Annotated in this window: 49 protein-coding genes and 2 pseudogenes (1 of these 51 running past the window's edge); 19 read left to right on the top strand and 32 right to left on the bottom strand. The window is 68.0% G+C overall.

Annotated features, from left to right (window positions below; all coding sequences use genetic code 11):
* The 6 genes from GD429_RS13110 to tssJ all read right to left on the bottom strand — a co-directional run.
* A partial coding sequence (locus GD429_RS13110; protein WP_152857308.1) for a serine/threonine protein kinase occupies nucleotides 1-1,008 on the bottom strand: 1,008 nt, incomplete at its 3' end.
* Between the two features lie 52 nt (nucleotides 1,009-1,060).
* Nucleotides 1,061-1,756: a type VI secretion system-associated protein TagF gene (gene tagF, locus GD429_RS13105; RefSeq protein ID WP_152857307.1), complete on the bottom strand. Its 696-nt coding sequence runs from the start codon at nucleotides 1,754-1,756 to the stop codon at nucleotides 1,061-1,063.
* Nucleotides 1,738-5,364, bottom strand: coding sequence for a type VI secretion system membrane subunit TssM (tssM, locus tag GD429_RS13100; RefSeq protein ID WP_152857306.1), 3,627 nt, complete (start codon nucleotides 5,362-5,364; stop codon nucleotides 1,738-1,740). Before tssM ends, tagF begins: the two co-directional genes overlap by 19 nt.
* Nucleotide 5,365: 1 nt before the next feature.
* Nucleotides 5,366-6,709 carry a DotU family type VI secretion system protein gene (locus tag GD429_RS13095; protein ID WP_152857305.1) on the bottom strand — a complete coding sequence of 448 codons (1,344 nt, stop codon included), beginning with the start codon at nucleotides 6,707-6,709 and terminating at the stop codon, nucleotides 5,366-5,368.
* 14 nt (nucleotides 6,710-6,723) lie between these two features.
* Entirely contained in the window at nucleotides 6,724-8,139 is a 1,416-nt protein-coding gene (gene tssK / locus GD429_RS13090; RefSeq protein ID WP_152857304.1) for a type VI secretion system baseplate subunit TssK, read from the bottom strand.
* Nucleotides 8,136-8,651, bottom strand: coding sequence for a type VI secretion system lipoprotein TssJ (gene tssJ / locus GD429_RS13085; RefSeq protein WP_034179516.1), 516 nt, complete (start codon nucleotides 8,649-8,651; stop codon nucleotides 8,136-8,138). Before tssJ ends, tssK begins: the two co-directional genes overlap by 4 nt.
* 628 nt (nucleotides 8,652-9,279) lie before the next feature.
* Between tssJ and GD429_RS13080 the strand changes: the two genes are divergently transcribed.
* From GD429_RS13080 to GD429_RS13070, 3 genes are all read left to right on the top strand, one after another.
* A complete protein-coding gene (locus GD429_RS13080) occupies nucleotides 9,280-9,666 on the top strand; it encodes a TssQ family T6SS-associated lipoprotein (RefSeq protein ID WP_152857303.1) in 387 nt (128 codons plus the stop codon).
* Between the two features lie 48 nt (nucleotides 9,667-9,714).
* Nucleotides 9,715-11,169, top strand: coding sequence for a type VI secretion system-associated FHA domain protein TagH (gene tagH / locus GD429_RS13075; protein ID WP_152857302.1), 1,455 nt, complete (start codon nucleotides 9,715-9,717; stop codon nucleotides 11,167-11,169).
* 149 nt (nucleotides 11,170-11,318) lie between these two features.
* Nucleotides 11,319-12,488: a phosphotransferase family protein gene (locus GD429_RS13070; RefSeq protein WP_193727104.1), complete on the top strand. Its 1,170-nt coding sequence runs from the start codon at nucleotides 11,319-11,321 to the stop codon at nucleotides 12,486-12,488.
* 159 nt (nucleotides 12,489-12,647) lie between these two features.
* On the opposite strand, the gene GD429_RS13065 is transcribed toward GD429_RS13070, so the two are convergent.
* From GD429_RS13065 to GD429_RS13025, 9 genes are all read right to left on the bottom strand, one after another.
* The gene (locus GD429_RS13065; RefSeq protein ID WP_152857300.1) at nucleotides 12,648-14,093 is read right to left on the bottom strand and encodes an NAD-dependent succinate-semialdehyde dehydrogenase; all 1,446 of its coding nucleotides are present in this window, start codon (nucleotides 14,091-14,093) and stop codon (nucleotides 12,648-12,650) included.
* A 153-nt stretch (nucleotides 14,094-14,246) separates the two neighbouring features.
* On the bottom strand, nucleotides 14,247-15,566 hold the full coding sequence (locus GD429_RS13060; protein ID WP_152857299.1) for a c-type cytochrome: 1,320 nt from the start codon (nucleotides 15,564-15,566) through the stop codon (nucleotides 14,247-14,249).
* A gap of 15 nt (nucleotides 15,567-15,581) precedes the next feature.
* Nucleotides 15,582-17,816 (bottom strand): xanthine dehydrogenase family protein molybdopterin-binding subunit, encoded by a 2,235-nt coding sequence (locus GD429_RS13055; RefSeq protein ID WP_152857298.1) that lies wholly within the window; start codon nucleotides 17,814-17,816, stop codon nucleotides 15,582-15,584.
* 84 nt (nucleotides 17,817-17,900) lie between these two features.
* Nucleotides 17,901-18,356, bottom strand: coding sequence for a (2Fe-2S)-binding protein (locus GD429_RS13050; RefSeq protein WP_131948378.1), 456 nt, complete (start codon nucleotides 18,354-18,356; stop codon nucleotides 17,901-17,903).
* A 139-nt stretch (nucleotides 18,357-18,495) separates the two neighbouring features.
* Nucleotides 18,496-18,795: a putative quinol monooxygenase gene (locus tag GD429_RS13045; RefSeq protein WP_152857297.1), complete on the bottom strand. Its 300-nt coding sequence runs from the start codon at nucleotides 18,793-18,795 to the stop codon at nucleotides 18,496-18,498.
* Between the two features lie 101 nt (nucleotides 18,796-18,896).
* Complete coding sequence (locus GD429_RS13040) at nucleotides 18,897-19,955, bottom strand: NADP-dependent oxidoreductase (protein ID WP_152857296.1); 1,059 nt, start codon at nucleotides 19,953-19,955, stop codon at nucleotides 18,897-18,899.
* Between the two features lie 234 nt (nucleotides 19,956-20,189).
* The gene (locus GD429_RS13035) at nucleotides 20,190-20,810 is read right to left on the bottom strand and encodes a TetR/AcrR family transcriptional regulator (RefSeq protein WP_034179527.1); all 621 of its coding nucleotides are present in this window, start codon (nucleotides 20,808-20,810) and stop codon (nucleotides 20,190-20,192) included.
* A 100-nt stretch (nucleotides 20,811-20,910) separates the two neighbouring features.
* Complete coding sequence (locus GD429_RS13030) at nucleotides 20,911-21,930, bottom strand: DNA-binding protein (protein ID WP_152857321.1); 1,020 nt, start codon at nucleotides 21,928-21,930, stop codon at nucleotides 20,911-20,913.
* 205 nt (nucleotides 21,931-22,135) lie between these two features.
* Nucleotides 22,136-23,482 carry a PLP-dependent aminotransferase family protein gene (locus GD429_RS13025; protein ID WP_152857295.1) on the bottom strand — a complete coding sequence of 449 codons (1,347 nt, stop codon included), beginning with the start codon at nucleotides 23,480-23,482 and terminating at the stop codon, nucleotides 22,136-22,138.
* A gap of 133 nt (nucleotides 23,483-23,615) precedes the next feature.
* On the opposite strand from GD429_RS13025, the gene GD429_RS13020 reads away from it, so the two are divergent.
* The 5 genes from GD429_RS13020 to GD429_RS13000 all read left to right on the top strand — a co-directional run bounded on the left by GD429_RS13020 (nucleotide 23,616) and on the right by GD429_RS13000 (nucleotide 27,218).
* Entirely contained in the window at nucleotides 23,616-24,020 is a 405-nt protein-coding gene (locus tag GD429_RS13020; RefSeq protein WP_152857294.1) for a VOC family protein, read from the top strand.
* Between the two features lie 35 nt (nucleotides 24,021-24,055).
* Nucleotides 24,056-24,685, top strand: a complete 630-nt coding sequence (locus GD429_RS13015; RefSeq protein WP_152857293.1) for a LysE family translocator — start codon at nucleotides 24,056-24,058, stop codon at nucleotides 24,683-24,685.
* A gap of 54 nt (nucleotides 24,686-24,739) precedes the next feature.
* Nucleotides 24,740-25,585, top strand: a complete 846-nt coding sequence (locus GD429_RS13010; protein ID WP_152857292.1) for a PhzF family phenazine biosynthesis protein — start codon at nucleotides 24,740-24,742, stop codon at nucleotides 25,583-25,585.
* A gap of 177 nt (nucleotides 25,586-25,762) precedes the next feature.
* On the top strand, nucleotides 25,763-26,338 hold the full coding sequence (locus tag GD429_RS13005; protein ID WP_152857291.1) for a DinB family protein: 576 nt from the start codon (nucleotides 25,763-25,765) through the stop codon (nucleotides 26,336-26,338).
* Between the two features lie 217 nt (nucleotides 26,339-26,555).
* Nucleotides 26,556-27,218 carry a cation diffusion facilitator family transporter gene (locus GD429_RS13000; RefSeq protein ID WP_152857290.1) on the top strand — a complete coding sequence of 221 codons (663 nt, stop codon included), beginning with the start codon at nucleotides 26,556-26,558 and terminating at the stop codon, nucleotides 27,216-27,218.
* Nucleotides 27,219-27,427: 209 nt separating this feature from the next.
* Here GD429_RS13000 and GD429_RS12995 read toward each other — a convergent pair.
* A pseudogene (locus tag GD429_RS12995) lies at nucleotides 27,428-27,611 on the bottom strand (helix-turn-helix transcriptional regulator); the annotation flags it as partial.
* Nucleotides 27,612-27,801: 190 nt separating this feature from the next.
* On the opposite strand from GD429_RS12995, the gene GD429_RS12990 reads away from it, so the two are divergent.
* Both GD429_RS12990 and GD429_RS12985 read left to right on the top strand, forming a co-directional pair.
* Nucleotides 27,802-28,239, top strand: a complete 438-nt coding sequence (locus tag GD429_RS12990; protein WP_152857289.1) for a helix-turn-helix domain-containing protein — start codon at nucleotides 27,802-27,804, stop codon at nucleotides 28,237-28,239.
* 2 nt (nucleotides 28,240-28,241) lie between these two features.
* A complete protein-coding gene (locus GD429_RS12985; RefSeq protein WP_152857288.1) occupies nucleotides 28,242-29,582 on the top strand; it encodes a type II toxin-antitoxin system HipA family toxin in 1,341 nt (446 codons plus the stop codon).
* A 24-nt stretch (nucleotides 29,583-29,606) separates the two neighbouring features.
* On the opposite strand, the gene GD429_RS12980 is transcribed toward GD429_RS12985, so the two are convergent.
* Entirely contained in the window at nucleotides 29,607-30,734 is a 1,128-nt protein-coding gene (locus GD429_RS12980) for a 4-hydroxyphenylpyruvate dioxygenase family protein (RefSeq protein WP_152857287.1), read from the bottom strand.
* Nucleotides 30,735-31,091: 357 nt separating this feature from the next.
* Between GD429_RS12980 and shiA the strand changes: the two genes are divergently transcribed.
* Together shiA and GD429_RS12965 are read left to right on the top strand one after the other, a co-directional pair.
* Complete coding sequence (gene shiA, locus GD429_RS12970; protein ID WP_152857286.1) at nucleotides 31,092-32,402, top strand: shikimate transporter; 1,311 nt, start codon at nucleotides 31,092-31,094, stop codon at nucleotides 32,400-32,402.
* 204 nt (nucleotides 32,403-32,606) lie between these two features.
* On the top strand, nucleotides 32,607-33,908 hold the full coding sequence (locus tag GD429_RS12965; RefSeq protein WP_152857285.1) for a UDP-N-acetylglucosamine 1-carboxyvinyltransferase: 1,302 nt from the start codon (nucleotides 32,607-32,609) through the stop codon (nucleotides 33,906-33,908).
* A gap of 128 nt (nucleotides 33,909-34,036) precedes the next feature.
* Here the strand turns inward: GD429_RS12965 and GD429_RS12960 are convergent, their stop codons facing one another.
* Nucleotides 34,037-34,648, bottom strand: a complete 612-nt coding sequence (locus GD429_RS12960; RefSeq protein ID WP_152857284.1) for a hypothetical protein — start codon at nucleotides 34,646-34,648, stop codon at nucleotides 34,037-34,039.
* A gap of 177 nt (nucleotides 34,649-34,825) precedes the next feature.
* Here GD429_RS12960 and GD429_RS12955 point away from each other — a divergent pair, with 177 nt between their 5' ends.
* The gene (locus GD429_RS12955) at nucleotides 34,826-35,221 is read left to right on the top strand and encodes a DUF4440 domain-containing protein (protein WP_152857283.1); all 396 of its coding nucleotides are present in this window, start codon (nucleotides 34,826-34,828) and stop codon (nucleotides 35,219-35,221) included.
* A gap of 53 nt (nucleotides 35,222-35,274) precedes the next feature.
* On the opposite strand, the gene GD429_RS12950 is transcribed toward GD429_RS12955, so the two are convergent.
* Both GD429_RS12950 and GD429_RS12945 read right to left on the bottom strand, forming a co-directional pair.
* A complete protein-coding gene (locus GD429_RS12950) occupies nucleotides 35,275-35,688 on the bottom strand; it encodes a PIN domain-containing protein (protein ID WP_152857282.1) in 414 nt (137 codons plus the stop codon).
* The gene (locus tag GD429_RS12945; RefSeq protein ID WP_152857320.1) at nucleotides 35,675-35,908 is read right to left on the bottom strand and encodes an AbrB/MazE/SpoVT family DNA-binding domain-containing protein; all 234 of its coding nucleotides are present in this window, start codon (nucleotides 35,906-35,908) and stop codon (nucleotides 35,675-35,677) included. Before GD429_RS12945 ends, GD429_RS12950 begins: the two co-directional genes overlap by 14 nt.
* Before the next feature lie 161 nt (nucleotides 35,909-36,069).
* Between GD429_RS12945 and GD429_RS12940 the strand changes: the two are divergent.
* Nucleotides 36,070-36,841: pseudogene (locus GD429_RS12940) on the top strand (IclR family transcriptional regulator C-terminal domain-containing protein).
* A gap of 96 nt (nucleotides 36,842-36,937) precedes the next feature.
* Here GD429_RS12940 and GD429_RS12935 read toward each other — a convergent pair.
* The 5 genes from GD429_RS12935 to GD429_RS12915 all read right to left on the bottom strand — a co-directional run bounded on the left by GD429_RS12935 (nucleotide 36,938) and on the right by GD429_RS12915 (nucleotide 43,037).
* Complete coding sequence (locus GD429_RS12935) at nucleotides 36,938-39,238, bottom strand: ATP-dependent DNA helicase (RefSeq protein WP_321574578.1); 2,301 nt, start codon at nucleotides 39,236-39,238, stop codon at nucleotides 36,938-36,940.
* Nucleotides 39,235-40,929, bottom strand: a complete 1,695-nt coding sequence (locus tag GD429_RS12930; RefSeq protein WP_321574577.1) for a VRR-NUC domain-containing protein — start codon at nucleotides 40,927-40,929, stop codon at nucleotides 39,235-39,237. Before GD429_RS12930 ends, GD429_RS12935 begins: the two co-directional genes overlap by 4 nt.
* Before the next feature lie 91 nt (nucleotides 40,930-41,020).
* Nucleotides 41,021-41,899, bottom strand: coding sequence for a MipA/OmpV family protein (locus GD429_RS12925; protein ID WP_152857281.1), 879 nt, complete (start codon nucleotides 41,897-41,899; stop codon nucleotides 41,021-41,023).
* A gap of 207 nt (nucleotides 41,900-42,106) precedes the next feature.
* Entirely contained in the window at nucleotides 42,107-42,418 is a 312-nt protein-coding gene (locus tag GD429_RS12920; protein ID WP_152857280.1) for a hypothetical protein, read from the bottom strand.
* Nucleotides 42,419-42,737: 319 nt separating this feature from the next.
* Complete coding sequence (locus GD429_RS12915) at nucleotides 42,738-43,037, bottom strand: hypothetical protein (protein ID WP_152857279.1); 300 nt, start codon at nucleotides 43,035-43,037, stop codon at nucleotides 42,738-42,740.
* Nucleotides 43,038-43,179: 142 nt separating this feature from the next.
* Between GD429_RS12915 and GD429_RS12910 the strand changes: the two genes are divergently transcribed.
* From GD429_RS12910 to GD429_RS12900, 3 genes are all read left to right on the top strand, one after another.
* Nucleotides 43,180-43,431 (top strand): hypothetical protein, encoded by a 252-nt coding sequence (locus GD429_RS12910; protein ID WP_152857278.1) that lies wholly within the window; start codon nucleotides 43,180-43,182, stop codon nucleotides 43,429-43,431.
* A gap of 338 nt (nucleotides 43,432-43,769) precedes the next feature.
* Entirely contained in the window at nucleotides 43,770-44,201 is a 432-nt protein-coding gene (locus tag GD429_RS12905) for a CBS domain-containing protein (RefSeq protein ID WP_152857277.1), read from the top strand.
* A 104-nt stretch (nucleotides 44,202-44,305) separates the two neighbouring features.
* Nucleotides 44,306-44,818: a PRC-barrel domain-containing protein gene (locus tag GD429_RS12900; RefSeq protein WP_152857276.1), complete on the top strand. Its 513-nt coding sequence runs from the start codon at nucleotides 44,306-44,308 to the stop codon at nucleotides 44,816-44,818.
* A gap of 22 nt (nucleotides 44,819-44,840) precedes the next feature.
* Here the strand turns inward: GD429_RS12900 and GD429_RS12895 are convergent, their stop codons facing one another.
* Together GD429_RS12895 and GD429_RS12890 are read right to left on the bottom strand one after the other, a co-directional pair.
* A complete protein-coding gene (locus tag GD429_RS12895) occupies nucleotides 44,841-45,464 on the bottom strand; it encodes a DUF4142 domain-containing protein (protein WP_152857275.1) in 624 nt (207 codons plus the stop codon).
* Nucleotides 45,465-45,589: 125 nt separating this feature from the next.
* Nucleotides 45,590-47,593 (bottom strand): ATP-binding protein, encoded by a 2,004-nt coding sequence (locus tag GD429_RS12890; protein WP_152857274.1) that lies wholly within the window; start codon nucleotides 47,591-47,593, stop codon nucleotides 45,590-45,592.
* Between the two features lie 402 nt (nucleotides 47,594-47,995).
* Between GD429_RS12890 and GD429_RS12885 the strand changes: the two genes are divergently transcribed.
* Entirely contained in the window at nucleotides 47,996-49,033 is a 1,038-nt protein-coding gene (locus GD429_RS12885; RefSeq protein ID WP_152857273.1) for a sigma-54 interaction domain-containing protein, read from the top strand.
* A gap of 30 nt (nucleotides 49,034-49,063) precedes the next feature.
* On the opposite strand, the gene GD429_RS12880 is transcribed toward GD429_RS12885, so the two are convergent.
* The 3 genes from GD429_RS12880 to GD429_RS12870 all read right to left on the bottom strand — a co-directional run bounded on the left by GD429_RS12880 (nucleotide 49,064) and on the right by GD429_RS12870 (nucleotide 51,468).
* On the bottom strand, nucleotides 49,064-50,863 hold the full coding sequence (locus GD429_RS12880) for a methyl-accepting chemotaxis protein (protein ID WP_152857272.1): 1,800 nt from the start codon (nucleotides 50,861-50,863) through the stop codon (nucleotides 49,064-49,066).
* Between the two features lie 94 nt (nucleotides 50,864-50,957).
* On the bottom strand, nucleotides 50,958-51,212 hold the full coding sequence (locus tag GD429_RS12875; protein ID WP_152857271.1) for a hypothetical protein: 255 nt from the start codon (nucleotides 51,210-51,212) through the stop codon (nucleotides 50,958-50,960).
* A 1-nt stretch (nucleotide 51,213) separates the two neighbouring features.
* Nucleotides 51,214-51,468: a DUF3562 domain-containing protein gene (locus GD429_RS12870; RefSeq protein WP_152857270.1), complete on the bottom strand. Its 255-nt coding sequence runs from the start codon at nucleotides 51,466-51,468 to the stop codon at nucleotides 51,214-51,216.
* A gap of 556 nt (nucleotides 51,469-52,024) precedes the next feature.
* Here GD429_RS12870 and GD429_RS41815 point away from each other — a divergent pair.
* On the top strand, nucleotides 52,025-52,459 hold the full coding sequence (locus GD429_RS41815) for a hypothetical protein (protein ID WP_152857317.1): 435 nt from the start codon (nucleotides 52,025-52,027) through the stop codon (nucleotides 52,457-52,459).
* A gap of 525 nt (nucleotides 52,460-52,984) precedes the next feature.
* Here the strand turns inward: GD429_RS41815 and GD429_RS12860 are convergent.
* Nucleotides 52,985-53,920: a universal stress protein gene (locus GD429_RS12860; RefSeq protein ID WP_152857269.1), complete on the bottom strand. Its 936-nt coding sequence runs from the start codon at nucleotides 53,918-53,920 to the stop codon at nucleotides 52,985-52,987.
* 207 nt (nucleotides 53,921-54,127) lie between these two features.
* Nucleotides 54,128-55,062 carry the 3' portion of an amino acid permease gene (locus tag GD429_RS12855; RefSeq protein WP_152857268.1) on the bottom strand. The gene runs 448 nt beyond the window's last position, so only the last 935 of its 1,383 coding nucleotides appear in the window; the start codon falls outside the window, past its right edge; the stop codon is at nucleotides 54,128-54,130.

Genomic DNA, 55,062 nt, shown 5'->3' with positions numbered 1-55,062 from the left:
GTCACTGCCCGCGTCCCCCACCGCCGGCACGACCGCCGCCCCATACCCGCCGCCCGTCCGGTCGAAGTCCCGCAACCCGAGCTCCGCCGCGAACGCCGCGACCGATTCCGGCCGATCCGGAATCCGCAGCTGCAGCGCATGATCGACGGCCGCGAGAAACGCCGGGCTGTACACCTCGCCTGCCGGCAATTCGCGCGACACGAGCGGCCGGTAGGTGTCCTTGATGCTGCGCACGACGGCCGCGGGCGGCAGTTCGCCGGTAATCATCGCGTGCATCACCGCGCCGAGCGCATAAAGATCGGTCCACGGCCCCTGGCTGAACGCCGGATCGTCGGTGTATTGCTCGATCGGCGCGTAGCCGGGCTTGATCATCATCGCGCCGTCGTCGACGAGATCGCCGATCCGTTTGCGCGCCGCGCCGAAGTCGAGCAGGATCGCGCTGCCGTTCGGGCGGATCAGCACGTTGTCGAGCGCCACGTCGCGATGGAAGCACTGCGCGCGATGCAGCGTGTCGAGCGCGCCGAGCAGCGCGCCGACGATGTTGCGCAGATGCGTCTCGCTGATCCGCATGCCGCCGTCGAGCAGTTGCTTGAGCGTGCGCCCCTCGTAGAACGGCATCACCATGTACGCGGTGCCGTGGCTCTCCCAGAAGTGCAGGACCTTGACGAGCCCCGGATGATCGAATTGCGCGAGCAGGCGCGCCTCGTTGAGGAACGCGCCGCGCCCCGCGTCGAACGCCTGCGCGAACCGCTCGGAGCGCAGCGACACCGTGTAGTCGCCGCCGCGCGTCGCGAGCATCGACGGCATGTACTCCTTGATCGCGACCGCGCGCCGCAACGTGCGGTCGAACGCGCGATAGACGATTCCGAAACCGCCGATCCCCAGCACCTCGTCGAGCTGCAGTTCGCCCAGGCGATGGCCGAGCGGCAGCGGCCGCACCGTGAATTCGGATGCGTCGCCGCGTGTCGCCGTGTCGTACTCGTTGTCTCTCGATCCAGCGTCCTTCATGTCCACCTCTTGAAACCGTGTGCCTTCTGCCCGCCGGCCGACGGCCGGGCCGCTAGCCGCCGCCGAACAGCGTCAGGAATAGTGCGTTGTCGGGCGTGCCCGTATGCGCATGCGTGCGCAGCGGCGATCCGTCGGCGCGGTTGGTCCACCAGAAACTGGTGCCGCCGTGCGGATCGAAATAGCCGGACAGCCCCGGCCACGCGGCCGGCGCCGGCTGTTCCGGCAGCGTCGCCGGCGTGCCGTCGACACGTTCCGCATGCCTGCCGCCGCCCGGCACGAGCCGCACGCGTTCCAGCGTCCGTTCGAGATCGCCCGGCGCGCGCGCATGGCGGATTGCGTCGAGCAGCGCATGGCCGACCTGCCAGTAGAACGCGTCGGCGGCGTCCGGCAGCCCGTTCCAGTAATCGGCCGCGCGCATCGGCAGCGTGACGATCACCGGGTAGTAGCGCCCCACGCGGTCGCAGCTCGGCGCGAGGCAGCCCGGCTGCACGCACGACGCACCGGCGCCCGTCGGGATCAGGAAATTCCAGACCGGCGCGACCGTGTAATGGCGCTCGATCTCGTCCGCGCCGCGCTGGCGCATCGCGGCCATCCCCTGCTGGAGCCAGCGTTCCCACCACAGCGCGAGCGCATGCGGCAGCCGGCTGTTCACGAAGTCGCCGGCGCCGGGAATCTTCCCGTACCAGGCCGGCGCATCGCCGGCGGTGCTCGTGAGCGGCGGTGTGGGGCTCATTGCTTCGGAGGGCATGTAAAGGACTCCATCTGGGCCAGCCTGAACGGGTTGCGGACGCTGCCCGCATTCACCTGCAGCACGATCGGTTTGCCGTCGACCGTGAAGCGCGCAATCATCTGGTCCGAGCCGCGCCCGGCCGACACGGCCGCGCGGTCGAACAGCCGGTGCAGCGCCCACGGCCCGTCGGTCGTGAAGCCGTCGGCCGCGCCGGCCTGCGCCGACACCTGCAGCCGCACCTGGCTGCTGCCGCGCGGGCCCGGCCAGTCCACCGCGCTCTGCACGAGCGGGCCGTGCGCGTAGCGGACGATCTGCCCGTCGACGTCGAGCACCATCTCCGTGATCGACGGGTCCATTTCGATCGGCTGGATCTGCACCTTCAACTGCGCGGTGCGCGCCCCGCCGCCGAAATACGCGTCGCGGATCACCGCGGCCTTCTCGAACGACGCGAGCATCGCGGCCGCCGCCGGATCGGCGTCCGCATTGCGGTTCGCGAAGCGCCACGGGTGCGACGTCGTATCGACGATCGACTGCAGGTTCTTCTGGAAGAAATCGTCCATCAGGCCGCCCGGCGCGAACATCTGCGCGAAATCCGCCGGCGCGACGTCGCGCGACGATCCGCGTGCGAACGGATAGCGGCCCGCGATCGCCTGCCGGCAGAAGTCGCCGACATTCGCGCCGGCCCGCAGCGCGACGTTGCGCTGCTCGACGGTCGCGACGCTGCCGTTCGCGACGTTCGACAGGTCGTCGAGCACTTCGCGGAACGGCGTCGGCAGGCGGCCGGCCTGCGCGCGCAGCCGCGCGGGCGCGTCGGACGGCGGCGGTTGCGCGCCGCTGCGCAGCGCGTCGTCGGTGGCCGTCAGGGTCGTGTACAGCGCGTCGATCGACTTCAGCACCGCGTCGAATCCCTGCGCCTGGTCGCCGCTGCCCGGCGCGAATGCGCGCAAGCCGGCGAAGTGGCTGTCGACGATCTGCTCGGGGCTCGCGGGCGCCGCCGCGGACGGATTCGCGTCGCTGGCCTGGCCCGCGAAGATCTGCGACAGCGAACTGCGCGCCTCGTCGACCTTGTCCTGCGCACGCGCAGCGAGATTGCGCGCCCCGCCCGGCGCATCGCCGAGCGCCGTGTCGCGTGCGAGCGCGACCATCAGCCGTGTGAGCGGCGAATCGGCCGACGACAGCGCGCGCGCCACCTGGATGCTCTGCGCGAGCGTTGCCGTGCGTTGCAGCTTGATGTCCGCGAGATAGTCGTCCCAGATCTTCAGGTAGTCGTTCAGGTAAAGCTGGCGAATATCGCGCGCCCACGCGGCCGCGTCGCTCGGTCCGGGGATCTCCGACAATCCGAGGTTCAGCACCCACACTTCCTCGCGCCCGTACGCTTCGACCTCGCCGGCCAGGCGCGGCGCGAACACGTTGCGATAGCCGTTGCGCGTATAGAGGCCCGGCACTGCTTCCGACAGCGGTTTGCCGCTCTGGCGCCGGAACACCAGCGACGCGTCGGGGCCGACCGCGCGTGCGACGCTGAAGTCGAACGCGGACGTCGCCGGGCGCAGCGTGCGCGTGAGCTGCCGGTACAGCCGCTGCGAGAACGGCACCTGCCGCAGCCGGTCGCGCACGTCGGCCACGAGCCGCTCGTTCATCGGATACGGCGACACTGCCACGCGGTTGCCGAACAGCGCGGCGAGATGCGCACGCAGCGCGGAACGTTCGGCCGGCGAGAAATCGGGCGGCAGCGAGCGCTCCATCTCCAGATCGACGACGGCCTGCACGAACGCGGGATCGTAGTGCGCGCTGTCGTACAGCATCAGGTACGCCTTCAGCGCCGCATACGCGTAGTCGGTTTCGTCGGGCCGCGCGTCGCGCAGCGCGGCCTCCATCCGGCTCGCGGCGATCGGCAGCAGCACGTCGTTGAGCGCGCGCCGGTACACCGAATCGACGGCCTCGTCGATCTTCTCGCCCTGGAACAGCCCCCACCGATACGCGAGCGGCGGATGCTGCAAGTCGACGCCGCCCGCATTCGCGAGCCCGCCGAGCGCATCGAGCACGGGCAGCAGCCGGGCGATGTCGGACGCGCCGGAGAACTTCGCACCGGCGATCTGCGAATCGACGGCCGGCACGCGCGCGGCGATCTGGTCGAGATACGCGCGATTGTTCGAATAGCTGCGCAGCCACGCGACCAGCACGGCCACGCATACCAGCGCAAGCAACACGTAACCGGCGATCTGCAGCACGCGCCGCTTCTGATGCCAGCGCAGGTCGCTGCCGGCGAGCGCGGCTTCGCGGAAGATGTGTTCCTGCAGCAGCGACTTCAGGAAGAAGCTGCGCCCGGTCGAGCCGACCTGCGCGACCGGCGGCACGCCCTCGATCTTCAGGAAGCGCTTGATGCCGCTCATCACGCGATCGAACGCGGTGCCCTCCTGCGTGCCGCTCGTCAGGTAGACGCCGCGCAGCATCGGCATCGGCTCGAAGCTCGACACGGAAAACACCTCGGCGACGAACTGGCCGAGCATGTCCTGCAGGTCGGCGATCTGCTGCGGCAGCAGGTAGGTCATCTCGCGCTGGCGCGCATCGGTCTGCGCGGCGAGCAGTTCGGGCAGCCCGTCGTTCAGCCGCTGGTGCAGCAGCCGGTATTCGCGGTCGAATGCCGCGCGCAGGTCGAAGCCGGGCGCCTCGCTCTGCGCGAGCGGGAACGTGAAGCCCCACACCTGCGCGCATTCAGCGCGGCCGTAACCGCCGAAATACTCGGCGAAACCCGCGAGCAGGTCGGCCTTCGTCACGAGCAGGTACACGGGAAAACGGATGCCGAGCTGCGCGCGCAGTTCGAGCAGCCGCTTGCGCAGCACCATCGCGTGCTGCGTGCGCTCCGCTTCCGACGCGCCGAGCAGGTCGGCCACGCTGATCGTCAGCATCGCGCCGTTCAGCGGCTGGCGCGTGCGGTATTTCTTCAGCAGGTCGACGAAGCCTTTCCACTCGGCTTCGTCGAGCGCGCGGTTGCCTTCGTGCGTCGTATAGCGGCCGGCCGTGTCGATCAATACCGCGTCGTTCGTGAACCACCAGTCGCAGTGCCGCGTGCCGCCCACGCCGCGGATCGCCGCGCGGCCGAACTGCTCGGCGAGCGGAAAGCTGAGCCCGGAATTCACGAGCGCGGTCGTCTTGCCCGAGCCTGGCGCACCGATGAACACGTACCACGGCAATTGATACAGATACTGGCGCGACATCCGGTCGAACCAGCGCGGCAGGCCCTTGCGCACGGCATCGGCCTGCCCGAAGCGGACTTTCTTCAGCAGCGTCGCGGCTTCGTCGAAGCGGCTGCGCAACTCGTCGAGCTGCGCCTTCGCCGGATCGTCGGCGGTGGCCGGCCCCGGCACGGCCTCGCGAAGCTGGTTCAGCAGTTGCGCATTGAGGCGGCCCGCGCGCCAGCTGCGCCACGCGACGCGCGCGCCCCACGCGGCGAACAGCACCGCGATCGTCAGCCCGCGCGCCCAGCCGCTTTCGAGCGGCCGGATCTCGGCGAACGCGAACAGCGGGCCCGCGAGCCACACGAAGCACGCGAGCACGACCAGACCGGCGAAGGTCCAGATTTCCCGCGACGGCAACGGCCGGACGAAACGCGCGACAGCCTGGTTCATATTAGTTGGCCCCCTGCGTCGCGCCGACGGCGGCGCTGCCGGGCGCCGGCAGCAGCGTGATCTCGACGCGCCGGTTCAGCGCGCGGTTCGCGGGCGAATCGTTCGGCGCGACCGGATCGAGCGTGCCGCGCCCTTCCGCCGCAAGCCGCTCCGGATGGTCGAGCCGCGCGGCGATCATGCTGCGCACGGCTTCCGCGCGTTCGCGCGACAGGTCCCAGTTCGACGCGAAGCGCGCGGTATGCACGGGCGTGTCGTCGGTGTAGCCGGTCACGCGCACGTTGCCGGGCACCTTGTTCAGCGCGTCGGCGACGCGTGCGAGCACCGGCACGTAACGATCGATCACCGACGTCGAGCCGGACTTGAACAACCCGTCGCCGCGCAGCACGATCACGCTGCGATCGGCGTCGTCGCGCACCGACACGAGGCCGGCCGCGATCTCGGGTTCCAGGAACTTCGCGATGCGCGGCGCGGGCGCCGGGCGCGGCGGCGCCTGCGCGGGCTGCAGCTTCGGCACGTGCAGCGAGTCGATCGACGCGAACAGTTGATCCGAATGCCCGGCGAGCGCGATGCGCAGCCCGACGAACACGCCGAAGCCGATCAGTAGCGCGAGCGCCACGCACACCCACAGCGGCACGGTGAAACGGCGCGCGACGTCGCGCGTGACGACGTCGCGCCAGTGCGGCGACAGCGCGGGATCGAATTCGCCGCGCACCGAACGGATCGTCTGCGCGAGCTGGCGGCGCAGTGCATCGAGCTGCGCGTGGCCGTTGTCGAGCACGCGATAGCGGCCCTCGAAGCCGAGCGCGAGACAGAAATACAGCAGCTCGAGCAGGTCGAGATGCTGGCGCGGCTGCTGCGACAGGCGTTCGAGCAGGTGGAAGAACTTCTCGCCGCCCCACGTCTCGTTGTGGAACGACACGAGCAGGCTGTGCGACGACCATACGCTGCCGCCCCACGGCGTCAGCGCGGCCGCTTCGTCGAGCGCCGTGCACAGGCAGTAGCGTGCGCCGATGATCGCCTCGGACGGCACGCCGGCTTCCTGCGCGCGCGCCTCGAACTGGCGGATCTCGACGACGAGATGCTCGCGCAGCCACGCCGGGTTCGGATGATGGACGGTCGAGCGGATCTGCGGCACCAGGTTGAGCAACGGGTTCGCGGCCGCGACGAGCGGGTTCGTGCCGCTCGCGGCCCAGCGGCCCGGCCGCGGCTGTGTGGCCGTCGGTCCGGCAGCACCGGCCGCGCCGGACGCACCGGAGGCGGCGGCCGGATGCATGCCGCCCGGATTCGGCGGCACGAAACCGCCCGCGCCTGCGCCGGTGGCGATCGAATCGGAGGAACTATTCATCGCGATACCCGCCCTCACCCGCGGATCGCCCAGAACTCCATCGAGAGCCCAGGAAATTCGCCGGCGAAATGAAATGCGAGACCGCCGGAGCGCGCCAGTTGCTTCCATAGGTCGCTGCCCTTGTCGATCTCGAAGTACGTATGACCCGCGTGATACGGGATCTGCCGCGGCGCGACCGGCAACTGGCGCATCGTGATGCCCGGCAGTTGCAACTGCACCAGGTCGCGGATCCGCTCGACGGGCCCGAGCTTGGCCTGCGCGGGAAAGCGCGCGCGCAGGCTGTCGGCCGGCACGTCCGCGCGCACCGCGAGCACGAAGCCGGCCGTGTCGCGCAGCGCCGGGTCGGCCAGCGTCGCGACGCGGATGCCGTTGCCCGCGTCGCGCAACTCGATCTGGATCGCGTTCTGTTCGAGCACTGTCGACAGCGACCGGCGCAGTTCCGTCATCAGTTCCGCGAAGCTCGTGCGCAGGTCGTCGTGCACGTAGACCGCGAGCGACTGCGGGCGCCGGCCGGCCGCCGTGAACGTGCTCAGGTCGCACGCGAGCTTCAGCCAGTCGCAGAACAGCGCTTCCGGATGCGTCGACACGTGCTGCTGCGCATGCCAGGTCAGCGCGAGATAACGATTCACGAGCTGCAGCAGCAGGAAGTCCGCGACTTCCGACACGCCGCCGCGCCCCGGCTCCGACAGCCGTTCCGCGAGCGCCTCGCTGCGCTGCGTGAGCAGCCCGTGCAGCTCGCGCGCATACGCCAGCAGCACGGCATCGCGCTGCGCGACGAGCCGCGGCGGAATGTAGCCGTCGTCGACGAGCAGCCGCGCGTCGGTGCGCCGCTCGACGACCCGTGCGACGCCGAGCGCGTGCCAGTCGCCGGTCAGCTCGGCTTCGAGCATCAGCCGCACGTTCAGGCGCCCCGTCTGCAGCAGCGCGGGGCCGAGCGCGACCGCGTTCGCATCGGCCACTTCGTATTCGCGCACGACGTAGCGTGCGACGTCGGCGTTGCCTATTCCAGCGGTTCCACCGTTTGCGCCATTGCTACCGTTTGCTGCGCCCGCACCGAACGACACCTCCTCGCCGCCGCCGCGCCACAGCGGCAGCGCGAGCACGACGAGCTGGTCCTTCGCGTCGGCCGGTACGTCGAGCGGTTCGGGCAGATCGTCCGGATGGGACAGGTCGAACGGCGTACCGTCGCGCATCACGCCCGATGCGGCCCGCAGCGCGACCTTGCCGAGCGCGAGCTGCTCGCGATCGATTTCCAGCGTGTCGAAGCCCCAGTAGAACCCCTGCAGCGGCAGGCAGCGCAGCGCCACGTAGCGTTCCCAGTGCCGTTCGAGCTGCTGGAAATGCTGCGGCCGCAGGAACATCCCCTCGGTCCACACCACACGCTGGCGGAGCGCCGCGACCGGCGTCGCGGACATCGTCGGTTCGGTCATGGGCGCCCCTGCGCGTCGTTCAGTGCGATACCGCCGTTCCGGACCGCGATCGACAGCTTCAGCTCGCCGGGCGACGTCTGCCAGAACTTGTAGAGGTTGAGCTGCTTCGCGCGCGGCAGCGGCACCGTCAGCCGCCAGCGGTTCTTTTCGAGCATCCGGTATTCGGCGACGACGCCGATCGCGCCGGCCTCGACGTTGCCGCGGTAGTGCAGCGTGCGCGATTCGCCCGGCCGCAGGATCACGCGGTCGGTGCCGAGCAGATCCGCACCGAGCACGTTCCCCGGCTTGTCCTGCAGCGAGAAGAAATCCGCGCTGTCGAACGCCGACGCCGCGCGAAGCTGGAACACCTTCAGCACGATCGGCGAAGGCTTGCGATTCATGTCAGGGTTGACGTCCGGCGCAACGTCGACCGTGATTGCATACGGCACCGCGGCCGCGTGCTCCGTCGCGCCGCACCCCGGAAACAGCAACACGCATCCCCATACGATGAAACTGCTCGACCGCCATTGCATATTTCACCCTCGCCACCCAATAGTCATCCGCCGGTTTCTGAGTTCGAAACCGGTTGATCGGATTAAAAAGGGACAATTAATTGACCGGTAATTATGTGGTTGACATACCCTTCCGCTGAAATTTTTTCCGGAGAATTTTTATCGTAAAAGCCGGGACGAATCACCCAGGGTTTATGAAAGTTGAATTATCGAGATGACAGGTAATTGAATCGAGATTGGTTATTAATCGAAAAAACTTGCCCGACCGGTTCGCCGTGGCGGCCCGGTTCTATTGCGTGGACACCTGTCGGATGGGCGCGGAGCGCAAGCCGGCCGGCCGCCGGGCAACGGATGCTCGCGACGCTGATGGTGTGCCAGGCTGTTCGTGCCGCCCGAACGGACGGTCCGGTTTTTCGTGCATTGACGGGCGCCGACCAAACAACTGACGAATCCGAAAAACACAGCGAACTATAGGTCGTTTTTCCGGATTAACAAGCTCTGAAATTCGTAGTCTATTTTCAGATTAAAATGGAATCGGATCGGCTGGTTGAAACAAAACGTAACAGCAATGTCGATGCGGATGATTGGCACTAGAATCCAACAGCGCTTGTGTGCCACCTTCCAATTACACCAAATCTTAATTTCAAAAATGAAAGGCCGTTCATCGCTCGTTCTTTTCCTCGGCGCGTGGTTGCTGGGGGCCGGCGGGTGCAGCACGTCCCCGACCCAGTCGGCCGCGCATGCAACGGTCGACAGCGCGCGCGCCTCGTACGCCGCCGGCGACTACGGGCGCACGATCGCGCTGCTGAGCCGCGCGAAGGAGATCGACGGCGCCGACACCGACACGCAGGTCGCCGCGCACAAGCTCCTCGCGTTCAGCTATTGCGTGACGAACCGCGTCACGCAGTGCCGCGCCGAGTTCTCGAAGGTTCTCGATCTCAACCCGCGCTTCGACCTGTCCCCCGCCGAGAAGGGGCATCCGGTCTGGGGGCCCGCGTTCGAATTCGCGCGCCGCAGACATGTGTCGTCATCCTGAACGAACCGGTTTCCACGCGAGCGCTTCATCCACCGAGCGACGTATGACATGCAACTGATCGTGATCGAACATGCCGGCGAACCGGTCGAAAACGACTCCTGCGAAGCCGTCGTATTTCACCCGCCGGGCGGCACCATCGGCCGGGCCAGCGACAACCATCTGGTGCTGCGCGACGACACGCGGCAGATTTCGCGGCTGCAGGCGCTGCTGCAGGTCGGCGACGACGCGTGCCTGCTGAAGAACCTGAGCAGCGTGTCGACGATCGAGGTGAATCGCGAGCCGGTCGGTTATGCGCAGGAGCGCCCGCTCAACACCGGCGACATCATCCGCATCGGGCCGTACGTGCTGCGGGCGGAGCGCGACGATGGCGCCGACGCGCCGGTCATCGACATGGCGCCCGATACCGGCGTGCACGTCGACAGGCGCGGCGCGCCGGAGGGCGCCGGATCGGCGCAACCGTCGCCCTCGCCTTCGCGCGACGACACGAAAGGCGCCGGCAACCGGCTGTGGGGGCTGCTCCAGGATCGTCTCGCCCCGCGCGGCAAGGCGGCGGATGGTGGCTCCAGGCCGGGCGGTCCGGCACGCGCGGACGCGGCCCGACCGTCGAATCGCGCCGCGCAGCAGGCCGAGCCGTCCGCGTCGTCGCAGCGCGACCTGAATCAGCTATCGACCGATCCGCTCGACCTGTTCGCGCAGTCGTCCGGCGATATCGGCGCGGCGGGCACGGTGCCGCCGGCCGATCGCGGCAGTGCGGATCGTGAGGCGTCGTCGTCCGCGACACAGGCCGACCACGCGCCCGAGTGGACGCAGCACGTGCGCGTGCAGCCGGCAGCCGCGCGCGCCGACGTGCGTCCGGCCGACGAACCGGCGCCGCATGCCGCGCGCGCTCCGGCGCCGCCGACACCCGACGAACTGCTGAACGCGTTCTTCGAAGGCGCGGGGCTCGATACGGCCGCCGAATCGCATCAGTGGTCGGCCGAGCAGCTTTACATCGCGGGCCAGTTGCTGGCGCTGTTCGCGAACGGCACGGTCGAGCTGCTGTCGTCGCGCAGCATCCTGAAGCGCGAGGTGAAGGCGCACATGACGATGCTGCTCGATCGCGAGAACAACCCGCTGAAGCTGCTGCCCGACGGCGGCGCGGTGCTGCGGCAGATGTTCGGGCTGCCGCTGCCGGGCTTCATGTCGCCGCAGAGTGCGGTCAGCGATGCATTCCAGGATCTGCACGCGCACCAGATCGGCATGGTCGCCGGCATGCGCGCCGCGCTGATGGATCTGCTGACGCGTTTTTCGCCGCAACGGCTGCGCGAGCGCGACGATGCGATGCGCTGGTACGAGAAGCGCGTGCCCGCGCTGTACAAGGCGCGGATGTGGGATCGCTACGCGGCGACCCATCGCGATACGGTGTTCGCGATCGAGGACGATTTCGCGTCGGTATTCGGCAAGGCGTTTCTGGCGGCGTACGACGCGGAAGTGGAAAGCTATCGCGGCAGCAGCCGGCATTGAGTCATATAACCGCGTCACCCCGTAGCCGCGCATTCGCGAATTGGGATACGCTCGCCCTGCACCGGCAAGCGACGCCGGTCGGGAGCGAAATGAGCACGATGACGGGGACCCTCGATCCGGCGGCACCGCCGCCGCGCGTCGCGCGGCTGGTGCTGGTGACGCCGGATGGCGCGGTGGTCGGCTGCCTGCCGCCGATGCCTGTCGCCATTCCGTGGTGGCAGGAAGTCGAGTCGGTCGTGCGTGCCGCGCGCGAACGCCATGGCGTCGACGTGACGATCCTGCGCCTGCTGGAAACCGTGCGCGACCGCGCGCCCGGCGGCGAAGTCACTTATCTGGCCGAGATTGCGGAACCTGTTCCGGCCGAATCCTGGACAGGGAACATCGAACCCCATTCGCTGCGCCGAAGTTACGCGCGGCCGGGCGGCCCCGCGGCCGATCTCGGCTGGGCGGCGCGCGTGCTTGCCGGTCACGGCCTGTCGCCCACCGCCGAACCCGTGCAGGTTCGAACCTGGAATCTCTCCAGCGTCTGGCGTATCCCGATCGGGAAGCAATCGGCCTGGCTGAAAGTGGTGCCGCCGTTCCTCGGTCACGAGGGCCGCGTCATCACGGCGCTGGCCGGCCGGTGCGTGCCGACGCTGCTGGGGCACGACGAATGCGGACGCATCCTGCTCGCTGAGATCCCCGGCGCCGACCTGTTCGACGCAGCGCTGCCGCAACTGCTCGGCATGGTGGCGCTGCTGGTCGACATCCAGGCTTCGTGGTTCGGCCGCATCGACGAATTGCACGCGATGCGACTACCCGACTGGCGCGGCGCGGGTCTGGCCGCCGATATCGCCGACGTTGTCGAACGGACCGGCGAAGAACTGTCGCGCGCCGAACGGGCGTCGCTACGGCATTTCGTGGGCGGCCTTGCAGCGCGATTCGCCGCGATCGACGCATGCGGATTGCCGAATACGCTGGTTCATGGCGACTGCCATCCCGGCAATTTTCGCGGCACGCGATCGGAACTCACGCTGCTGGATTGGGGCGACAGCGGAATCGGCCACCCGCTGCTCGACCAGTCCGCGTTTCTCGACGCGGTTCCGCGCGACTACGCGGCGGCGATCAAGGATCACTGGAATCGCGAATGGCTGGCGAGGCTGCCCGGCAGCGACCCGGCGCGCGCCGCTGCCCTGCTGGCACCGATCGCGACTGCCAGGCGGGCGGTGATCTACCAGCGCTTCATCGACAATATCGAACCGTCGGAGCACATCTACCATCGCGGCGATCCGGCCGACTGGCTGGGCCAGACCGCGGCGCTGGTCGCGACGCGGGACTGAACGCGGGATTGTCTTCGCCGATGCTGTGAATCGCGAATCGCCACGCCATGGTGATCGGAAAACAAAAAAAACGGCGCAGGCCGGGCACGATACCCGACCTGCGCCGTTTTCACGCGCGCCGCACCAGCGACGGACGGCGCGCATGCGGACGATCGACCGTCAGACGGCCATCACCGTCACCGACTTCGTGACGAGGTACGGCTCGAGCGCTTCCGGCCCGCCTTCCGACCCGTAGCCCGAGTCCTTCACGCCGCCGAACGGCATTTCCGGCCACGGCGTTGCCGGCTGGTTGATCCACAGCATCCCGACTTCGAGGCGCCGCGTAAGCAGGTGCACGTTCGCGAACGAACGCGTGAACGCGTAGCCGGCCAGCCCGAACGGCAGACGGTTCGCTTCCGCGATTGCATCCTCGAGCTTCTCGAAGCCGCGGATCGCCGCGACCGGGCCGAACGGCTCGTTGTTGAACACGTCGGCTTCGAGCGGCACGTTCGCGATCACGGTCGGCGCGAAGAAGTTGCCTGCCGAGCCGATCCGCTCGCCGCCCGTCTCGATGCTCGCACCGACCTTGCGCGCGTTCTCGACCACCGACGCCATCGCGGTCAGCCGGCGCGGGTTCGCGAGCGCGCCGAGCGTCGTGCCTTCCTCCAGGCCGTTGCCGATCTTCAGCCCTTCGGCGTGCTTGACCAGCGCGCGCGTGAATTCGTCGCGGATGCTGTTGTGCACCAGGAAACGCGTCGGCGAAATGCACACCTGCCCCGCGTTGCGGAACTTCGCGCCGCCGGCGGCCTTCACCGCGAGCGCGACGTCGGCATCCTCGGCGACGATCACCGGTGCGTGCCCGCCCAGCTCCATCGTCGCGCGCTTCATGTGCTGGCCCGCGAGCGCGGCGAGCTGCTTGCCGACCGGCGTCGAACCCGTGAACGTGACCTTGCGGATCACCGGGTGCGGGATCAGGTACGACGAGATTTCAGCCGGATCGCCGTACACGAGGCCGATCACGCCGGCCGGCACGCCCGCGTCGACGAACGCGCGCAGCAGCGCGGCCGGCGATGCGGGGGTTTCCTCCGGCGCCTTCACGAGGAACGAGCAGCCGGTCGCGAGCGCGGCGCTCAGCTTGCGCACGACCTGGTTGACCGGGAAATTCCACGGCGTGAATGCGGCGACCGGGCCGACCGGTTCCTTGACGACCGTCTGCTGCGCGCCGAGGTTGCGCGGCGGCACGATCCGGCCGTACACGCGGCGGCCTTCGTCCGCGAACCATTCGATGATGTCGGCCGCCGACAGCACTTCGCCGCGTGCCTCGGTGAGCGGCTTGCCCTGTTCCTGCGTCATCAACCGAGCGATCGCGTCGGCGCGCTCGCGCACCAGCGCGGCCGCCTTGCGCATCGTCGCCGCGCGTTCGTGCGCGGGCACCTTGCGCCACGTTTCGAAGCCGCGCTGCGCGGCGGCGAGCGCACGGTCGAGATCGGCGATGCCCGCGTGGGCCACCTTGCCGATCGCGTTGCCGGTCGCCGGGTTCACGACGTCGATCGTCTTGCCGCTCGCGGCGTCGACCCACTCGCCGTCGATCAGCAACTGCGTATCCGTATAAGTCACGTTAGCCATCCAGACACCCCTACATTGCGTCGATAAAACGCGCGCTGCCGTTCACGGCCGCGCGCCGGTTGACAGAAAGAGCAAAGCCGCCGGGGCTGACCACCACCCGGCGGTGCAGACGGCAGGCACGCCGGCCTGCCGTCGTTCCGCATGGGGCCGCGCTCAATGCGCGGCCGCCGTCGCCTTGCGGAGTTTCGCGACGTCCGCCGCCTGCACGGCCGGCGCGCCGTTGTTCCAGCCGGCGCGCATGAACGTCAGCACGTCGGCGATCTGCCGGTCGTTCAACTGGTTCGAGAACGCCGGCATCGGATACGCGGAAGGCACGCCGTCGATCACGAGCGTATCGCTGCCGTTCAGCGTCACGTTGATCAGCGACGATGCATCGGTTTCGAGCACGTTCGGATTGCCGGCGAGCGGCGCGAGCAGCGGCGCGTAACCGCGCCCGTCCGCGCCGTGGCAATGCAGGCAGTAAGCGTTATACACCTTCGCGCCCGGATCGGCTGCCGGCCGGCCCAGCACCACCTGCGTCGGCTTCGGATCATAGCTGTACGGCGGCGCACCCGTGCCGCCCGCGGCCGGCAGCGACTTCAGATAGTGGGAAATCGCGGCCAGATCGTCGTCGTTCAGCGCCTGCGTGCTGTGGTTGATCACGCTCACCATCGAGCCGAACGCGGTCGCGTGCCGGTTCGCGCCGGTCTTCAGGAACTGCGCGATGTCGGCCTCGCTCCAGCGGCCGAGCCCCGTGTTGTGCTCGCCGGTCAGGTTCGACGCGAACCAGTTGTCGATCGCCGCGCCCGACAGGAATGCCGTACCGCCTTCGTCGAGCGCCTTCTCCTGGAAGCCGGCACCGCGCGGCGTGTGGCACGACCCGCAGTGCCCGAGCCCCTGCACGAGATACGCGCCGCGGTTCCACGCCGCATCCTTGCCCGGTTTGTCCGCGTACGGCGTCGTGTCGAGGAACACCGCGTTCCACAGCGCGAGCGGCCAGCGCATGTTGAGCGGCCACGGGATGTCGGCCGGCCGGTTCGCCTGTTTCACCGGTTCGACGCCGTGCATGAAGTATGCGTACAGCGCCTTCACGTCGTCGTCCTTCAGCTTCGCGTACGACGGATACGGCATCGCCGGATACAGGCGGTGGCCGTCTTTCGCGACGCCCGCGCGCAGCGCGCCCGCGAACTCGGCTTCCGTGTAGCCGCCGATGCCGGTGTCCGGATCGGGCGTGATGTTGGTCGTGTAGATCGCGCCCATCGGCGTGGCCATCTTCAGGCCGCCCGCGAACGGCACGCCGCGCGGCGCGGTATGGCATGCGACGCAGTCGCCGGCTTTCGCGAGATAGGCGCCGCGCGCGACGAGCGCGCTGTCGGCCGGCGCCGTCTGCGCGGCATGCGCGGCCGTGCCGGCCAGCAGCGCGGACAGGACAAGCAGCGATGCGCCGAGCGCGTTCGAGGTGCCATGCAACGTGTTCAGGGTGAGGTTTCGCATGTTCGTTTCCTCCCCTCAGGCCGTCTTCAGCTGGTTGCCGACCGGCAGCTTGCGCAGCCGCTTGCCGGTTGCCGCGAAGATCGCGTTCGACAGCGCCGCCGCGGTCGCGGCCGTGCCCGGCTCGCCGATCCCGCCCGGCGCTTCGCCGCTCTTCACCAGATGGACCTCGATCGGCGGCGTCTCGTTGATCCGCAGCATCCGGTAGTCGGTGAAGTTGCTCTGCACGACGCGGCCGTCCTCGATCGTGATCTCGCCGTACAGCGCGCCCGTGATCCCGAAGATGATGCCGCCCTGCACCTGCGCCTCGATCGTGTTCGGATTGACGGACATCCCGCAGTCGACCGCGCACACGACGCGCTTGACCTGCACGTCGCCGTCGTCCACCGCGACGTCGATGACGATCGAGAAGAAGCTGCCGAACGCATGCATCACCGACACGCCGCGCCCTTGCCCCTTCGGCAGCGACGGCCCCCAGCCGGCAGCCTTGGTCGCGACGTCGAGCACGTTGCGCGCGCGCGGCGTCTTGCCGAGCAGTGCGCGGCGGTATTGCACGGGGTCGGTCTTGGTTTGTGCCGCCAGCTCGTCGATGAAACTCTCGACGACGAAGGTGCTGCGCGTCGGCCCGACGCCGCGCCAGAACGCGGTCGGCACGTGGCGCGGCTCCTGCCGCACGTAGTCGATCAACTGGTTCGGCAGGTCGTACGGCAGGTCGGTTGCGACCTCGACCGCGTCGGGATCGACGCCGTCCTTGAACGCAGGCGGCGCGAAGCGCGCGAGGATCGACGAGCCGACGATCCGGTGCTGCCACGCGACCGGCTTGCCGTTCGCGTCGAGGCCGGCCGAGATCCGGTCGTAGTAGTACGGCCGGTACATGTCGTGCTGGATGTCCTCCTCGCGCGTCCAGATGACCTTCACGGGCGCGCCGACCTGTTTGGCGATCTTCACCGCCTGGCCGATCATGTCCGTTTCGAGGCGCCGGCCGAAGCCGCCGCCGAGCAGGTGGTTGTGCACGACGATATTGTCCGGCGGAAAGCTCGTGAGCCGCTGCACGGTGTCGACCGCGCGCGTCGGCACCTGCGTGCCGACCCAGATCTCGCAGCCGTCGCTGCGCACGTGCACCGTGCAGTTCACCGGTTCCATCGTCGCGTGAGCAAGGAACGGCTGCTCGTAGACGGCGTCGATGCGCGTCTTCGCGTTCGCGAAGGCCTTGCCGACGTCGCCGTCCTTGCGTGCGACCGCACCCTTGCCGTTCGCCGCGGTCTGCGCGAGATCGGCGACGATGTCCTTCATCGACACCTTCGCGCCCGTGCCTTCGTTCCACTTCACGACGAGCGCCGCCGCGCCGCGCTTCGCGGCCCACGTGTGATCGCCGACCACCGCGACCGCGTTGTCCGCGCGCACGACCTGGCGCACGCCGGGAATCTTCTTCGCGGCGGTATCGTCGATGCTTGCGACCGTGCCGCCGAACACCGGGCTGTTCACGATCACCGCGTACAGCATGCCGGGCAGGCGCACGTCGAGCCCGAACTGCGCGGTGCCGTCGACCTTCTCCGGTGAATCGAGCCGCTTCGCGGGCGTGCCGATCAGCTTGAAATCCTCCGGCTTCTTCAGCGCGACGTCCTTCGGCACCGGCAGCTTCGCCGCGGCGTCGGCCAACTGGCCGTACGACGCGCGCCGGCCGCTCGGCGGGTGCTGCACTTCGCCGTTCGCCGCGCGGCAGGTTGCCGGATCGACATTCCATTGCTTCGCGGCCGCCGCGACCAGCAGCGTGCGCGCCGTTGCGCCCGCGCGGCGCAGCGGTTCCCACGCGTAGCGCACCGACGTCGAGCCGCCGGTGAGCTGGCCGCCGAGCAGCGGATCGAGGAAAAGCTTCTCGTTCGGCGGCGCATGATCGAGCGTCACGCTCGACAGCGGCACTTCGAGTTCCTCGGCAATCAGCATCGGCAGCGCCGTATAGACGCCCTGCCCCATCTCGACCTTCGGCATCACCAGCGTGACCTTGCCGCCGCGGTCGATCTGCACGAACGCGTTCGGCGCGAATACGCCGGCGCGCGCGGTTTCGTCGGCATCGCCGCCGATCACCGAACGGCGCGTATCGTCACCCGCCGCCGGCAGGCTGAAGCCGAGCAGCAAGCCGCCGCCCGCCGCCGCGCCGAGCGACATGCCGAACTTGAGAAACCCGCGGCGCGACACGCCGGCGCCTGCCGTTTGCCCGGCGACCTTGCCGGCTTCGATCAGTCCTCGCGACATGTCAGCCTCCGCAGAGCAGCCTCAAGGGGGCCGACCGCCCCCTCGGGGGGCAGTGAACAAAGTGAACGTGGGGGCTGTTTCATCTCAGGCTCCCTTCGCGGCCTGCTTGACCGCCGCGCGAATCCGGTTGTACGTGCCGCAGCGGCAGATGTTGCCGGCCATCGCAGCATCGATGTCGGCGTCGCTCGGGTTCGGGTTCGATGCGATCAGCGCGGTGGCCGCCATCACCTGCCCCGACTGGCAGTAGCCGCACTGGACGACGTCGAGCTCGCGCCACGCCTGCTGTACCTTGTGGCCGGCCGGCGTCGCGCCGACGGCCTCGATCGTCGTGATCCTGCGGCCCGCGACGGCCGCGACCGGCAGCACGCACGAGCGCGCGGCGACCCCGTCGAGATGCACGGTGCACGCGCCGCATTGCGCGATCCCGCAGCCGAACTTCGTGCCGGTGAGGCCGACGACGTCGCGCAGCACCCAGAGCAAGGGCATGTCGTCGGGGGCGTCGACCGTACGGGTCTCGCCGTTGATGTTGAGGGTGACCATTCAGCCTCCGGGGGCCGGTGTATTGGGGAAGCGGCGCGCGTGGCGCGCCGCACGGTGCCGTCGTCATCGCCGTCGCGCGGTGCGCGACGGGTGCCGCGCGGCCCGGATGGGGACGAGCCGCGGCGGTGGTCCTGCGTCGTTACTCGGCCACGTCGATGCCCGACAGCACCTTGATGACCGGCGGTGCCGCGAACCAGTCGGCCGACTTCGTGCGGAATTCGCCGAAATACGGGCTGGCGAGGTGCGCGTCGAATGCGGCCTGGTCGTCGTAGATCTCGTACAGGTGCAGGTTCGGCGAGCCGTCTTGCTCGCGGAACAGGTCGTAGCGCCGGTTGCCCGGTTCGGCGCGCGTCTTGACGACCATGCTGCGCAGCTCGGCCTCGGCGGCCTGCGCGTGTTCGGGTTTCAGGAACAGCGAAGCAATCACGTGAAGCGCCATCTTTTCACTCCTTTCGAAACGGAATCGAGCATGCCACAAGCCGGCGTCGCGCGACGCCGGCGTGCAACCGTGGTGTGTGTTTGTGTTGCCATGCCGCAGCATCAGGCCAGTTCGTCCGGGCCCACGCGCACGACGACCTTGCCGAAGTTCTTGCCGGCCAGCAGGCCGATCAGCGCTTCGGGTGCGTCGGCCAGGTCGGGGACGACATCTTCCCGCGTCTTCACCTTGCCCTGCGCGACCCATTCGCTCATCTCCTTCAGGAACGGCGCATAGCCGGTCGCATAGTGATCGAGGATGATGAAACCCTGCACGCGGATGCGCTTGCGCAGGATCGCACCCATCAGCGCCGGCACGCGATCACGGCCGGTCGACACCGCGGTGTCGTCGTATGCCGCGTCGTTGTAGTGCGCAATGATTCCGCACACCGGCACGCGCGCATGATCGTTGAGCAGCGGCCACACCGCGTCGAACACCGCGCCGCCGACGTTCTCGAAATAGACGTCGATACCGTTCGGGCACGCTTCCTTCAGCTTCGCGGCAAACGCCGGATCGCGGTGGTCGACGCACGCGTCGAAGCCGAGCGTATCGGTCACGAACGCGCACTTGTCGGCGTCGCCCGCGACACCGATCACGCGGCAGCCCTTCAGCTTCGCGATCTGGCCGACGACCGAGCCGACCGCGCCGCTGGCCGCCGCGACGACCACGGTTTCGCCGGCCTTCGGTTCGCCGATCTTCAGCAGCCCCGTATAAGCGGTGAAGCCCGGCATGCCCAGCACGCCGAGCGCGTACGACGGATGCGCGAAGTCGCGGCCGAGCGGAATCAGGTCGCGTCCGTCGGACAGCGCATAGTCCTGCCAGCCGGCGCCCGCGACGACCAGATCGCCTTCGCGAAACGCGGGCAGGTTCGACGACACGACACGGCTGACCGTGCCGCCGACCATCACGTCGCCGATCTCGACCGGCGCGGCATAGGACGGCGCGTCGCTCATCCGGCCGCGCATGTACGGATCGAGCGACAACCAGACCGTGCGCAGCAGCACCTGGCCGGCACCGGGCGTCGGCACGTCGGCGGATTCGGTGCGGAAGTTGCCCGGCGTCGGCGCGCCGACCGGGCGTGAAGTCAGGATGATCTGGCGGTTTGCGGTCTTGCTTTGCGGCATGTGAGTCTCCGTCAACAGGAAGAAACGTGCTTCGTGGGCACGATCGGATCAGGGATGGACCAGCAGAAGGCGCGCACGCGCGGCAGCGTCGGCGGTCGGGCCGGCGTGCTTGCATGCGTGCGGTTGGAACAATCGGGACAGCGTAACGCGGAGCGAGGTATTCGTCATGCGTCGATGAGTAGACCAGTCGTCTAGAGTCAAGGCAAAAACAAGGCGCGCCGCTGCGCGCCCGGGTTACGACTGCGCTCCGTCATGCGCGGCCGGCGGCAGGTTCAGCATGCGCCGCGTTTCGGCCATCGCCCTTTCGAGCGGTTTGCGGTTGCGGTGAATCTTTTCCAGCAGCGTTGCGCCCAGCCACAGTTCGTAAAGGATCGCGGCCGTGTGCGGCGGATCGTCGACCGCGCTCAGCGAGCCATCGGCCAGCCCTGCCTCGATGCCGCCCGCGAGCCGCTCGATGATCTGGCTCGTACCACGCCGCAGCACCGCGCGCATCGCTTCCGACAGGTCCGACACTTCCGCGCCGAGCTTCACCGCGAGGCACTTGCCTTCCGGATCGTCCGCGCATTGCGTGTGCAGCCAGTTGCCCCAGTACGTCATCAGGCGCTCGGCGCCCGTGCCGGCCTGATGCTTGAGCAGATTGTCGAGATGCGCAAGATAGCCTTCGAAATACGCTTCGAGCAGCGCTTCGCCGAATGCCTCTTTCGAGCCGAAGTAATGGTAGAACGAGCCCTTCGGGATGCCCGCCGCGGCGAGAATCTCGTTCAGACCGACCGCCGAAAACCCCTTGTGGAGCATGATCGGCTTCGCGATGTTCAGGATGTGCTGGCGGACTTCCGCGCCTGACGATGCATTCATGATGGCGTATGGTAGCAACGATTAGACCGGTCGTCTAGTAACGTCGAGCCGGCCGATTGAGCGGCACTTTACCCGATCGCGACCGGACAATCGACCGCCGTCAGCGCACCGCTTCGTCGGTGCGTTTCCTCGTGCGCGCCCGCCGCTCGCTTCGCTGCTCGGCGGGAGCCGTCTTCACGCCGCGAAGCGGCGCCCGCCGTGCGAGCACCGTCATCTCGCGCCGCAGCGCATCGAGTTCCTTGGCGCGCGCCGCGTCGGTCGCCTGCGCGCCGTCGAGCTGCCCCTGAAGCACCCCGCATCGATGCAGCGCATCGCCGAGTTGCGCCTGCAGCGCGGCGACATCCTTCCGCTGCTGCGCATCGCGCTGCTCGGCGCGCGATGCCGTCGCGTCGAGTTCCTTTTGCAACCGCGCGGCGGTAAGTCGTTCGCGATCGATCTCCTGAAGCGCCCGCTTTTCCGATGCGCGCAAGCGTTCCTCGGCCCGGCCCGCGTCGTCGCGCAGCCGGTCGAGCTGGGTCGTGAAATCCGCGCGCGCCTGCGCGAGTGCGCGGTCGCCTTCCGCGTTGTCGGCCTTCAGGCGTTCGATCTCCGCTTGCAGCGCGCGCCGCGATGCGTCGTCGGCCGCCCTCGCCTGTTCCAGTTCCTGAATCCGCACCTGCGCGGCCAGCAACGCGGCCGTGCGTTGCTCGAGCGCGGTTTCGGTGCGGGCCAGCTCGGCCCGCAGCGTCGCGACTTCCGCGTTCGCCGCCGTGCGTTCGGCTTCGACTTCCGCGCGCAGTGCGTCGAGCGCGGCGGCCGCGTCGGTGCTCGACCGATTCCACAACGCCGCGACCAGCTCGCCGGCCGCCGCCTGCAGATCGGCCGGCAGGTCGGGATGTTCGATCCGCACGCGACTCTTTTCCCGCAGCTCGGCCCAGAACTCGCCGAGAACGGCCGTCGGCGTGCTCATGCTGCCCTTGCGGACGAGTTGGTACAGACGGTTCGCGGTGGGCGTGATGCCGAAGCGGAAGAACAGCAGCGCGCAGGCCTCGCGGTACAGCTCGCGGGTTTTCGGGAAGTCGGCCTTGAGGCGCTCGATTTCGGCGGTCAGGCGCGGTTCGTCGGCAGCGAGATCGGACATGGCGGGTTTTGTCGGGAATTTCGTAAATAATATAACGTAAACCGGTAGATATCCAATTTCCGTGGTCTGTTGATTTGACATTATTTCTATAATGTCGAGATGATCAGGCGGGGCATGGCGCGTGGAATCGAAGCAGATCGTTTGCACGGTTTTGTAACCGCCAGACCAAAGAGCCGCTATTACGTACGGTGCTCGTCCGGTGGCGTCAAGCGCGCTGCTTCAGCAGCCCTGCCAGAAGCGTCAGTGCTTCCGTCAGATCGTCGAATGACGGGCCGCCGAGGCAAAGTCGAATCCCGCTCGCCCGATCTTCCGGGTTCACCATCATGGATTCCGGCGGGGTCAACTTGATACCCATCGCTGCAGCGACGGATGCGACACGATTGGCAGCGTCACGCTCCATCGGCAGCCAGGCGTTGTAGGCGCCGGGATGCGAGATCAGTTCGCTCGCGCCGAGCAGAGAGATGGCGAGATTGGATCGACGCCGCGCCTCATGGTGCAGATCCCGCTGGATCGAGGAGATGACGTCGGTGGCCAGCCATTCCTCAACCACTGCGCAAGAGAGCGGCGACGGCGCCATTGGCAGGTCCCGCAGCGCGTCTTCCGCTGCGTCGTCGAGTCCGGCCGGCAGCGCGAGCACGCCGATCTGCAAACCGGGGCCAAGCGATTTGGACAGCCCGTTCACATGAAAGGTGATCTCGGGCGCCAACGCCGCAAGCGGTGGCAAAGCCGGCTCTGCCGACGCATAGACGCCGTCCTCGATGATCCACGCGCCCGCCCGGCGGCAAATATCCACGATGGCCTGCCTTCGTTCCGCGCCCATCGTTGCCGTGGTCGGGTTGTGCAGCGTCGGTGTGAGATAGACCGCCTTACTGCCGGTCGATGCAGTGCCGTCGAGTGCGTCCGCCAGTGCCCCCGGCGCCATTCCTTGCGCGTCGGTCTCGACGCCTTGCATCCGATATCCGTTGCGCCGAGCCAGCGCGATCGCGCCAGGATAGGTGATCCGCTCGGTCAGAAGCAGCCCTTGCGAGCCGCAGGCAAGATCGAAGGCCAATGACAGCGCCTGGCGGGCGCCGCTCGTCAGCACCAGATGCGACGGTTCCGCCATCAGGCCCAGCGTTTCGAGCCAGCGGGCCAGCACACGTCGGTGCTCCATATGCCCGGCGGGCGGGGCATAGAGATTGAGATGATCCGCATCGATCTTGCGTGCGATCCCCGTCAATGTTCGCGCCAGCAAGCGAGCGTCGAGCATGGCTGGCGGCACATTGGACGAAAGGTCGATCTGGCGATCCTGATGCGCCTGGCGGATCGCCACGAAGGTTCCCCGGCCCTTGATGCTGCGCGTCAGGCCTCGCCGTTCAAGCGCGGCATAGGCTTTCGTCACCGTGCCAAGGCCGATCCCCAGTTTCAACGCGAGATCGCGATGAGCGGGCAGACGGTCGCCTCCCGTCAGCCGCCCCTCGACGATGTCGTCGGCCAGCGCGAGGACCAACCGCTCGGCGGTATTCGCGTCGATGTCGGCAAGCCGTGGCGACCAGGGGGATTGCAGGAGCATGTTTGCCGCCTAGATATTAGTGTCACGTGACACTATTTATATAAACGAAAAGAGTAACATGCGCGATGTGATTGGATGAAGTCATGCATTTCTGGAGGCGCCTGATCGCCATGACGGGCGCATGGAGAGTCAAATGTTCAGCCACGTAACTGTTGGGGCGCGTGATCTTGGGCGGGCAGGCCGTTTCTATGACGCGGTGCTCGCTCCGCTCGGACTGAAGCGTCGCGTCGTCATGTCCGATGGCGGGCCTCCGGCGCTTTGCTGGGTAACCGGTCAATCGCCGCTGCCGCGCTTCTATGTCTACATCCCTTACGACGGCGAGCCGGCGACCATCGGCAACGGCAGCATGGTCGCCTTTCTGGCCCCCTCGCAAGAAGCCGTGAACACGGCCTACGCGAATGGTCTCGAGCACGGTGGGACGGACGACGGTGCACCCGGGTTACGCCCCCACTACGGTGACGGCTACTTCGGCGCGTATCTGCGCGACCCGGACGGGAACAAGGTCCATATCGTTCATCGCGGAGACCTCCAGCCATGACACTGGAGACGCCCCGCATCCCTGGAGAAACTCGAATGATCGCCAGTCAGATCGCACTCGCCTACGGCACCTATCTCATCGCCACCGCCAGCCCCGGGCCGAGCAACATGGCGATCATGGGAACAGCGATGCGCGACGGCCGTCTGCCGGCCCTCGTTCTGGCTGCCGGCGTCATCACGGGCTCGCTCTTCTGGGCGATCCTGGCCGCGACCGGCGTTTCCGCCGTGCTGGCGGCCTATGCCGAGGCGCTTTTCATCATAAAGATGGTTGGGGGTGTCTATCTGCTCTACCTGGCGTTTCGCACGGGCAGGTCGGCGCTGAAACCGGGCTCCGGCTTCGCGAAGATCGAACCAGGACGCTCGACACCTCGTTATCGGCGGCTCTATCGCCAGGGCATTCTCATGCATGTCGGAAACCCGAAGGCGGTTCTGGCCTGGATGGCAATCATGTCCCTTGGGCTTCAGGAGCACGCCCCCGGCGGCACCTTGGCGGCGATCATCGGTGGTTGCGCGTTCCTCGGCGTCATCGTGTTCGGCGGTTATGCGGTCCTCTTCTCGACCGCCCGGATGATCGCCCTGTATACCAGCCTCCGGCGCTGGATTGAAGGCACGCTATCCGCGGTGTTCGCCGTTGCGGGAGTCAATCTGCTTGCCTGGCAACGTTGATATTCCGGTTTGTCGGCGCCATCACGAACCGATCTGAATTGAAAGAGCGATGTCATGACCTTTGCGATCCATATGATCGATGTCTTCGGCGCCGGGCCGCTTTCGGGCAATCCGCTGGCGGTCGTCATCGGGGCCGATGCGCTGACAACGGATGACATGCAGCGGCTGACGCGGTGGTTCAACCTGTCCGAGACCGCTTTTCTCTTGCCGCCCACGCATCCTGAGGCCGACTACCGGGTCAGGATCTTCACGCTGGACAGGGAGATGCCTTTTGCCGGGCACCCGACGCTCGGCAGCTGTCATGCGTGGCTCTCGACGGGGCGCGTGCCGAAGAGCGAAGCGGAAATCGTCCAGGAATGCGGAGCCGGGCTGGTTCCGATCCGACGCAATCACGAGCGGCTTTCCTTCGCCGCCCCGCCGCTGATCCGCTCCGGCGCGCCTGCACAGGATGAATTGGATCAGGCTCGGCGACTGCTGGGGATCGAATCCGGCGATGTCCTCGATGCCGCCTGGATCGACAACGGCCCCGGATGGCTGGGCGTCAGGCTGGTATCGGCGGAGACGGTGCTTGCCCTCGATCCGCTCCGCAGTTGGCCCGGCCGGATCGATGTCGGCGTCATTGGCCCTCATGCAACAGGCGGCAACGCGGCCTTCGAGGTTCGCGCCTTCTTCAGCGACCATCTGGGCGCTATCGTCGAAGATCCGGTCACTGGAAGCCTCAATGCTTCAATGGCGCAGTGGCTGTTCGCGACAGGTGTGGTCGAGGACGACTATGTCGCCGCCCAGGGGACACGCCTCGGCCGCCATGGCCGCATTCATTTGACCCGCGACGAGGCAGGCCGAATCTGGGTCGGCGGCAAGACGCGTACGCATGTCGAAGGCCGGCTCAGCGGCTTTTGAAAAGGCAAACGAGAAAGCGGCAACCTGATGTTCAGGCGAGCTGGCGCACATGACGCCTGTCCGGGTCGCCCCATACGCTGAACAGCCTGCCCGCAAGACTGCTTGCCGGCGTGACGCGACAGCACCGGATCAACCTGAGCGTTGTCTGACGCTCGAAAACACGCAAGGAGTTTCAGCATGTCTGCCCCCTCGCAGAACCAGATTGCTCCATCCGTAACCACCGATCGCATCACACTGCCCGCCTCGGCAGCAGACACCTTGAGAATGCTGGTGCGCTACAAGTCCTGGGCGAATGGACTGACGTTCAAGAGCGTGATGGACCTGCCGGCTGGCGAAGCCCTTCGGCAGAGACCGACGCGGTTCGGAAACATGGTGCATACCTTGAATCACGTCTACGTGGTCGACGACATTTTCAGACATCATCTGCAAGGAAAGAAGCACACCTACACCTCGCGCAACACCGACCATACGCCTGCCGTTTCCGATCTTTGGAAAGCGGTTCAGGAAATGGAGTGCTGGTACATCGATCTTGTCGACACCTGGTCGGACGTGGATCTCGCGAAAGCCGTTCATTTCGAGTTTGTTGGTGGGGGAAAAGGTGTCATGACCCGCGAGCAAATCGTGCTGCATGTCGTCAATCACGGCACCTATCACCGCGGTTTTGTCAGCGACATGATGTATCAGGTGCCTTTCGCGCCACCGTCAAACGATCTTCCCGTATTCATCAGGGATCACTATCGCGACGCTCGGTGAGCGCCTGTTTGGCCGACCTGGCGCACGCCGGCCACTTGTCTCGCATCTGTGCCGGCCGCGGCCGCGCCCGGTGCGTGCGGATCGCTTCGCCGCGCTGCTGCCGTCGGCACGCAAGCATCGCCGACCGGTTGCGCCGCGGCCATCGCCTGTCATTGATCTGCCACCGTCGACCGGTAGCGTTCGGGGCTCCCCTACGCTATCGACAGACGAATCCGCCATGCAGCGTACGTCGCGCGCCACGCCCCACGTTTATGCGGCCACGTCCCGCGCCCTCGCCGTCAGCCTCGCGATCAACCTGCTGCTGCTCGCCGTCGAGACGGCTGCGGCGTGGTTCGCGCATTCGTCCGGGCTGCTCGCGGACGTCGCGCACGCGGCGATCGATCTCGCGGTCGACGCACTGATCCTCGTCGCATGTCGGCTCGACGCGCGCCCGCCGGAGCGGCGCCCGACCTACGAACCGCTCGCGCTCGCGGGTCTCGGCGTATTGCTGGTCGCGACGGGCGCTCGGATGATCTGGCACGCGGTCAACCGGTTCGACACGCCGCCCGTCGTGCAGCCGGGCGCGACGACGCTCGCGCTCGTCGCCGTCACGCTCGCCGGCAAGGCCGTGCTGTCGCACTGGATGCTGCGCAAGGCGCGCGAGACGGACTCCGCGCTGCTCGAGGCGAGCGGCTGGCATGTGCGTATCGATGCGTTGTCGGCGTTGCTGGCGGCGCTCGCGATGAGTGCGGCGCTGGTCGGCCTCGGCCGTCTCGACGACGTGGCCGCGCTCGCGATCGGCGCGCTCGTGATCCGCACGGGCGCCGGTTTCATCCGGCGCGGCGGTGCGCAATGGCCGATGTTGGCCGCGTGGGCGAATCGCTCGACGCGCGGTTCGTGAACGCGGTCGGCGTCGTCGTGCATGGCGCCGACGCGTGAAACTTCCGATACGCGCAATCGGTTATCGGCTGGGCGGAATGACAAAAAGGCTCGCGTCGTACGAGCGAGCCTCTTTTGCATGATGCCGTCATCGCCGTGCGTCACGCGAGGCGTTGACCGATGACGACGTGTCGCCAGACGAATGCCGGCCGACTCCCTCCGATGGGTCGGCTACGCGAGCGGCACCACACTCCCGAGCAGGATCCGTACGAGCGTCGCCTGGCGCGTGACCCCCGTCTTCGAGAAGATCGCACGCAGGTGCGTGCGCGCCGTGTTCTTGCTGATCCCCGACTCCGCCGCCGCTTCCTCGAGTGGTGTCAGCCCGGTGCAGCAGCGCGAGCGACGTCTCGGCGGGCGGCGTGATGCGGGGAGATGCGCGGGCATCATGCACGGCACCCGCCGTCACGAGGGTTGGTCGGGTTTTCGCATAACAGGTTATCGTTTGTTTTTTTGAAATACAGCCTCGGATTTGTATTTTGACAATACATGCCATAGACTGTATTTTCAGATTACAAACGATCGCCTGTCATCCTGCGGAGCGCCCGATGGCCTTTCCCGTCCAGACCTTGACCCAGTTGCGCCCGATACTCGTCGGCTTCCGGAAATCCGCGGGGCTCACGCAGGCGCAATTGGCCGCCCGCCTGGGCGTCACGCAGCAATCCTATGCGCAGCTCGAAGCCAATCCGTCGGCGGTGAGCATCGAACGGCTTTTCAAGGTGCTGAACACGCTCGGCGTTCGGATGACGCTCGACCTGGGCACGCAGGATGAATCGGCGGGACCAGCCAGTACCGATGCCAGTGCCGATGCACGGCCGGCGGCTCGCAAGCCGGCCGCGAAACAGCGCATGCCGGACCCGGCGCGCGGCGCAACGGCAGCAAAGGCAGCAAAAGCTCAAACCAAAACCACGACCGGCGCCGCGCGCAAGCGGCCGGCGACAGCAGCGCCGGGCAAGTCACGGGTCTCGAAACGGGAGGACTGGTGACGATGGCGTCGCGCGCCCGCCACGACCGGCTCGACCTGTGGATGAACGGCATTCCGGTCGGCTACTGGGAAATCCGGCGCGGCGTCGAGCGCCTCGTCTACCTGCCGGGCTGGCTCGACGATCCACAGGGGCGGCCGCTGTCGCTGTCGCTGCCCTTCACGCCCGGCAACCAGCCGCACCAGGGCGCGATCGTCGCCGACTACTTCGACAACCTGCTGCCGGACAGCGAGCCGATCCGCCGCCGCATCGCGCAGCGTTACCGGCTCGGATCGACGGCGCCGTTCGAACTGCTCGCGTCGATCGGCCGGGATTGCGTCGGCGCGATCCAGATGCTGCCGCCCGGCGAAATGCCCGTCGACCTCGAGACGATCGACGGCGTGGCGCTCGACGACGCAGCCGTCGCCGGCGTGCTGCGCCACGCGACCGCCGCGCCGCTGCCCGGCCGCGCTGAGCCGGACGGCGACCTGCGCCTGTCGATCGCCGGCGCGCAGGAAAAGACCGCCTTGCTGCGTCAGGGAAACCGTTGGTTGCGGCCGTCGGGCAGCACGCCGACGACGCACATCTTCAAGCTGCCGCTCGGGCGCGTCGGGAACATGCAGGCCGACATGCGGACGTCCGTCGAAAACGAATGGCTGTGCTCGAAGCTCGTCGCCGCTTACGGCCTGCCGGTCGCGCCGTGCGAGATCGGCCGGTTCGGCGACCAGAAGGCGCTGATCGTCGAGCGCTTCGACCGGCGTCCTTCGCGCGACGGCACGTGGATCCTGCGGCTGCCGCAGGAGGACATGTGCCAGGCGACCGGCACGCCGTCCGGCGCGAAATACGAATCCGACGGCGGCCCCGGCATCGAGACGATCATGGGCATCCTCGCGAATTCGACCGACGCCGCGCACGACAGGACGAATTTCTTCGTCGCGCAGCTCGTGTTCTGGGTACTGGCGGCGATCGACGGCCACGCGAAGAACTTCAGCATCGCGCACCTGCCCGGCAATACGTACCGCAGCACGCCGCTGTACGACGTGCTGTCCGCGCATCCGATCATCGGCACGCGCCGCAACCAGTTGCCGCCGCGCCGCGCGCGGCTTGCGATGGCCGTGTGCGGGAAGAACCGGCACTACGTGATCGGCGAGATCCAGCCGCGTCACTGGATCGCGCAGGGCCGGCGCGTCGGCCTGACCGAAGACGACGTGCGCGCCGCGATGGCGGCCGTCGCCGCGCGCACCGAGCCTGCGATTGCCGAAGTCGCCGCGCAGATTCCGGCGGATTTTCCGGCGGATGTGGCGGACGCGATCTTCGACGGCATGCGTCGCCAGAGCCGCAAGCTCGGGGCGGGAGGTGCCGCGTGAGGTTCGACGAGCGCCGCGAGCCGTTCAGCCCGCGTCGCGCGCGCGGGCGAGCGCCGCGAGGTTCCCTTCCCCGAACCCGTGGTGCCCCTTGCGCTGCACGATCTCGAAGAAGATTTCGCCGGGCCGGCGCTTGACGAAGGTCTGGAAGAACAGGCGCGGCACGCCGTCGCTGCCGATCTCGCCGTCGACCAGCACCGCGCGGCGGCGCAGTGCGTCGAGATCGACGCCATGCCCGGGCAGCCGCGCATCGACGTCGTCGTAATAGCGTGCGGGCGGCTCGATGAATTCGACGCCGTTCGCGCGCAGCGCATCGACGCACGACAGGATGTCGTCGGTGGCAAGCGCGACGTGCTGGACGCCCTCGCCGGGATGGTCGGGCAGATACGCATGCATCAGCTCGGTGCGCCGCGTGCCTTCCTCGTAGACCGGAATCCGTACCGCGCCGCACGGCGACACCATCACGCGCGATTCCTCCGACACATGCCAGTGCGCGTCGATTTCGTGGATTTCGCGAAAATGCAGCAGGTCGTGGTAGAAATCCAGCCACTCCCGCATGCGCCCCGCGCCGACGGTCTGCGTGAAATGGTCGACCTGCTGCAGGCCGACGCCCGCGCAATCGAGATCGGTGTGCGCAGTCGCGATGTCGATCGGCCGGAAATCGATGTCGAAGATCGAGATATCGCCGACCCCGCCGCGCTGGCCGTCCCGCCCGCGCCAGCGGTCGACGAAATACAGGTGCGAATCGCCGATACCCTGGATCGCCGGGATCTTCAGCTCGCCGACGCCGACCCGCTCGCCCTCGAACGCCCACGCGCCGAGCTCGATCGCGCGCTCGAACGCGCGCCGTGCGCTGGCCACGCGCAGCCCGATCGCGCAGACGCCCATCCCGTATTCCTCCGCGTAGCGCGCGGCGAACGAATCGGGCTCGGCGTTGATCAGGAAATGCATCTGCCCTTGCCGGTACAGCGTGACGTTCTTGCTGACATGCCGCGCGATCGCCTTGAACCCGAGCTGCTCGAAGCGTTGCGCGAGCGCTTCCGGCACGGGCGCCGCGAATTCGACGAATTCGAGGCCGGCCATCCCGAGCGGATTGGCGGCCGAATCGGCAACAGGCGGCGTATCGCTGGACAAGGGGTGGGAATTGCCGGGCATTCCAGTCTCCGGGGGCATGCGGTCGATGGGGATGGCGCCCGGCGCGGGCGGCTTGCGCGGCCGATGTGGCGACCGGGCATCCGCCCCGAACGGGCGAGCTTTCTATGCTGCAGATTTTAACCAGATCGTTCACGGCGGCACACCCTGGCCGAACGGGATATCGTCGCACCGCCTAGTGCAAACCCGGAAAGCGTTCGATAATCGCACGAATATGAACGATAATCGCGCACTTTGCCCGATTGGCCAATTGCCGCCGTGCGGCGCGCACCCTATTCTCCGTTCACCCATCGACTTCAATGCAGCATCGGACGCGGCGCCGCCGCGATTCCACGATGCGCCGTGCCAGGAGACACCGCCATGACCCCAACCTTCGACACCCTCGACGCCGCTGCCACCGGCGCCCGCGCGCGCAGCCAGGCGCGCAAGGCCGCGATCGGCAGCTTCGTCGGCGCCGTCGTCGACTGGTACGACTTCCTGCTGTATGGGATCGTCGCCGCGCTGGTATTCAATTCCGAGTTCTTCCCGAAAGTCAGCCCGACGATGGGCACGCTCGCGGCGTTCGCGACGTTCGGCGTCGGCTTCCTGTTCCGGCCGCTCGGCGGCGTCGTGTTCGGCCACTACGGCGACCGGCTCGGACGCAAGCGGATGCTCGTGCTGACCGTGATGCTGATGGGGCTGTCGACGGTTGCGATCGGCCTGTTGCCGACCTTCGCGACCATCGGCTGGTGGGCGCCGGTGCTGCTGGTGCTGATGCGCGCGATCCAGGGTTTCGCGGTCGGCGGCGAATGGGGCGGCGCGGCACTGATGGCCGTCGAGAGCGCGCCGAAGCAAAAGAAGGCGTTCTACAGCAGCGGCGTGCAGGTCGGCTACGGCGTCGGGCTCGTGCTGGCCACGGGCATCGTGTCGATCCTGAGCCATACGCTCGGAGAGGCCGCGTTCAAGTCGTGGGGCTGGCGCCTGCCGTTCGTGTTCAGCATCGTGCTCGTGCTGATCGGGCTGTGGGTGCGCAAGAACATGGACGAATCGCAGGAGTTCGTCGAGAAGGTCGAACACGGCAACCGCAAGCTGCGCCTGCCGGTGCTGGAAGCGCTGACGCGCCATCCGAAGGCGTTCCTGCTGATCATCGCGCTGCGGCTCGCCGAACTGTTCACGATGTATATCGTCACCGCGTTCGCGCTCAGCTATTCGACGACGAACCTCGGCATGTCACGCGACCTGTTCCTGAACATCGGCCTGCTGGTCGGCGCGGTGAGCTGCCTGACGATCCCGTGCTTCGCGTGGCTGGCCGACCGCTACGGACTGCGCCGCATCTACCTGATCGGCGCGCTGATCGGCCTTGCATCCGCGGTGCCGTTCTTCATCGCGCTGGAGGCGCGGTCGATCGCGTGGATCGTGATCTTCTCGATCCTGCTCGCGAACGCCGCGCACGACATGGTCGTGAGCGTCCAGCAGCCGCTGTTCACCGAGTTGTTCGGCGCCGAATACCGCTACAGCGGCGCGGGCGTCGGCTACCAGTTCGCGAGCGTCGTCGGCGGCGGGTTCACGCCGTTCATCGCGGTCGGCTTCGTCAGTCTCGCCGGCGGTTCGTGGCACCTCGTCGCCGGCTATCTCGCGGCGGGCTGCCTGATCTCGCTGGTGGTTGCCGCGCGGATGCGGGCGGCGCAGTGACGAAGTGAGCGCGTGGCCGGCCCGATCCGCGGCCGGCCATTTCCCTGCGTCGGCCGTCAGCTGAACGGCGGCACCTCTCCGCCCAACGTCAAACACCGTCAATCACGCGCGCCGATCCCCCTTTTCCCCTCCGAACATTCCACACCCTCCGCCGACCAATGGCATCATATGGGCCTACGTCAGTTACCGATACGCCCCCATATCATGTCGAATCTCATCGTCCACGGCGGCACTCCGCTGCGCGGGGACATCAAGCCGTCCGCGAACAAGAACGCCGTCCTGCCGATCCTGTGCGCCACCCTGTTGACCGATCAGCCGCTGCGCCTTGTCGGCGTGCCGGACATCACCGACGTGCGCAAGATCCTCGACATCTTCCGCACGCTCGGCAGCGACGTGTCGGTCGACTTCACGACGGGCCTGCTCGAACTCCACCATCGCAACACGAAGTTCGATCCGGCCGTCCATCGGCTGCCCGAGGCGATGCGCTCGTCGATCATGCTGATTCCGCCGCTGCTCGCGCGCTTCGGCGTCGCGCGCCTCGAGAACGACGTGAAAGGCTGCACGCTCGGCGTGCGCGAGATCGATCCGCACGTCGAGGTGTTCGAACGCTTCGGCGCGCACATCGAACGCACGCCCGATTCGCTGATCGTCCGCACCGACGGCCCGCTGACGGCCAACGATCACTGGCTCGACTACGCGTCGGTGACGACCACCGAGAACTTCGCGCTGTGCGCGACGACCGCGAACGGCACGTCGACGCTGATGAACGCGGCGTCCGAGCCGCACGTGCAGGAGTTCTGCCAGTTCCTCGCGATGATCGGCGTCGCGATCGAAGGCATCGGCACGTCGCGGCTCTGCGTGACGGGCGGCCGCAAGCTCGGCGGCGGCGAATTCCGCTTCGCCGAGGATTTCCACGAGATCGCGACGTTCCTCGCGCTCGGCGCGATCACGGGCGGCGACATCACGGTGCGCAACTCGTCGCCCGAGCATTTCCCGCTGATCGACCGCACGTTCGCGAAGTTCGGCGTCAACGTCACGCACCGCGATGGCTGGTCGCGCGCGGAACGCGACGGCCCGCTGCGTGTGCGCCGGCCGTTCACGCAGAACATCCTGACCAAGGTCGAAGCCGCGCCATGGCCGTACCTGCCGGTCGACCTGCTGCCGATCTTCATCGCGCTCGGCGTGCGCGCGGAAGGCAGCGCGATGTTCTGGAACAAGGTGTATGACGGTGCGCTCGGCTGGTCCGGCGAACTGTCGAAGTTCGGCGCGCACGTGCTGCTGTCGGATCCGCACCGGCTGATCACGTTCGGCGGTCTGCAACTGACGCCGGCGCGCGTCGAGAGCCCGTACATCATCCGCGTCGCGATCGCGCTGCTGATGGTGGCCGCGAGCATCGAAGGCCGCTCGGAAATCATGAACGCGCTGCCGATCCGCCGCGCGCATCCGCATTTCGTCGAGAACCTGCGCTCGGTCGGCGCGAACGTCGAGTGGACGAGCAGCGAATAATGCCGCTCCGGCGGGTGCGGCTCGCGTGAAGTCGGCGCCTCATCCGTCTTCCCTCCTTCTCTGGCCGGCGTCAGCAGACTGCCCGGCAACCGGCGCGCCGTGAAGGATCGCCGCTTCGCCTGCCGGCGTTACTTTCCCTCCCCGCACTCGACGTCGCCTGCACCCATGTGGTCGAAGCCGTAAAGCATTACGGCGGTCGTCCCGTGGGCGGGATCGCTCGGCCGCCTGCCGATGCTGTCGTCGGTCGGGCTCGACGGATACTGGATGCTCGTGCCCATCAGGTTGTCCGGCTGCTTGCGCAACTCCGCTTCGGTCAGCTTGCGCCCCTCCGCGCGCGGCAACCCGAACGCCTTGCGCACGTCCGCTTCGTTCCACGTTCCCTTCAGCGTGACGGTGACCATCTGCAGGTCGCCATGCTCCCAGTCGAGCTCGACTTTCGTCGCGAGCGGATGCACGCGGGCCGCGAGCCGGTCGGGGAATGCGGGGCCTTCGTAGTACGCAGTCGTGTTCTTGCATGCGTCGCCGGTGTTCCGGTACTTCTTCAGCGCGCAGTTGAAGCGCTTGTCGCGGTAGTCGAAAGTCGTTTCGACGTAGCAGCCGAATTTCGGCGACGTCATGCGCGGCCATGCACGCACGTCGACGGTTGGACGAGTCAGCCCGGTGTCGCTTGCAGGACTGGAGCCGGCGAGCGCCGGCACAGCCGCAGCGAGCAAGGCCACCGCGAGTTCACGAAATTTCATGTTGGGTTCCAAAAACGATGACCGTGTCATGCGCACGATCCGATGGCTCACGGAAAGACCAGATTCAGACTTGTCCAATTGCTCCCGTACCTGCCTCGGCTATAGGCTGCTTCCCTTCCCGAGCGATGGCCGACGAAAGCCACTCGACCAGCGATCCGACAGGAAATGACGCCGCACATGAAACCCCGATTCACGCTGACGCAGATGCGGGACGCCTGGCTCGATGCATATCGTCACGCCGACGTCGAGCAGCTCGATTTCGTGGCGAGCCCGCACTTTTTCATCCAGCACGAGAATCGCATTCGAACGAAGACGCAATATGTCGCACGGATGCGCTCCGTTGCGGCCGACCGCGCGTCGGATACACCGCGTGTCGCGTATCGGGACGAAGCCATGCAGATCGTCGCGCACGGACAATGGGCGACGATATCGGGTGTCGGATCCGTCTGGATAGACCGGGCGATCGACTCCCGCTTCGATTTTCTGGAGCTGTGGTGCATCGACGACGCACGATGGCGGATTGCGGCACTGTGCTACGAGCACAAGCAAATCGACGCGCATCGCCCGGCCTGATCGCAGCGCTCCATCAATGGGCATGTCGGCAGCGCGCCCGAAATTCCCGACGTTCAGGCGAACGGATTTCGCAGCACCGGTCCGCCGTCCACACGCAGGCCATCGCGCATGTCCTCGGTGTACAGGTACTCGCAGCCCTCGAGCGACGCGGCGGCGACGATGCACGCGTCATAGAAGGACAGGCCATGTCGCTCCGCCAGCCTTCGCGCCAGGTCATGCGTATCGATCGTGACCGGTACGACATGGCACAAGCTCCTGATCGGTTCCAGAAACTGCGCCACGTCGCTCCACGGCGTCCGCAATTTTCGGCTGCAAACGCTGGCGACTTCGTTCAGTACCTGGACACTGACGGTCGGCCGCCGAAGGAACAGCGCCTCCGCCCGATTCGCCTTGGTTTCGTCACCGGACAGCAGATAAAGCACGACATTGCTGTCGACGAACGATTTCGCCGACTCAATCCCGCTCATTCGCATCGTCCCGGCTGAACTTGAAATCGGCGGGCAGCTTGCCCCTGAAACGCCGCAACCGTTGCAGAAGTTCATCGGGCCTCGGCTTGCGGCTGACGGCAAAAACGCGCGGGCTATCGACGACGATTTCGATATCGTCCCCTTCGCGGAGCTCCAGGGCTTCGACCACGCTGGCGGGAAGGCGGACGGCCAGGCTATTGCCCCACTTTGCGACCTGCATACGTACCTCCTTGGATATACATTGACGATTGTATATCTTCCGTATCTTGCCTGCAAAGACGACGCATAACGCATGCATATCGGAAGCTGCCGCCAGTCGAATCGCGCGATAATCGCCCACTCCCGCGCGATCATCGCGCATGACGGCACCGCTCCCCGACGATGAAAAAGCCCGATCTCGACCGACGCGACTGGATTGCCGGCCTCGAAAAAGGCCTGATGCCTCCTGGAGGCATTCGACAGCCAGCATGCGCGCATGACGCCCACGCAGGCCGCCGCGCGCACCGGCCTCACGCGCACGGCCGCGCGACGCTACCTGCTGACGCTCGAATCGCTCGGCTACGTGTACACCGACGGCAAGCTGTACGGTCTGACGCCGCGCGTGCTGCGGGTCGGCTGGTCGTACTTCGATTCGGCGCGGCTGCCGCGCACGGTCCAGCCTTATCTGCAGCAACTGAGCGCGTCGCTGAACGAATCGGCTTACGTGAGCGTGCTCGACGGCTGGGAACTGGTGTTCATCGCGCGCAACGGCGTGTCGCGCGTGATGACGACCGGCTTCGTACTCGGCGCGCGCGTGCCGGCGCCGCTGACGTCGCCGGGCGTCGTGCTGCTCGCCCATCATCCGGATCGCGAGGCCGTGCGCGCGTGGCTCGACGACACCGAACTGCCGCCGTTCACGCCGCACACGATCACCAACAAGGCGCGCCTGCTCGAACAGGTCGACCACGCGCGCGACGCCGGTTTCGCGGCGATCGAGCAGCAATTGCAGGTCGGCGTGCGCGGGATCGCGGTGCCGCTGAAGAATCGTCACGGCGAAGTCGTCGCCGCGCTGAGCACGAACATGCCGATCGGCACGGAGACGACCGACGCTGCCGTGCGGCGCGTGCTACCGCACCTGCAGGAAGCCGCGCTCGCGATGCTGAACGTGCTGTAGAGCCCCCGGGCCCAGGGCGACGCCTGCTGCACCGCTACGCGACGGATAACACCGCTGCGCCGCAACCGGCGGTCCGCCGGCCGGGCCGGTTACCCTTCACCCGATCCGCCACCACCGAGGCAGCAGATCGCGCACTTCCCGCCGCCGATAACGATCGTCGATCAAATGCACGACGCCTTCGTCGTGCTCGGTGCGGATCACGCGCCCGGCCGCCTGCACGACCTTCTGCAGGCCCGGATACAGGTACATGTAGTCGTAGCCGTTGCCGAAGCGCGCGTCCATCGCGCGCCGCATCTGCTCGTTGACATCGTTGACCTGCGGCAACCCGAGCGTCGCGATGAATGCGCCGATCAGCCGTTCGCCGACCAGGTCCACGCCTTCCGAGAACGCGCCGCCCAGCACCGCGAAGCCGACACTGCGCCCGCCCGCGGCGAAGCGCGCGAGAAACGCATCGCGCTCGCTTTCCGCCATGCCGGGCGCCTGCGCCCACACCGGCACGTCCGGGTGGCGCGCTTGCATCAGCGCGACCACGCGCCCGAGGTAATCGAAGCTGCTCAGGAAACCGAGGTAGTTGCCGGGCCGAGCCGCAAATTGCGCGGCGATCAGGTCGGCGATCGGTTCGAGCGAACGGTCGCGGTCGCGCCAGCGCGTCGATACATGGCTCGCGACGCGCACCGTCAGTTGCTCGGCGCGGAACGGCCCGTCGACGTCGAGCCATCCGGTATCGCCGGGCAGCCCGAGCGTGTCTCGGTAGAAATGGAACGGGCTCAGCGTGCCCGAGAACAGCACGGTTGCACGCGCGGCTTCGTAGCGCGGCGCGAGAAAACCGGCCGGGATCACGTTGCGCACGCACAGCGTCGACTGGACGCGGCGCCGGCGGCCGGCCGACGCGACGCCGTCGAGCGCCGGCTGGCGCGGCATCGGTTCGCCCTGCAGCGTCGCGTCGAAGATCGATGCGCTGTCGAAGGCTTCGGCGAGCACGCCGAACTGGATCGCCTCGAAATGAAAACGCAGCAGCGCGTCGCCGTTCGCGCGCGGCGCGTCGGTCAGGTGTTCGCCGATCGCCGCGACGAGGTTCTGCACGGCCGATACGATCGGGCCCGGAATGTCCGGATACGCCGCATAGCGTTCGGCCTGCGCGCGATTGACCGCGCCCCATGCGCGGGCGAGCCGGTCGAACGCCTTGCGCAGTGCCGCGGGCGCGGCTTCGCGCGCGGCCGCGAACGCGAACGGGTCGAGCGACGCGCTGTACATCTTGCGCGCACGGTCGAGCAGGTTGTGCGCTTCGTCGACGAGCACGCCGACGCGCCACTGGTTCTGCTGCGCGAGCGTGTGCAGCATCGCGCTGCCGTCGTAGTAGTAGTTGTAGTCGCCGATCATCATGTCCGACCAGCGCGCGAGCTCCTGCGCGAGGTAGTACGGGCAGACGTCGTGCGCGAGCGCGGCCGCGCGCACGGTATCGCGATCGAGCAGCCCGGCGCCGATCGCGGCGTCGCGCGCGGCCGGCAGCCGGTCGTAGAAACCTTGCGCGAGCGGGCACGATTCGCCGTGGCACGCCTTGTCCGGATGCTCGCACGCCTTGTCGCGGGCAACCAGCTCCAGCACGCGCAGCGGCAGCGCGGGCGTGCCGGCGCCGAGCGTCGTCGCCGCTTCGAGCGCGAGCGCGCGTCCGGGCGTTTTCGCGGTGAGGAAGAACACATGGTCGAGTTCGCCCTCGCCGCACGCCTTCAGCAGCGGGAACACGGTGCCGAGCGTCTTGCCGATGCCGGTCGGCGCCTGCGCCATCAGGCAGCGCTCGTCGCGCGCAGCGCGATAGACGGCGACCGCCAGCTCGCGCTGGCCGCTGCGGAACTGCCCGTGCGGAAACGCGAGCGCGCGCAGCGCCGCATCGCGCGCCGCGCGATGGGCCGTCTCGCGCTCGGCCCAGCCGACGAAACATGCGCACTGCTCGGCAAAGAACGCTGCAAGCGTGCCGGCGTCCAGCGTTTCCGTCAGCACGGTCTCGCGCTCGGACACGATGTCGAAATACACGAGCGCGACGTCGATTTCCGCGAGGCCGCGCGCGTCGCACATCAGGTGCGCATAGACCTTCGCCTGCGCCCAGTGCAGCGCACGGTGGTTCGCCGGCATCGCGTCGAGGCTGCCGCGATAGGTCTTGATTTCCTCTAGGCGGTTCGCCACGGGGTCGTAGCCGTCCGCGCGACCGCGCACGGTGAGCGTGCCCCACGTGCCCGTCAGCGCGATCTCGGTTTCGTAGCGCGCGCCGCGGTTCGACGTGACCGCGCCGTGGCCGGCGATCCCTTCTAGCGCGGTCGGCGCGGGCGTGAAGCGCAGGTCGAGATCGCCGCGCCGCGCGGTGAACTCGCACATTGCCCGCACCGCGACGACGTAGCTCACGCGGACAGCCTCGCGGCTTCGGCGTGGGCAACATTGGCGCCGGCCCACTCGACATCGACGACGCGCACCGGAATGCCGTGCGCGACGCAATACGCGAGCCAGCGCGTCTGGTTGTCCTGCAGCCGGTCTCCGGGGCCCTTCACCTCGATCAGCTCGTAGCTGCGCTCGCCGGGCCAGAAGCGCACGAGATCGGGCAGCCCCGAGCGGTTGCTGCGGATATCCGCGAGCAGGCGCGCGAACCACAGCCGCAGGTGCTCGGGCGGCAGGCACGCGAGCGCCTCGTCGAGCAGTTCGTCAGTCAGCACGCCCCAGAACACGAACGGCGACTGCAGCCCTGCCTTCATTGCGTAATGCCGGCGGATCGTGTCGCGATACGCGCCCGAATCGAGCTGCGCGAAACAGGCGGCGAACGCGTCCGCGCGGCGCGCGGCGAAATCGGGTGCGTGCAGGTCGGCCGGGCCGCGCTGGAACGGGTGGAAGAATGCGCCGGGCACCGCCGCGAACACGGGCTCCCAGCACAGCAGCCCGAACAGCGAATTGATCAGCGTGTTTTCGACGTAATGAACCGGCGACGCCGGCTGCGCGAGATGGTCGCGCACCGCGAATTCGACGCTGACGAACGCATCGGGACGCGCCAGCACGAGCGTCTCGCGCGGCACGTCCGGCGCGGCGGCCGCGCGTTCGACGCGCTGGCCGACGCGGCGCTGCAGGCGCGGCAGCATGCGCTCGACGCGCTGGCGCTCCTCGTCGCTCTCGAAACCGCCGCGCGCATCGAGCGCCAGCGCGAGCGCGTCGTCGTCCCGCCCGCAGCGTTCGAGCACGCGGATGCGCCGATGGCGGCTGCCGGGCCATGCGCTGCGCGTGTAAGCATCGAGCGCGGCGGCCCAGTCGGCGCGGCGCTCGCAGGTTTGCCCGAGCGCGAACAGCAGCTTCGCGCGACGCGTCGCGAGCCACGGCTGCGCACAGCCCACCGCGTCGATCGCGCGCAGCAGGTCGTCGAACGGCAGATCGTCGGGCCACGCGTCGAGCGCGTCGCGGCACATCTGCAGCGCGAGATACGCGTCGACGTCGCCGCGCTGCTGGAACGCGCGCGACGACGGCGCGATCGGCACGCTTTCGTACTGGAACACGCCGAGATCGGCGAGCACGAATTCGCTCCAGTCCTGATGGAGATTGCCGAAGAACATCAGGCGCAGCCGGTCGCACAGCGCGCCGACCGTCACGCGCAGCACGCGGTCGCCGGCCTGCGTGCACCACGCGTCGAGCGGCTGCGCGGCGTCGTGCGCGGGCCGCAGCCGTTCGAGCCATTCGGGCTTGCGCTCGCCCGCATGCGCGGCGAGCGACGGGAAGATGCGCAGCAACTCGGCCTTGGTCGACAGCGCGAACAGCTCGTCGAGCGTCAGCGCGGGCGCCGGATCGACCCAGCCGAGCTCGGCGAGCGGCGCGGCCGCGTCGAGCGTGCAGCCGATTTCGTCGTACGCGAGCTTGCTTGCGCGAAAGTCGGACCCGTTGCGCATCAGCATGCGCACGAGCAGCGCGCGCGACGCCTGCGGCAGCGACGCGAAATCGCGAACGAACGCCCGCTCCTGATGGTCGAGCAGGTCGTCGTAACGCTCGCCGAGCCAGGCCAGCGCGCGTTCGAAATTGGTCAGGTAGTAAAACGCCGGGGGCGTCGGCGAAGCGGGCGTCACGGGAATCGATCACTGTACGTTTGTACAGGTCGGAATCATATCAAATGTGACGGGAATTGCCGCGTGCCGCTGCCCGGTCAAGACGCCGGGATCAAAACTGGTAATTCACCGACATGTCGAACACGCCGTTGGTCGACTGTTGCGTGATCGGGCTGCGCGCCGCACGGCCGACGAGCTGCTCGATGGCGCCGTCCATCGTCACGAACCAGTGCTTGTTCACGAACCAGACCATCGTCACGCCCACGCCGGCCGACTTGATCCCCGCGCCCGACGAATAGGCCGGCAGCCCCGAGCGCGCGGCGGCGCCCTGGCTCACGCCGAACCAGCTGTTCATGTAGCGCGAGTCGGCGAACGATACGGTCGGCCCCGCGAACCAGAAGAAGTTTTCGTTGCTGCCCGGCATCGGCATGTACGCGGAGAAATCGCCGGTCCAGCCGTTCGAGCCGCCAATGCTGCGCCGGACATCCGCGCGCAGCACGAGCGGGAATTCCTTCGAGATCACGTAATCGGCCGACAGCTTCATCACCGGCGCCGCGTTGATGTTGTCGAGGCCGTTCAGGTGGCCGAGATCGTCGGCCGAGCGGCGCCCGAGGTCATAACCGACCGACAGGCTCACGCGCCAGTTCGGCCCGCGCAGCACGTTCGCGCCCAGGCCCTCGCCGGTCGACAGGAAGAACAGGTCGCGATAGCGGATGTCGAGATTCGGGCCGCCCATCACGCGATAGCGGTCGGAGCCCGCATAGCGCGGCTGCAGCGTCATCGCGGCGCCGACGCTGACCTGCCAGGTCGAGATGGTCGGATCGAACAGTTTCTCGAGCGGCACGCCCGCCGAGTATTGCCACTCGCCGAGCGGCGAAGGTGTCTGGGCCGACGCTTCGCGGGCGCCGGCCGCGGCGAGCGCCGCGCATGCCGACAGGCCGGATACGAACCGGCGTGCGCCGGGTGACAGCAACGAGCGAGCGACAGTCATCAAGGTGGTCTCCGTCGGTTGCGCGAAACGAACCTGAGGGAAAGCGCATCGCAGCCTCTTCGGCTGCAGCGGCGGGCAGCCTGCGGCGCGAACGTAGCGTGCGCTGAATTAACGGACATCCTACGCGACGCGCGCGCAGACGCAAAGCGCCCGCTGCGCGCGGGCACTTTGCCTCGTTCCGGAGTGGATGGGCGAAGCGTTGCGTGATCAGAAACGCTCGACGTGATAGTCGCCGGCCAGCGCGGCCGGGCTGCGCGTCGACATCATCCGCGAGAAGCCGTCCGCGAGCCGCCCGAGCGCGAGCTGCTTCTGGCTGGCGTCCCAGTGCGTGTAGGTGTCGTACGCGGCATCGTCGAACGATACGGTGACGGCGACCGGGTGGCCGCTGGCGCGAAAGCCGATATGCAGCACGCCGCCCGGCAACTCCTCGATGTGATAACGCAACGAGCGCGATTCGAAATAGCGGCCCAGCACCTGAGCGATCGCGCGCTTGTCTGGCGATAGCACGTGAATGTCCATGAGGGTCCTCCTTTCAGTGGTCGTGCGGCCGGTTGCGGCACACCGCGCCCGCCCGGCATCCGTATCGGCGGCGGGTGCGACGGCGGATCGCCGTGCGGCAGCCCGTCGGGCACGGGCGGATCGACGGGATCGTCGTGCCCGGGCGGCGTCGGATCGGGGCCGACGTCGGGTGTCGGTTCGGGGCGGTGCAGCGTGAATGGCGTCTTCATATCACTCGGGCGCGACGGCGCGCATCTCGATGGCGCTGCGGCGGCGCGCAAGCGGCGTGCCCGCTCCCGCGCCGTGCACGTTGCACGATCCGTCGCAGGCTGCCGTGCGGTCAGTCGTCGTAGGCCGCCATCACCAGCCACATCGTGCGCCCTTCCGCGACCAGCCGTACCGCGAGCGCGAACGGATCGGACGGCGCGCATTGCGCGACGAGCGCCCGCTGCGCGCGTTCGGGACCGTCGTAGACGATGGCGTTCAGTTCGCGCACCTCGTCCTTGCCGGCGAACACGCGCCGTTCGGGCCGATAGAACAGCGACTCGCGCTTCCACGCGTCGAACCGCTCGCGCACGTGGCCGAAATCGCCGCCGCATACGTTCGCGTCGTAACGTATCCTTTTCTTGGATGCATTCATCACGATGTCCTCTCGTCCACGCCGACGGCGCGCGGGTCATGCCCGATGCACCGGCCGGCTTCCCCGGCGTGCAAGCACCGTGCCGCCGATGCCGCGCAGGCACGGCGCTTGCGCCTGCATCGATGACCAAGGAGGTTCGACCATGAACGTTCACGCCCCCGGCCGCCGCGACGCCGTGTCACCGGCTGCCGGCCTGCTCCGGCTCGCCACGTCCCGCCCGCCGTCCGAAGACAAGAAGACGGAGGAGCGCATCGACGAAGGGCTCGAGGAGACGTTCCCGGCCAGCGACCCGCCCGCCGTCGGCGGTGCGACGCGTATCGACCCCGTCAAGCCGTCCGGCGAGCACAAACGTCGCGCGCCGCACGTCCCTTCCCCGCCCCGCGATCACGGCTGACGGCGGCACCCGGCTCGCGATGCGCTGCGGCACATCGGCGGGCCGGCGAAATCCGGAGTGATCTGATGAAAATCCTTGAACGCCGATGGCGTGAAATCCGCGGTGCCGCCGGCGTCGCGACGCTGGCGGCGATCGAAAGCGCCGTGGTGCTCGCGATCGTCGCGATGACCGGCATCGGCCACTGACCTCTCTTGCCGCCCGCTCGCTATTGCCTGCGTGGAAGATGTACAAGCGGGCTGGCAAATTTCTCCGTCGCCCGGCCGACGAGGGCCGGCGTGCGCGACGCGCGCGCGGCACGGCATCTGCTCAGGAATCGACTCGCTCACGAAGGAGGCTTCATGTATCGCGTCAACGAGATCATGTCGCGCGACGTGGTGTGCGTCGCGCCGACCGACACGATTCGCCATGCGGCCGAATTGATGCGGCGCTTCGATATCGGCGTGCTGCCGGTTTGCGACGGCACCGAACTCGTCGCGATCGTGACCGACCGCGACCTCGCGGTGCGGGCGCTGTCACATGGCCATTCGTCCGATACGCCCGTGCAGGCGGTCGCATCCGCCCCCGTTCAGTGGTGCGTCGAGGACGACGGCGTCGGGGACGTCCAGCAGCGGATGGCCGACGTGCAGTTGCATCGAATGCCGGTGCTCGACAGCAGCCTGCGGCTCGTCGGCATCGTGTCGCTCGGCGACATCGCGACGCGCGCGGGTGGCCCGGAGCGCGACGAGCTCGCCAATACGCTCGAGGACGTATCGCTGCCGCGTCGGCGCTGACACACGCGCCCCCGCGTTCCGCGCGGCCCGCTGCGGGGGTGCGATGCGCACACGCACGCGATTCGCGCGTGCGCCGGGTTGCCGTTTCGACCAGGAGGTTTTCGATGACAACGGACAAACCGTCGCGCGACGCCGCGCGCATTGTCGGCGCCGGCCGCCGCCCGCACGCAGGCGGCCCGGGGCCCGACGTGATGGCCGCCCGCACGCTAGAAGGCGATCGCGTGCTGACGATGGACGGCGACGACATCGGCAAGATCACCGACATCATGCTCGACGTGCGGTCCGGTCGGATCGCGTATGCGGTCGTCGCGTCGCGCGGCGTACGCGGGAGCGGGAACGGCGACAAGCTGCTCGCGGTGCCGTGGAACGCGCTGATACTCGACGTCGAGTGCAAATGCTTCGTGCTGCCCGTTGCCGCCGAACGGGTGCGCGAAGCACCCGGCTTCGACCACGACCGCTGGCCGGCAATGGCCGACCCGAACTGGGCCGAGGCACTGCATGCGTACTACGACAGTGCGCCGTACTGGCTGATCGAGGAAGGCGAAACGGCGCTCGACTCGCCGCCGTACGAGGCGTCGCCGGGCGGCCCCGAAGACGACGGCCGGCGCAAGCGTTGAAATCGGCCGGCTGCAACGCGATTCAGTGCGCGGCCGCCACCGTCTGCGCGAGTTGCCGCGCGGCGGCCAGATGCGCTCTCAGCGCCGGCAGCGCGCGGGCCGCGAATGCGCGAAGTTGCGGGTCGCGGCCGTTGCGCGCCTCGGCTTCGTAGAGCCGGATCGCCGCCTCGTGCGCGCGCGGGCCCGCCAGCGCGACATAGGCCGTATCGAACGCGTGGCCATCCTTCGCTCGCAATGCCGTCACCGCGGGATCGACAAGCATCCGCGTCTGGACCGGTACGCCCTTTTGCGCGCCAAGCTGCCGCAACTCGCCGGCGATGCGCGCGTGATCGTCGACGATCCGTCGCGCGAATGCCTTCACGTCCGGGTTCGACGAGCGGTCGAGCGCGAGCTGGCTGGCCTGTCGTTCGACCTTGCCGAGCATCGCGGCCTTGTCGACGAACTCGGCATCGATGCCGGTCGGCCGCTGCGTCATGGCGGCCTCGTCGGCGGTCGGGCCGGGGTTGACGACGCCCGGCGCGACCTGCACCGACGAAGCAGGCGGCGCCTGCGCATGCGAGAGCGCGAACGCCAGTGCGCCGGTGGCAGCGGCCAGCGCGCATGCCGCCGGCCGGCGTTCGTCCCGGTTCATCCGATTCGTGTTCATCCGGGGACCTCCGTATGCGAGACGGAGCGGGCCGGCCCGCGCGGTTTTCCGTCACTCGGGACGTTCGACCGATGTAAAGGAATCGGTCCATGCGCCTTTGCTCCACGTACCCGCTGTGTCCGCTGCTACCGATCGCGCGCTTTCCCGTTGCGTGAATCGTCCGGCGCGACGTCGACGATCACGCTCGCCAGCGTCGGCATGTCGACCGGCTTGCACAGATACGCATCGAAGCCGGCGGCCAGCACGCGGCGGCGGTCGGCGTTGCCGGCGTGCGCGGTGACCGCGACGACCGGCAAGTGTCCGCCGCCGCCCGGCAAATGCCGAATGTGATCGAGCAGCCAGAAGCCGTCGCCGTCGGGCATCGCGAGATCCGACAGCACGACGCTCGGCGGATGCCGTTCCACTGCGTCGAGTGCATCGTGCCCCGACTGTGCGGTCGATACCTGCGCGCCCAGCGTTTCGAGTGCCGCGGCGAGGCTGGCGCGCGACGTCGCGTCGTCGTCGACGACGAGCACGCGCCGGCCGTCGAGCACGACCGCAGCCGGCCCGCCCGTCGCGCGCGCCGGTTGTCCGGCCGGATCGTCGTCGTCCCAGCCGGCCGGCAACGTGACCGTCACGGTCGTCCCGCGTCCGGCGCCCGCACTCGTTGCGACGACGTCGCCGCCGTGCAGTTGCGCGATGTCGCGCACGATCGACAGGCCGAGCCCGAGGCCGCGTTTCGGTGTCGCGAACGCGCCTTCGGGCCGGTTGAACGTCTCGAACAGGTGCGGCAGGTATTCCGCCGCAATGCCTTGCCCCGTATCGGCGACCGACAGCCGCACGCGCTCGCCCGCGCGCGTCAGCGACACGGTGATGCGCCCGCCCGGCGGCGTGAACTTGATCGCGTTGGACAGCAGGTTCGACAGGATCTGGCGCACGCGCTCGCCGTCCGCCGGAATCACGCAGGTCGGCATCGAATACTCGGTCGACAGCGCGAGCCCGCTCGCCTGTGCCGTCGCGTCGAGTTCGCGCACGGCGTCGCGCACGATCCGCACGAGATCGACCGGCACGTGTTCGAGGCGCAGCCGGCCTGTCGCGAGCGACGATGCGTCGATCAGGTCGCCGACCATGTGCGACAGCGATCGCGCGCTGCGATCGATCGCGTCGATCGCCTGTTGCGCGAAGCCCGGCCCGTCGACGTTGCGCAGCACCTCGACCCAGCCGTAGATCACGTTCACCGGCGTGCGCAGTTCGTGCGACACCGTAGCCAGCAACTCGTCCTTCAGCCGGTTCGACGAGTCGGCCTGCGCCCGCGCGTCGCGCGCGCCGCGCAGCGAACGCAGGTCGCGCTGCTCGCCGCGGCGGCGTTCGCGCGCTTCGCGCAGCGTCATCGACAGGCCCGTGCAGTTGCCCTGCGCGTCGACGATCGGCGACGCGGCGAACGTCGCACGAAAGCGGCCGCCGTCGCGACGCACGCACAGCACGTCGAGCGGCCCGACCGGCGCATGCAGGTTCGCGAACGATGCGGGCACCGGATGCAGCCGCAACCAGCGCGGCGCGATCATCGAAACGACGTCGCGCCCGGTTGCCTGTGCCGCGTCGATCCCGAAGATCCGCCACGCGGCCGGATTCCAGCTCGTGATCCGCCGCGCGGCGTCGACCCCGACGATCGCATCGGGCGACGCGTCGACCACACGGCGCAGCTGGCCGTCGTCAGGCGCGCGCGCGGCGGGTGCGGGCTCGCGGTGCGGCGAACGCGCGTCGCCGTTGCCGTCGTCATCGATTTCGCGCAGACGATCGATTTCGCGCAGACGATCGTTCGCGAGCAATGGCTTCACGGCCATCACGAGCACGCACTCGACGAAACCGATCGCGACAAACATGCCGGCCTGCGTGAGCAACGTGGCCAGCGGCGCATCGCGCCACCACAGCGTGCCCATTGCAGCCACGCTCGCGGCGATCGCCGCCAGGCCGCCGCCGAACGACGTCAGCCACGCGGCAGCCGCAACGGCCGCATAGAAAGGCAGCGGCGCAAATGGCGCGTGCTCGCCGACGACGCGAATCGCCCACGCCTGCAGCGCGGACGCCAGCCCGACGGCCAGCACGACCCATGCACCCTGCCGTAGCACCTCACGGATCAGGGTCCTCATTGCATCCTTGCATCGCGCCGGCTTCCGTCGCGCGGCATCGTGCCGCTTGTCGGCCATCCGGGATGCGGTCGAGTGTGCCGGGCGAGCATGGTGATGTCAGCAAGCGACATACCCGATGCGGGCCTGGAACGGTGTTCGGACACAGGATGATGGGACGGGGCGTCGTGCCGTCTGCCTGTTCGGTCGCGGCCGGTCCGGTACCAGTCGAGGTCGCGGTGGGCCCGGGCTGAATACGATCGCGACCGGTTTTTTCATCGGGTTTCTGTAAAAAAGCAGCGGTGCGACCCTGGATGGCGCAATCGCTCCCTACTTGCGGAAAGACCGATGGACGATGCCTTCCGCCCGCGCCGCGCACATTGGAAATTCCTATTCAGCGGCACCTTCGCGGCCGTTTCGCTGTCCATGATAAATATTGCAATGAACGGAACGCGCGATGCCGATTTTCAAAACGGCCCGCCAACGCAGATGGGTGAAACCGCAAACCGGCTGAAGCAGCGCGCAGACGGTCGCCGGCTGTCCGGCCGGTCGTCCGCGATGCGCACGCTGCTCGGCCGCATCGAGAAAATCGCACCGACCCGCGCGAGCGTGATGATTGCCGGCGAAAGCGGGGTCGGCAAGGATATCGTCGCGCGCCGGCTGCACGATCTCAGTGCGCGGCGGGACGGCCCGTTCGTGCCCGTAAACTGCGGCGCGATTCCACCCGATATCGCCGAGTCGCAGCTGTTCGGGCACGAGAAAGGCAGTTTCACCGGCGCGATCGCGCAGCGGGAAGGTTTTTTCGAAGCCGCGCGCGGCGGCACGCTGCTGCTCGACGAGATCGCGGAAATGCCCGCTGCGCTGCAGGTGAAGCTGCTGCGGGCCATCGAATCGAACGCGATCGTGCGGGTGGGCGGCACCGAGCCGATTCCGCTCGACGTGCGCATCGTATCGGCCACCCGCCACAATCCGGCCGACGCCGTGCGCGACGGCCGGCTGCGCGAGGACCTGTTCTACCGCCTCGCCGCGTTCGCGCTGTACGTGCCGCCGCTGCGCCAGCGCGACGGCGACATCGAGGCGATCGCGCGGGAATTCGTCGATACGCTGAACGCGCGGCACCGCTTGCACAAGCGGCTGACCGACGCGGCGATCGCGGCGCTGCGCGCATATTCGTGGCCCGGCAACGTGCGCGAGCTGCACAACACGATCGAGCGCGCGTACATCCTGGCGGACGACGGCATCGACGTCGCGCTGCCGAAGCAGCCGATGCCGCCGGACCGCACGTCGGAGAACGCGATGGCGCTGCCGCTCGGCGCGACGCTGCACCATGCGCAGCAGCGCTTCATCGCGGCGACGCTGCGTCATTTCGACGGCAACAAGCCGCGCGCGGCGAAAGCGCTCGGGATCAGCCTGAAGACGCTCTACAACCGGCTCGCGCTGATGCGCGACCGAGGCTGCTCCTGAGCGGCGTGGCCGCGCCTCCGGCGGGCCGCGTCACGAAACCTTGAACTGCCCGACCGTCGTCGCCAGTGCGTTCGCCTGCGACTGCAGCGCGGTTGCCGCCGCCGTCGACTGTTCGACGAGCGCCGCGTTCTGCTGCACCATTTCGTCGAGTTGCGTGACCGCGCGATTCACTTCCTGGATGCCGCGCGTCTGCTCGTTCGCCGCATGCGTGATCTCGGAAATGATCGTCGTCACGTTCGACACGTTGGACACGATCTCGCGCATCGTGTCACCGGCCTGGCGCACCTGCCCGGACCCTGCCGACACGCTTGCGACCGTCGATTCGACCAGCACCTTCACTTCGCGCGCGGCCTGTGCGCTGCGTTGCGCGAGGCTGCGCACTTCCTGCGCGACGACCGCAAAGCCGCGGCCCTGCTCGCCCGCGCGCGCCGCTTCGACGGCCGCATTCAGCGCGAGGATGTTGGTCTGGAACGCGATCCCGTCGATCACGCCGATGATGTCGCCGATCCGGCCCGACGCTTCCTCGATCTTCCCCATCGTCGCGACGACGTCCGACACGACCACGCCGCCGTGCGACGCGATCCGCGACGCGGCCGCCGCGCGTTCGTCGGCCTGGCCGGCCGCCGCCGCCGACTGGCCGACGGTGGCCGTGATTTCCTCCATCGAAGCGGCCGTTTCCTCGAGGCTCGCCGCCGCCGATTCGGTGCGCGACGACAGGTCCTGGTTGCCCGCCGCGATTTCGTTCGCAGCCGTGCGCACCGATTCGCTCGCGTCGCGGATCTGGCGCATCACGTCGTTCAGCTTGTCGACGAAACTGTTGAACGAGCGCGCGATGTCGGCGACTTCGTCTCGGCCGTCGGCCGGCAGGCGCCGCGTCAGGTCGCCCGCACCCGAGCCGATCGCGGCCATTGCCTGGCGCACCTGCGACAGGCGGCGGAACGCGGTCGCGGTGATCGCGCCGATGATCAGCGACGCGACGCCGACGATCACGACCAGCGTGATCAGCGATGCGGTCAGCAGCGAGCGCATCCCGGCCGTCGCCTCGGTCTTGTCGAGCAGCACCAGCGCGTACCAGTCGGTGCCCGGCACGGGCCGCGCGCGCACCAGCTTCGCATCGCCGCCGACACTGACCTCGACGGGCGCGGTCGCGGCCGCGACCGACGCGGCGCTCGTCGCACCGAACTCGGGCGACACGTCGGCGACCGGCTTCAGCGTGAGCTTCGGGTCCGGGTGCGCGACGACGTGGCCGCTGCTGTCGATCAACATCCCGAAGCTCGCGGGTGTCGGGTGGATCGACTTCACGTTCGCGATCACGCTGTCCATGGCGACGTCCGCGGCGACGACGCCCTTCAGCGCGCCGTCGCGCAGGATCGGCACCGCGAACGTGACGACCAGGTTGCCGGTGCCGGCGTCGACGTAAGGCGGCGTGACGACCGGCTTGCCGGCCTGCGCGGCCTGCTTGTACCACGGGCGGCCGGTCGGATCGTAGTCGGGCGGGATGCCGGTCGGGTCGGAGAAGCGGAACGTCTTGTCGGCGTAGCCCGCGTAGACGTTCGTGAAGCCGCCGGCCGCGGCCATCTGCTTGAACACCGGCAGCGGATCGGGCGCCAGCGCGGCATCCTGCAGCGACGCGATCATCCGGCTCCGGGTGGCGACCCAGTCGGCGATCCCGACCACGTGGCCGTTCGCGACTGAGGTCAGGTTGCGGTCGATCGCGTCGTCGTTGTACGAGCGTGCGATGAAGTAGTTGATCAGCGTGGTGGCGACGAGCGCGAATACGACAATGGCGACGCACGCGGCAAGGATGCGGGCGCGGATGGACGAGAACATGGCAACGACTCGGTAAGGGAAAGCGAACGCCCGGTGGACGAATTCACCGGGGTAAACGGCAAACGCGCCGCTTACTTGAGGCCGTTGTGACAATTCAGCGAAAAACGCCGCCGGCTGTCAGCGGATCGTCAGGATTGTCGTGCCGGTCAGGCGCCTCGCGCCCCGAGCGCAGGTCGCCGGGCGCGCCGACGGCGCCGACGGCTTCGTAAGAGGAAATCACCGGGCGTTTCGGGTTGGCCAGCTCGCCGTCGACCGCATGCGTGGAGGGCGAGCGGGGGGCGAGCGGGATTTGGCCGCGGCCCGGCGACGGATCGGGCGACGCCTGCGGCGTCAGCCGCGGCGAGCGCACGTCATAGACGGTGGCTCGGGCGCGGATCGGATTCCGTGGTCGGCGTATCGGCCCGCGTGTCGCTGTCGAAATCGTCCTGCTGGCGCATCCGTTCACGCAGGTGCCGGATCGCGAACACGTGGATGTAGTCGTGCACGCGCGCGCCGGACGACAACACGCGTACTTCGTCGTCGAGCATCGCGCGCAACTGGTCCGCGCCGATCGCACGCCGTTCGGCGGCTTCCTTGAGTGAATCGAGCAAATTGTCCTTGGACATCGACGAACTCCTGACGATCGAGGAACGAAAAGATGACGATACTGGAAGCTTAAAGACTGGATGGCCGCGCGGCGTGCGATGCGCCGGAGCATATTTGCGCGCGATCAACGGCACGTTGCGTGCCGCCGCGCCGATCCGTCTCCGGACCGGCCGCGCATGGTTCGCGGCGCAAACCGCCCGCGAACGCAACTGGAATTCCTGCCGCGCCACCCCCGGGCGCGGCACCGGCGACGGGCCGACGATGGAACGCCGCGCGAAGCCGATGCAGTTTGGGGAACTTAGACCGGCCGAAATCATGCGTCAAGCGATGCCCTTCGAGCGCTGTCCATTCGTCGGAACGAATGCGCCGGATTGTCGCGGATACCGCCGATCCGCCGCCACGCGTGTCAGCGGATTCCGATACGCGCGCGCAATGCCTGACAGCGACTTCAGCGCGCGCCGCTTGGCAGCGCGTCATCGCCACCCGATACTGATGGCATGGACGAAGCGTTCATACCGGGTCATCGCCCAGCCGGCCATCGAGCCGGCATGCGGGGTCCGGCGCAGGAGACCAACCATGAAACATCGCAACTTTCCGGGCCGGGCCGGCCAGCGGCACGCGTCGGGCAACACGCGCGCCCTGCCCGCCCGGGCCGTGTCGGCCGGCAACCGTCCGTCCGACGACCTCGACACCTTGCTCGCGCTCGCACGCGAAGCCGGCCTGCTCGTCACGCTCGACGGGCAGATCGGCCGCGAAAAGTACCAGAGCGTCGCGGGGTCGGTACTCGCGCTGCAACGGTTCGCCGCGGCACTCTGCGCGCGGGCCGCACCCGACGCGCCGGCCGTTTCGGAGCCACGCCGCAAGGCACGCCCCGGCTGGCCGCATGCGAACCGGCTGCGCAACCGCACGTGCAGCGCGTGCGCGCCGCTGCATGTCGTGTGCCAACGCCCGCGTGTACGTCGCAGCGCCGGCCGCCGGCATAATCTGCGGTCGATTCTTCGCAGCCTCTGAACGGGCACGCGACGCGGCTGCGCGCGACAGAAATTTCCGCAAGGCCGGCAGCGTGCCGCGCATGTGCGGCGATGCCGTGCATGTCGCAACCATCCGCCAACCCGCATCGGCGCGACCGCGCGCCATGACGTGCGATGACATACCGTGCCACACGGCAGCATTCACGACGATACCTGCGAGGAAAAGAAATCAGACGGGGCCAGCAACGCGGAAAGCGGACGGGGTGACTCGCACCCCGCCCGTCCTCCAAGGCAGCCGTCGGCTGCCTACCCTCGTGCCAGAGAGTTCCTGGTCGGATGACGCGCCATGCAACGCATGGCGCGGCTCACGAAAACGATGCGACGGCGGCCAACGTGCAGCCGATCGATGCTCGCGTTCATGCACGATTGTCGTCGTGCACGAACGACAGACCGGCCACGCTGCCGGCGTCTTCCGTCAGTGTCTCACGCAATGCGCATGCCGTTTATGACGCAGGTCAATCCAGGCCCGCTTCGTACGCGACACCGCGCCTTCACTCCGCGCGATTCACTCCGCGCCACGCACGAGCAAGACAGGCACTTGCGCGAGGTGCGCAATGCGGCGCGCGACGCTGCCGATCAGCCAGGCGGCGATGCCGCGCCGGCCATGCGTGCCGACCACCAGCAATTCCGCACGCCAGTGCACGGCGTCGCGCATCAGCGCATGGGCCACGTCGTCGCTGGTCGGACGCGTTTCGACGATACCGCGCTTGGTCGGGTTACCGGTCGCATGGAACAGCGGACCGATCTTCGCGAGCGCATCCTCTCCCTCCGCGCGGTACGCATCCTCGAGCGCGCGCACCGGCACGATATCGGTCAGACGAACCGCGCGATCGATCACGTACGCCGCATACAGCAACGTCGTCGGCGCCGCGAAGCCGAGCCCGACGCGCACCGCGTGCAGCGACGGCTCGCTGCCGTCGACCGCGAACATCAGCCGCTGCAGCGTGCCGTCCGACGGGCGCTCGTAGCCGGCCGGCACGATCAGCAGCGCGCAGCGTGCGCGTGTCGTCAGCGTGTCCGACATCGCGCCCTCGACGAGCCGCAGCAGCCCGTGGTGCGGATTCGCGCCGACCACCAGCACGTCCGCGCGCCACGCCAACGTGTCGTTTACCAGCGCATCGGCGACCGTGCCGCCCGTGACCGACGTATCGACGACGACCTGCTCGACCTCGATGCCGCTGTCGTCGAACAGCGCCGCGATTCGCGCGTTGGTGGCTTGCGCCTCGCGGATCATGTCCTCGCGCGCCGACGTCAGCAGCGCGTCGATGCGCGGGATGTCGGGCAATACGAGGCGCGGGTTGTCGATTGCGCAGACGATGCGCAACCGCATGCCGGGGCGCAGCAGCGTGCGCGCGTAGCGCGCGGCGGACTGCGATTCGGGCGTCGGATCGACGGCCAGCGCGATTCGCGCGAGCGTCGGGATGGATTGGTCAGGCTGCATGGCGAAGGCCTCCGTGGGTGCGCGTCGTCGCGCAGCGACGACGGGAGCTTCGCGTGGAAGCGGCGCGCGGCGGCCGGATGGCCGGCACGGTCGCGGGGATCGGCGGGTGGTCACGCGAAGCGCGGACAAGCAATCCGTTCAGCATAGAACGTCCGGCCCGCGCGCGTATGATCGCGATCAACGCACGCGCGGGCTTATCCGTGTTGCTTACGACTTCGTCGGCACCGATGCCGCCGGACGATTCGCGTAGAACAGCGCATACGCGATGCCGAGCAGCGCGATCCACGCCGGCCCGATCACGAGCGCGACGCGCGTGTCGGGCGTGAACGCCATCAGCACGACGACCAGCGCGAGAAACCCGAGCGCGACGTACGAACCGAGCGGATAGAACGGTACGCGGATCGGCAGGCGCGCGATCTTGTCGGCCGACAGCGTGCGACGAAAGCGCATCTGCGCGATCAGGATCACACACCACGTCCAGATCGCGCCGAACGTCGACACCGACGTGAGCCACGTGAACACGTGTTGCGGCGCGAGATAGTTGAGCAGCACGCCGATCAGCAGCAGCGCGACCGACACGATCACGCCATACACCGGCACGCCGTTGCGGTTCACGCGGCCGAGCTTGCTCGGCGCCTGGCCCTGCTGCGCGAGGTTGTAGAGCATCCGGGCGGTGCTGAACAGGCCGCTGTTGCACGACGACAGCGCCGCGGTCAGCACGACGAAGTTGATGATGCCGGCGGCGGCCGGAATGCCGAGCCGCGAGAACGTCATCACGAACGGGCTGCCCTGCGTGCCGATCTGGTCCCACGGATACAGCGACATGATCACGAACAGCGCGCCGATGTAGAAAATCAGCACGCGCCAGAACACCGAATTCACGGCCTTCGTCAGCGATTTCTCCGGGTTGCGCGCCTCGCCGGCCGTGAGGCCGAGCATCTCGACGCCGAGATACGCGAACATCACGATCGGCAGCGCGCCGATCACGCCGCCGATGCCGTTCGGCATGAAGCCGCCGTGCGCCCACAGGTTCGAGATGCCGGTCGCGACACCGCCGTTGCCGATGCCGAACGCGATCATCAGCCCGCCGCCGATGATCATCAGCACGATCGTGACGATCTTGATCAGCGCGAACCAGAACT

The organism is Burkholderia sp. BE17 (assembly GCF_009362305.1).
Lineage (GTDB): Bacteria > Pseudomonadota > Gammaproteobacteria > Burkholderiales > Burkholderiaceae > Burkholderia > Burkholderia pyrrocinia_C.
This window is presented reverse-complemented; position numbering and strand designations above follow the sequence as displayed.

Bases quoted from the DNA above. Each gene is read 5' to 3' on its own strand.
- shiA (WP_152857286.1), top strand. From the start codon at position 31,092: ATGACCCCAACCTTCGACACCCTCGACGCCGCTGCCACCGGCGCCCGC.
- GD429_RS12945 (WP_152857320.1), bottom strand. From the start codon at position 35,908: ATGCAGGTCGCAAAGTGGGGCAATAGCCTGGCCGTCCGCCTTCCCGCC.
- tssM (WP_152857306.1), bottom strand. From the start codon at position 5,364: ATGAACCAGGCTGTCGCGCGTTTCGTCCGGCCGTTGCCGTCGCGGGAA.
- GD429_RS12980 (WP_152857287.1), bottom strand. From the start codon at position 30,734: ATGCCCGGCAATTCCCACCCCTTGTCCAGCGATACGCCGCCTGTTGCC.
- GD429_RS13050 (WP_131948378.1), bottom strand. From the start codon at position 18,356: ATGGTCACCCTCAACATCAACGGCGAGACCCGTACGGTCGACGCCCCC.
- GD429_RS13025 (WP_152857295.1), bottom strand. From the start codon at position 23,482: ATGCTCCTGCAATCCCCCTGGTCGCCACGGCTTGCCGACATCGACGCG.
- GD429_RS12985 (WP_152857288.1), top strand. From the start codon at position 28,242: ATGGCGTCGCGCGCCCGCCACGACCGGCTCGACCTGTGGATGAACGGC.
- GD429_RS12895 (WP_152857275.1), bottom strand. From the start codon at position 45,464: ATGAACACGAATCGGATGAACCGGGACGAACGCCGGCCGGCGGCATGC.
- GD429_RS12900 (WP_152857276.1), top strand. From the start codon at position 44,306: ATGACAACGGACAAACCGTCGCGCGACGCCGCGCGCATTGTCGGCGCC.
- GD429_RS41815 (WP_152857317.1), top strand. From the start codon at position 52,025: ATGAAACATCGCAACTTTCCGGGCCGGGCCGGCCAGCGGCACGCGTCG.
- GD429_RS12955 (WP_152857283.1), top strand. From the start codon at position 34,826: ATGAAACCCCGATTCACGCTGACGCAGATGCGGGACGCCTGGCTCGAT.
- tagF (WP_152857307.1), bottom strand. From the start codon at position 1,756: ATGCCCTCCGAAGCAATGAGCCCCACACCGCCGCTCACGAGCACCGCC.
- GD429_RS12870 (WP_152857270.1), bottom strand. From the start codon at position 51,468: ATGTCCAAGGACAATTTGCTCGATTCACTCAAGGAAGCCGCCGAACGG.
- GD429_RS12880 (WP_152857272.1), bottom strand. From the start codon at position 50,863: ATGTTCTCGTCCATCCGCGCCCGCATCCTTGCCGCGTGCGTCGCCATT.
- GD429_RS13080 (WP_152857303.1), top strand. From the start codon at position 9,280: ATGAAAGGCCGTTCATCGCTCGTTCTTTTCCTCGGCGCGTGGTTGCTG.
- GD429_RS13015 (WP_152857293.1), top strand. From the start codon at position 24,056: ATGATCGCCAGTCAGATCGCACTCGCCTACGGCACCTATCTCATCGCC.
- GD429_RS12860 (WP_152857269.1), bottom strand. From the start codon at position 53,920: ATGCAGCCTGACCAATCCATCCCGACGCTCGCGCGAATCGCGCTGGCC.
- GD429_RS12965 (WP_152857285.1), top strand. From the start codon at position 32,607: ATGTCGAATCTCATCGTCCACGGCGGCACTCCGCTGCGCGGGGACATC.
- GD429_RS13035 (WP_034179527.1), bottom strand. From the start codon at position 20,810: ATGAATGCATCGTCAGGCGCGGAAGTCCGCCAGCACATCCTGAACATC.
- tssJ (WP_034179516.1), bottom strand. From the start codon at position 8,651: ATGCAATGGCGGTCGAGCAGTTTCATCGTATGGGGATGCGTGTTGCTG.
- GD429_RS13020 (WP_152857294.1), top strand. From the start codon at position 23,616: ATGTTCAGCCACGTAACTGTTGGGGCGCGTGATCTTGGGCGGGCAGGC.
- GD429_RS12925 (WP_152857281.1), bottom strand. From the start codon at position 41,899: ATGACTGTCGCTCGCTCGTTGCTGTCACCCGGCGCACGCCGGTTCGTA.
- GD429_RS13040 (WP_152857296.1), bottom strand. From the start codon at position 19,955: ATGCCGCAAAGCAAGACCGCAAACCGCCAGATCATCCTGACTTCACGC.
- GD429_RS13095 (WP_152857305.1), bottom strand. From the start codon at position 6,709: ATGAATAGTTCCTCCGATTCGATCGCCACCGGCGCAGGCGCGGGCGGT.
- GD429_RS13060 (WP_152857299.1), bottom strand. From the start codon at position 15,566: ATGCGAAACCTCACCCTGAACACGTTGCATGGCACCTCGAACGCGCTC.
- GD429_RS12885 (WP_152857273.1), top strand. From the start codon at position 47,996: ATGATAAATATTGCAATGAACGGAACGCGCGATGCCGATTTTCAAAAC.
- GD429_RS13065 (WP_152857300.1), bottom strand. From the start codon at position 14,093: ATGGCTAACGTGACTTATACGGATACGCAGTTGCTGATCGACGGCGAG.
- GD429_RS13045 (WP_152857297.1), bottom strand. From the start codon at position 18,795: ATGGCGCTTCACGTGATTGCTTCGCTGTTCCTGAAACCCGAACACGCG.
- GD429_RS13055 (WP_152857298.1), bottom strand. From the start codon at position 17,816: ATGTCGCGAGGACTGATCGAAGCCGGCAAGGTCGCCGGGCAAACGGCA.
- GD429_RS12950 (WP_152857282.1), bottom strand. From the start codon at position 35,688: ATGAGCGGGATTGAGTCGGCGAAATCGTTCGTCGACAGCAATGTCGTG.
- tssK (WP_152857304.1), bottom strand. From the start codon at position 8,139: ATGACCGAACCGACGATGTCCGCGACGCCGGTCGCGGCGCTCCGCCAG.
- GD429_RS13030 (WP_152857321.1), bottom strand. From the start codon at position 21,930: ATGTCCGATCTCGCTGCCGACGAACCGCGCCTGACCGCCGAAATCGAG.
- GD429_RS12920 (WP_152857280.1), bottom strand. From the start codon at position 42,418: ATGGACATTCACGTGCTATCGCCAGACAAGCGCGCGATCGCTCAGGTG.
- GD429_RS12960 (WP_152857284.1), bottom strand. From the start codon at position 34,648: ATGAAATTTCGTGAACTCGCGGTGGCCTTGCTCGCTGCGGCTGTGCCG.
- GD429_RS13005 (WP_152857291.1), top strand. From the start codon at position 25,763: ATGTCTGCCCCCTCGCAGAACCAGATTGCTCCATCCGTAACCACCGAT.
- tagH (WP_152857302.1), top strand. From the start codon at position 9,715: ATGCAACTGATCGTGATCGAACATGCCGGCGAACCGGTCGAAAACGAC.
- GD429_RS13010 (WP_152857292.1), top strand. From the start codon at position 24,740: ATGACCTTTGCGATCCATATGATCGATGTCTTCGGCGCCGGGCCGCTT.
- GD429_RS12910 (WP_152857278.1), top strand. From the start codon at position 43,180: ATGAACGTTCACGCCCCCGGCCGCCGCGACGCCGTGTCACCGGCTGCC.
- GD429_RS12990 (WP_152857289.1), top strand. From the start codon at position 27,802: ATGGCCTTTCCCGTCCAGACCTTGACCCAGTTGCGCCCGATACTCGTC.
- GD429_RS13000 (WP_152857290.1), top strand. From the start codon at position 26,556: ATGCAGCGTACGTCGCGCGCCACGCCCCACGTTTATGCGGCCACGTCC.
- GD429_RS12905 (WP_152857277.1), top strand. From the start codon at position 43,770: ATGTATCGCGTCAACGAGATCATGTCGCGCGACGTGGTGTGCGTCGCG.
- GD429_RS12890 (WP_152857274.1), bottom strand. From the start codon at position 47,593: ATGAGGACCCTGATCCGTGAGGTGCTACGGCAGGGTGCATGGGTCGTG.
- GD429_RS12915 (WP_152857279.1), bottom strand. From the start codon at position 43,037: ATGAATGCATCCAAGAAAAGGATACGTTACGACGCGAACGTATGCGGC.